This is a genomic window from Chitinophaga sp., assembly GCF_036569185.1.
Taxonomy (GTDB): Bacteria; Bacteroidota; Bacteroidia; order Chitinophagales; family Chitinophagaceae; genus Chitinophaga.
Genome location: NZ_DATCRD010000150.1, coordinates 57,672 through 103,778 on the forward strand (window position 1 = coordinate 57,672; position 46,107 = coordinate 103,778).

The 46,107-nt window shown below is 45.2% G+C and carries 26 protein-coding genes and 1 tRNA gene (1 of these 27 cut by a window edge); 23 read left to right on the forward strand and 4 right to left on the reverse strand.

Annotation, left to right across the window (positions count from 1 at the left end):
- The 20 genes from VIM72_RS10810 to VIM72_RS10905 form a co-directional block, all read left to right on the forward strand.
- Positions 1 to 1,700, forward strand: partial view of an alginate lyase family protein gene (locus tag VIM72_RS10810; protein ID WP_332002848.1) — the 3' portion only. Its footprint begins 316 nt before the window's first position; the window shows 1,700 of its 2,016 coding nt (coding positions 317-2,016); its start codon lies off the left edge, out of view; it ends in the stop codon at positions 1,698 to 1,700.
- A gap of 80 nt (positions 1,701 to 1,780) precedes the next feature.
- Positions 1,781 to 6,979, forward strand: a complete 5,199-nt coding sequence (locus VIM72_RS10815; protein WP_332002849.1) for an RICIN domain-containing protein — start codon at positions 1,781 to 1,783, stop codon at positions 6,977 to 6,979.
- 120 nt (positions 6,980 to 7,099) lie between these two features.
- Positions 7,100 to 8,752, forward strand: a complete 1,653-nt coding sequence (locus VIM72_RS10820; RefSeq protein ID WP_332002850.1) for an alpha-L-fucosidase — start codon at positions 7,100 to 7,102, stop codon at positions 8,750 to 8,752.
- Positions 8,753 to 8,810: 58 nt separating this feature from the next.
- The gene (locus VIM72_RS10825; RefSeq protein ID WP_332002851.1) at positions 8,811 to 10,418 is read left to right on the forward strand and encodes a glycoside hydrolase 43 family protein; all 1,608 of its coding nucleotides are present in this window, start codon (positions 8,811 to 8,813) and stop codon (positions 10,416 to 10,418) included.
- 27 nt (positions 10,419 to 10,445) lie between these two features.
- Entirely contained in the window at positions 10,446 to 12,923 is a 2,478-nt protein-coding gene (locus tag VIM72_RS10830) for a glycoside hydrolase family 95 protein (RefSeq protein WP_332002852.1), read from the forward strand.
- Between the two features lie 65 nt (positions 12,924 to 12,988).
- On the forward strand, positions 12,989 to 14,401 hold the full coding sequence (locus tag VIM72_RS10835) for a sialate O-acetylesterase (protein ID WP_332002853.1): 1,413 nt from the start codon (positions 12,989 to 12,991) through the stop codon (positions 14,399 to 14,401).
- Between the two features lie 166 nt (positions 14,402 to 14,567).
- A complete protein-coding gene (locus tag VIM72_RS10840; RefSeq protein WP_332002854.1) occupies positions 14,568 to 15,158 on the forward strand; it encodes an RNA polymerase sigma factor in 591 nt (196 codons plus the stop codon).
- A gap of 77 nt (positions 15,159 to 15,235) precedes the next feature.
- Entirely contained in the window at positions 15,236 to 16,399 is a 1,164-nt protein-coding gene (locus VIM72_RS10845; protein ID WP_332002855.1) for a FecR domain-containing protein, read from the forward strand.
- A gap of 106 nt (positions 16,400 to 16,505) precedes the next feature.
- Entirely contained in the window at positions 16,506 to 20,180 is a 3,675-nt protein-coding gene (locus tag VIM72_RS10850; RefSeq protein ID WP_332002856.1) for a SusC/RagA family TonB-linked outer membrane protein, read from the forward strand.
- A gap of 12 nt (positions 20,181 to 20,192) precedes the next feature.
- Positions 20,193 to 21,776 carry a RagB/SusD family nutrient uptake outer membrane protein gene (locus VIM72_RS10855; RefSeq protein ID WP_332002857.1) on the forward strand — a complete coding sequence of 528 codons (1,584 nt, stop codon included), beginning with the start codon at positions 20,193 to 20,195 and terminating at the stop codon, positions 21,774 to 21,776.
- A 10-nt stretch (positions 21,777 to 21,786) separates the two neighbouring features.
- A complete protein-coding gene (locus VIM72_RS10860; RefSeq protein ID WP_332002858.1) occupies positions 21,787 to 22,710 on the forward strand; it encodes a hypothetical protein in 924 nt (307 codons plus the stop codon).
- A 58-nt stretch (positions 22,711 to 22,768) separates the two neighbouring features.
- Positions 22,769 to 24,115: a TlpA disulfide reductase family protein gene (locus VIM72_RS10865; RefSeq protein WP_332002859.1), complete on the forward strand. Its 1,347-nt coding sequence runs from the start codon at positions 22,769 to 22,771 to the stop codon at positions 24,113 to 24,115.
- A gap of 13 nt (positions 24,116 to 24,128) precedes the next feature.
- Complete coding sequence (locus VIM72_RS10870) at positions 24,129 to 25,223, forward strand: thioredoxin family protein (protein ID WP_332002860.1); 1,095 nt, start codon at positions 24,129 to 24,131, stop codon at positions 25,221 to 25,223.
- 41 nt (positions 25,224 to 25,264) lie between these two features.
- The gene (locus VIM72_RS10875) at positions 25,265 to 26,164 is read left to right on the forward strand and encodes a serine protease (RefSeq protein ID WP_332002861.1); all 900 of its coding nucleotides are present in this window, start codon (positions 25,265 to 25,267) and stop codon (positions 26,162 to 26,164) included.
- A 235-nt stretch (positions 26,165 to 26,399) separates the two neighbouring features.
- Positions 26,400 to 27,032 carry an RNA polymerase sigma-70 factor gene (locus tag VIM72_RS10880; RefSeq protein WP_332002862.1) on the forward strand — a complete coding sequence of 211 codons (633 nt, stop codon included), beginning with the start codon at positions 26,400 to 26,402 and terminating at the stop codon, positions 27,030 to 27,032.
- Positions 27,033 to 27,134: 102 nt separating this feature from the next.
- Positions 27,135 to 28,268, forward strand: coding sequence for a FecR family protein (locus tag VIM72_RS10885; RefSeq protein ID WP_332002863.1), 1,134 nt, complete (start codon positions 27,135 to 27,137; stop codon positions 28,266 to 28,268).
- A 289-nt stretch (positions 28,269 to 28,557) separates the two neighbouring features.
- Complete coding sequence (locus tag VIM72_RS10890; protein WP_332002864.1) at positions 28,558 to 31,824, forward strand: TonB-dependent receptor; 3,267 nt, start codon at positions 28,558 to 28,560, stop codon at positions 31,822 to 31,824.
- Between the two features lie 22 nt (positions 31,825 to 31,846).
- Positions 31,847 to 33,463, forward strand: a complete 1,617-nt coding sequence (locus VIM72_RS10895) for a RagB/SusD family nutrient uptake outer membrane protein (protein ID WP_332002865.1) — start codon at positions 31,847 to 31,849, stop codon at positions 33,461 to 33,463.
- 32 nt (positions 33,464 to 33,495) lie between these two features.
- The gene (locus tag VIM72_RS10900; protein WP_332002866.1) at positions 33,496 to 35,682 is read left to right on the forward strand and encodes an alpha-N-acetylglucosaminidase; all 2,187 of its coding nucleotides are present in this window, start codon (positions 33,496 to 33,498) and stop codon (positions 35,680 to 35,682) included.
- Positions 35,679 to 36,818 (forward strand): DUF5009 domain-containing protein, encoded by a 1,140-nt coding sequence (locus VIM72_RS10905; RefSeq protein ID WP_332002867.1) that lies wholly within the window; start codon positions 35,679 to 35,681, stop codon positions 36,816 to 36,818. The genes VIM72_RS10900 and VIM72_RS10905 overlap by 4 nt, the downstream gene beginning before the upstream one ends.
- A gap of 198 nt (positions 36,819 to 37,016) precedes the next feature.
- On the opposite strand, the gene VIM72_RS10910 is transcribed toward VIM72_RS10905, so the two are convergent.
- Together VIM72_RS10910 and VIM72_RS10915 are read right to left on the reverse strand one after the other, a co-directional pair.
- A complete protein-coding gene (locus VIM72_RS10910; RefSeq protein WP_332002868.1) occupies positions 37,017 to 38,867 on the reverse strand; it encodes a beta-L-arabinofuranosidase domain-containing protein in 1,851 nt (616 codons plus the stop codon).
- Between the two features lie 645 nt (positions 38,868 to 39,512).
- Positions 39,513 to 39,586, reverse strand: a tRNA-Asp gene (locus VIM72_RS10915).
- 147 nt (positions 39,587 to 39,733) lie between these two features.
- Here VIM72_RS10915 and VIM72_RS10920 point away from each other — a divergent pair.
- Positions 39,734 to 40,687 carry an acetyl-CoA carboxylase carboxyltransferase subunit alpha gene (locus VIM72_RS10920; protein WP_332002869.1) on the forward strand — a complete coding sequence of 318 codons (954 nt, stop codon included), beginning with the start codon at positions 39,734 to 39,736 and terminating at the stop codon, positions 40,685 to 40,687.
- Positions 40,688 to 40,766: 79 nt separating this feature from the next.
- Entirely contained in the window at positions 40,767 to 41,642 is an 876-nt protein-coding gene (dapA, locus tag VIM72_RS10925; RefSeq protein ID WP_332002870.1) for a 4-hydroxy-tetrahydrodipicolinate synthase, read from the forward strand.
- A gap of 73 nt (positions 41,643 to 41,715) precedes the next feature.
- Here dapA and VIM72_RS10930 read toward each other — a convergent pair whose 3' ends face one another.
- Positions 41,716 to 42,624 carry a ribonuclease Z gene (locus VIM72_RS10930; RefSeq protein ID WP_332002871.1) on the reverse strand — a complete coding sequence of 303 codons (909 nt, stop codon included), beginning with the start codon at positions 42,622 to 42,624 and terminating at the stop codon, positions 41,716 to 41,718.
- An 81-nt stretch (positions 42,625 to 42,705) separates the two neighbouring features.
- Positions 42,706 to 43,080: an STAS domain-containing protein gene (locus VIM72_RS10935; RefSeq protein ID WP_332002872.1), complete on the reverse strand. Its 375-nt coding sequence runs from the start codon at positions 43,078 to 43,080 to the stop codon at positions 42,706 to 42,708.
- Between the two features lie 298 nt (positions 43,081 to 43,378).
- Here VIM72_RS10935 and VIM72_RS10940 point away from each other — a divergent pair, with 298 nt between their 5' ends.
- On the forward strand, positions 43,379 to 45,913 hold the full coding sequence (locus VIM72_RS10940) for an ATP-dependent Clp protease ATP-binding subunit (protein WP_142683475.1): 2,535 nt from the start codon (positions 43,379 to 43,381) through the stop codon (positions 45,911 to 45,913).
- Positions 45,914 to 46,107: the final 194 nt, after the last annotated feature.

Consider the following 46,107-nt stretch of genomic DNA (forward strand, 5'->3'; position numbering starts at 1 on the left):
CCTGTTCCCGCAAAATTCTGAACGCATGGGCTTATGCTGTAAACCAGGTTCCAGGCGGCCATGACGTTCCCGGGTTAATGGGAATAGCGGTTTATGAATTTGCCGTGGCAGCAGAGATACTGCGTCTTTACCCTAATTGGTCACAGGCGGATTTCAATCAGTTTAAAAACATGATGACCACCTACCTGTATCCGAATTGCCATGATTTTTTAACCCGTCATAACAATGCCTGCATTAGTCATTACTGGGCTAACTGGGATATCTGTAACATCACCGCCATTTTAAGCATAGGTGTATTGTGCGATGACAGCACAAAGTTCAATGAGGCCATTACCTATTTTAAATCCGGGGCAGGCAATGGCAACATTACAAAAGCAATTCCTTTTTTACATCCGGGAGGTTTGGCGCAGTGGCAGGAAACCGGCCGTGACCAGGAGCATGCATTATTAGGTGTTGGTATGCTGGCAAGCTTTTGCCAGATAGCATGGAACCAGGGACTGGATATGTTTGGTTATGATAACAACCGACTGCTGGCAGGCGCGGAATATACAGCGAAATATAACCTGTGGAAAGACGTGCCATATACTACTTATAACAACTGCGATAACGTCCTCAATTTTTGGGCCTCTGAGCAAAATAGTGGCGGCAGGGGAAGATTGCAGCGTCCTATCTGGGAAATGATCTACAATCACTACGTGGTGAGAAAAGGATTAAGCGCTCCCAATGTTAAAGCCATGGCTGAAATAAACCGCCCGGAAGGCTTTGAGCATGATGATAACCTCGGATTTGGTACGCTCTGTTATACACTGAATGAAGCTGCCTCTCCTTACCCGGCATCTCCTGCGCCTTCTGCGCCTGCAGGAATGAATGCAACAGCCAGTGTGAAAAAAGTATGGTTAAGATGGAACCCGGTTGCTACTGCAACGGGGTACAATGTACTACGTTCAACATCAAGCGGCGGCCCTTATACTACGATTGCCGCGTACAGGGGAACTTTCCCTTTATATGAAGATACAAGTGTGATGAATGGCACCAGGTACTACTATGTTGTATCCGCTGTTAACCAGGCAGGAACCGGCGTTAATTCTTCAGAAGTAAATGCAACTCCCGCAGCTACAGGTGCATTGCCCGCCGGTTGGAGCAAACAGGATATAGGAACAGTTGCCACGCCAGGTATTGCCGGGTATGCAAATGTAAGTAACGGAACTTTTGTAGTGAGTGCTTCCGGTACAGGCATCGGGGGCGCAGCAGATGGTTTGGGATATGTTTATAAAAGTGTAACGGGCGATGCTACCATTACTGTACGGGTTGCATCGTGTACATGGACAGGCCGGGGAGCACAGAAAACGGGCATCATGATCCGTGAGTCGCTTTCTTCCGATGCCGTTGCTTTTAGTATGACATCAGGAGATGGAGGCGTTCGTGAAGCAAGGTTTGGAAGCCGTATTACCACAGGCGGTTCCATGGGTTTTCAAACCGGGAATGCATACACCCATACTCCTGCCTGGTTCCGTTTGCAGAGAGCAGGTAATACGGTCACTGCCTATCAGTCGACCGATGGAAAAACATGGTTTGCCGTAGGCGCTCCGGTTACTGTATCAATGGCGCGTACCTATTACGTTGGATTGGCAGTCTCGTCAAACAGTTCCGGTTTAAACACAGCAACATTCGATCATATAACGGTGGCAGGAAGACGATAGGTGAAAGAAGCATTTGCAGGCATAAAAATCTTTTTGGAAATATTTACTGATACAAATTTTTAACCTGACAAAATAACCCTATGATGAACTCTTTTACACATGGTACCTTACCAAAGACCAGGAGGTTCAACTGCTTTTGGGCAGCGATCTTTATTTTTTTCTTTTCCACAAATGCACGCGCGCAAACCTTTGTGCATCCGGGCATTCCTCTTTCAAGCTCGGACCTGAGTATATTGAAGGCGCATATACAGGCCGGTGATTATCCATGGAAACAGGCTTACGATATCATGGCGGCAGATGGCAAGGCTCAACTGACCTATACCATGCAAGGGCCTTTTGCCACCGTTAGCCGTAGTCCGGATGTTAATCGTGGTCAATGGATGAATGATATGACTGCCGCATTTTATTTATCCCTTATGTGGTATTTTACGGATAATGACGCCTATGCAATAAAAGCGAGGGATATTTTAATAGCATGGGCAAATACCCAAACTCAGTTTACCGGGCAGTTGGGAAACCTGGACCTGGGAGATTTCGCGTATGCTTATGGAGGCGCCGCTTCTATCCTTCGGGGAACATGGAGCGGCTGGACGCCTGCGAATACTACAGCAGTGCAAAACCTTTTTAATAACGTTTACTGGCCTCCTTCAGGTTGTGCCGGTTATGCATTAGGACCGGCAAATAAAGGCACTTTAAGTATAGCGGCAGGAGCGGCCATCGCCGCATTTTCTGATGATCCGGCAAAAGTGGCGCATATCGTTCACCTGATGAGGTATATAGGCGCTACCGGGTTTAAAAATACGTTGCCCAGCGGGCAAAATGGAGAAAGCGCAAGAGACCAGGGACATTCACATGGAATGTGGGGCAACCTGGCTTTTGCCGCAGAAGTTTTATGGAAACAAGGCCTGGATCTTTATTCGGAACTGGATAACCGGCTGCTGGCTACAGGCGAATTTTTTGCACGGAAGAATGCAGGCGACCCCATTGGATACATACCTTATGGTACTACTGATTCGCATTATTTAACAGATGGAACTGGTGTCTGGGATGGCGGCAGATGGGGATTAACGCTGGTACATGGCGCCTACCTGGTGCGTAAGAACCTGAATTCCACATATGTGTCGAATCGACTTACCGATATACCAAGGAGATTTGATCCCGTGTATACCTGGTATTATAAGTCGGAAGACCACTCCACGGCTGTAGTTCCGCCACATACCGAAATTATTCCTGAGCCTGGAAAAGTGGGAACAGGCGGTTTAACAGATCTGGATATAGGAGCAGTTTCTCCTACCGGGAGCAGTTCCTATAGCAATAATGTTTGGACAGTTACCGGAAGTGGAACTGACATATACACGCATGCAGCCGATGGTTTTCATTTCGTTTATAAAGAAGTTACCGGCAACTGTTCTGTCATTGCCAAAGTGGAGACGGTTGGAGGAAGCAGCCTTAATTCAAGAGCGGGGGTAATGATCCGTTCAGATCTGACAGCTACATCAGCGCAAAGGGCATGGATCACCATTAAATCAGGTAAGAGGGCGGAAGGCTTTATGCATGGATGGACAGAGGTCAGAGGCGGATCTAATTGGGAAAGAGCCGAAAGGCCCATCCCACTGGATAGTTATTGGGTTAAGATTGAACGGATCGGAGATATGATAGGGATGTATTACTCAACAGACGGTACAAGCTGGGCTGTAGAAGTAGAGGGAAGATTTGCAGGGTTTAACGGTAAGGCCTATGTTGGCCTGGCGGTTTGCTCCAATAAGAATGGCGCTTTAGATACGGCTACTTTTAGTAATGTAAGCGTGACAGGGGGACAGGGAGGAATGCTTACCATACCTGATGCTCCCCACTCCGTATACGCATACCCGGGAAGTAACCAGGTTCAGTTGCGGTGGCTTTCTTCTTTTGGCGCCGTAAGTTATACTGTCAAACGGGCAACCTCTGAAAATGGAACGTATACAACTATTGCGTCTAATATTTCCGGTAATAGTTTCATGGATACCCAGGTAACGAATGGCCAGACTTATTATTATAAGGTTTGCGCCATAAATACCGCCGGTGTAAGTGCCGATTCCCCTTCGGATGCCGCCACGCTTAAAGTGCCATACGTGCCGCAAACTTTAAATGGACTGTATCGCATTATTGCTACACACAGCGGGAAAGCCATTGAGGTTAAAAATGGATCAATGGCTGATGGCGCCTTGCTCGCACAAAAAAACTACTCTTTTTCAAGTAATCAGCATTGGATCATAACCCCCAAATCAGGTACCGATTATAAGATAATTAACCTGCGGAGCGGAAAGGCGATGGATGTAGTTGGCGATGCTGTAACAAATGGCGCGGGAGTGGAACAGCGTACCTATTCTGATACAGATGAGGCACAGGTTTGGACGATTAAAGACAGGGAAAACGGAACTTTCAGTATTGTCGGAAAGCCAAGCCGGAAATCGCTGGACATTCCAGGTTCAAATACAGGGGAGGGAGTTGCATTGACCATTAACAGATGGCTTGATGGAACAAATCAGATCTACCTGATACAACCGGTTACCGACTCTGAGATGGACTCTGTTTATCTTAAAAAACTTGCCGAAGCAATAAAGCTACGCGATACAACCGAAGTAAGTACAACTAATGAATTGGGTAAATTTCCGGTGGCAGCAAAGGCTCAGTTAAATGACAGTATTGTATATGTACAGTCATCGTACAATTCACAGTCGACCGTTACGGAGGTTTGCAACTACGTTACTATCCTGGAGGATGCTATCAAACGGTATAAAGCATCTATGTATTATGGAACAAATTCGCTTGCTGACGGGAATTACTACCTTAAACCCCTTGCCAATGATTCATTATGGACCAGGAATAATACCAACACGCCATTATTCGATACAGCGAATTCAGATCCCTTACTACAGATCTGGAATATTACAAAGCAGGGTAATGGCAGGTATAAGATCAGCTGTCTCAGCGCTCCTGCAGGCTTTAGCAATTATATCAGTGAAAACGGGCAATTTGGCCGCAGTGTGACTCCTTACTCGGATGTCTGGAATTCCATGAATATTTACTTTGACGGTACATCGTATGCAGTTCAGAGAGCGCAGAACGCAGGGAATGGTTATTGGTATATAATCGGTAATCAAATTTATTCCGTAGTGGGAGCTGATAATGATCCCGTGCCATATAGCTTTCCTTTCCGTTTTATACCTGTAGATACTATCCCTGTAAACCTGACCGTGGCTGCAGGCGATGCCAGGAACATCCTGGAATGGGACCCCATCTTCAATTCCACTTATAACATAAAGCGTTCAACTACACCAGGCGGACCTTATACCACTATTGCTAATCAGGGCGCCACCAGGTATATAGACACCGCTGTGAATAATGGAACCACTTATTACTACGTGGTTGCTTCAACAGATAGTATGGCTTTAAGCCCGGAAGTAGCAGCATTGCCGAACATTGGCCAGATGACCTACTTGAAGTTTAATGAAACAAGCGGAACACGTGCTTTTGATAGTTGGGGAGCTACGCACGGTACATTGGCAGCCGCAGCAACCCGGGCCGCAGGGAAAGAGGGAAATGCGCTTAAACTGAATGGTACGGCCAATGCTTATGCTACGTTACCAACCGGGATCGTAAGCACTTTATCCAATTTTACTGTTTCCGCCTGGGTTAAAATGGATGCAATGGCAAACTGGATGCGGGTATTTGATTTTGGCAATAGTACTACCCAGTATATGTTCCTTTCCGTGCAGGCAGGAACTACTACTGTAAATAATGTAAGTTCATCAATAGTCCGGTATGCCATTAAGAATGGTGGAACAGAGTTAAACGTAAGCTCCCCTTATGCCTTCCCGTTGAATACATGGGTGCACCTGGCGGTTACCCAATCAGGAGATACCGCCCGCCTGTATATAAACGGAGCTTTGGTGTCAACTAATACCGCGATCGGTATTAAGCCTTTGCAGCTTACACCTACGGGCACTACTACCGGCACCACTTTAAACTACCTCGGTAAATCTCAGTTCTCAGACCCGGTTTTCAATGGCGCTATTGATGAATTTAAGATTTACAAAAGAGCGTTGAGCAATGCGGAAATTGCTGCAGGTGTTGCGCCTCCGGCCGTAAAAACAAAAAGCATCCATGCAGCAGTTGATGTAAACGGCCATGTAACTATCACACCGCAACAAGTAGATGATGGCTCAGTGAGCTATTCAGGTGCATTGACATTAAGTTTGGATAAGAGCAATTTCACTTGCTCAGACATAGGCTCACCGGTGACCGTAACACTCACGGCAAAGGATGAGAAGGGGAATTCAGCCAATGATACTGCACAGATAATTGTTGTTGATGATCAGAAGCCGATACTTACTGTGCCTGTAAATCAATTCTTCTGTTATAATCAGTCAGGCACTTACACGGTTCCACAGTTAACGGCGACTGATAACTGCGGCGTTGATTCGATCAGTTATAGTATAACCGGATCTACTTCACGAAATGGAAACGGGGCAGATGCAAGTGGTGTATTTAATACCGGCCAGTCAACCATTACCTGGAAAGTAACCGACAGGCATGGTAATGTGGATACCGCAACAACTATTGTTACTGTAAACGCAGCAGTAAGCGTAAGCATTCCTGATGTGTATGCTATGAATCCTGCAGTAGATGCAAAGAATACTGTTTACATTGGTTACGGACCAGCATCGCTGGGGATAACTGCAAACACTTCCGGCGGTACCGCACCTTACAGCTATCTGTGGAGCAGTGGACAAATCACTCCATCCATCAATGTAAATGCAGCGGGAACATATACTGTTGCAGTTACTGATAGCAATGGATGTACTTCAACCGGTACCATTCTCATTAAAACACTGGATGTGCGTTGCGGTAATAATAGCAGTAAGGTAATGATCTGTCATAATAACAAAACGATCTGTGTTTCTTCAGAAAGCGTACAGGATCATTTGAATCATGGCGATTACCTGGGCAATTGTGCCGCATCAATGGTCTGGAAAGAAAATGAATCAGTACAGGTAAGTAGCGGGAATGTTATTGTTTATCCTAATCCTGTTACAGAAGTATTGAACATACAACTAAATAAGGATGGCGCCGGTTCTGTTGTAAAGTTGTACAATCAGAATGGGGCGCCGGTAAAAACTTTGCTGATGAACGGATCATCCGGCGTTATATCGCTTCGCGGGTTAGCCGCAGGCCTTTACTATTTACATATAGATACCCGGGGAGTGGTCGCTATTAAAAAGATTGTAAAGCTATAATGCAGGTCACTAAGCAGCAGGCAGAAGGGATTATGAAAATAATTTCTTCTGCCTGCTTTTATTAATCAGAAAAAACGCTGATATTATCATTATCTTTTAAAATATACAGATACTTTATAAATGAAACGTAGAACATTAATTAAAGGAATGGGGGCTGCATTGCCTTCTCTATGGTTGTCCCGGGCATTGGGAAATGGTTTTTTACCAACAGAAGAACCTGTTGCAAAAGGCCCGTTTAAACCTACCTGGGAATCCCTGTATAATTATAAGACGCCTGATTGGTTCCGTGACGCCAAATTTGGCATGTGGGCGCACTGGGGCCCGCAATGTGAACCTGAAGCCGGGGATTGGTATGCCAGGGGAATGTACCAGGAAGGTTCCCGGCAGTATAAAGTACACCTGGAAAAATATGGTCATCCTTCCTCGTTTGGATTTAAGGATGTGATCAATAAATGGAAAGGAGAGAACTGGGATCCCGAAGAACTGGTGAGTTTGTATAAAAGCGTGGGCGCAAAATATTTTATGGCGATGGCTAACCATCACGATAATTTTGACTTATATGACAGTAAGTATCAGAAGAATTGGAATGCTACTAAGATCGGGCCTAAGAAGGATCTGATCGGTGGATGGGCGAAGGCTGCCAGGAACAATGGCTTGCCCTTTGGAGTAAGTGTGCATGCCTCACACGCATGGCGCTGGTTTGAATCGGCGCAGCGTTCGGATAAGAAAGGGCAGTATGCGGGTGTGCCTTATGATGGGAAACTGACCAAAGCAGATGGCAAAGGAGAATGGTGGGAGGGCCTGGATCCGCAGGAACTGTACGCGCAAAACCATCCCCTGAGTGAAAACAGTTGGAATGATAACTCCATTCACGGGCAGTGGGGATGGGGTAATGGCGTTTATCCACCAGACAAAGCCTACATTGAAAAATTTTACAACCGCACAATTGATCTTATTAACAAGTACAGTCCTGATGTAGTTTATTTCGATGACTCACAGCTTCCATTCTGGCCGGTAAGCGATGCCGGTTTGCGTATCGCCGCGCATCTTTACAACAAGAGTATAAAGGACCATGGGGAGCTTCGTGCAGTAATCAACGGAAAAGTATTGGATGAGCATCAGCGCAAAGCCATGGTATGGGATATTGAAAGAGGGCAGGCCAATGAGATTCAACCGCTTCCCTGGCAAACCGATACCTGCATAGGTGGATGGCATTATGAGCGTGGAATATATGAACGTAACGGATATAAATCTTCAAAAACAGTTATCCAGACACTTGTTGATATTGTAAGCAAGAATGGCAACTTAATGTTGAATATTCCTGTTCGCGGAGATGGAACCATTGATGAAAAAGAAAGAAAGGTTGTTGAAGAAATCGGCGCATGGATGAAAGTGAACAGCGAAAGTATTTATGGTACCCGGCCATGGACAATATTTGGTGAAGGGCCCGCCCAGCAAGCGGCTGCACAGCTCAATGCACAGGGTTTTAATGAAGGGAAAGGAAAGCAGTTTACCTATGAGGATATTCGCTTTGCCACGAAAGATGGTGCGCTTTATGCAACAGCCATGGGCTGGCCGGAGAATGGAAAACTGACTATCAAATCGCTGGCAAAGAACAGCCAGTATTTTCCAAAGGAAATCCAAAAACTGGAATGGTTGCCTACCAAACAGCCGCTTGCCTTTGAAAGAAATGAAAACGGTTTGATTGTTTCTTTGCCGGAAAAAACCGCTGAAGAACTGACATATGCCAATGTAATAAAAGTTCTTTCCTAAGAACGGCTGCCTGTCGTGAAGCGACATATCCACTAAAAGCAAACTATATTATTTTAAGATGACTCGTCTCAGGTTTTTGCCGCTCCTGCTTTGTTGGCAATTGCTAAGTTTATATTCGAAGGCCCAGATGAATGGAAGCTGGGGCGACCAGGGAAATGGAACCTATGTTAATCCTGTGCTCCCGGCAGATTACAGCGATCTTGACGCTATACGTGTAGGGGATGATTATTATGCCATTTCTTCTACCATGCAATTTTCGCCCGGCATGGTGGTGATTCATTCCAAAGATCTTATAAACTGGGAAATTATTGGTCATGTGGCAGATGATCTTACGCGTATCAGCCCGCAATTGAACTGGGACCGGATGAATTGCTATGGCAAAGGCATTTGGGCGGGTTCAATCAGGTATTACAAGAATAAGTTCTGGGTATATTTCGGGACGCCGGATGATGGCTTTTTTATGAGCACTGCTACGAATCCTGCAGGGCCCTGGGAACCTGTTCATCAGCTATGGAATGTGAATGGCTGGGACGATTGCTGTTCGTTTTGTGATGATGACGGACAACTCTATTTTGTTGCTACTAATTTTGCAATGGATCCTAAGAACAAAAAGAAGTACAATATTCATTTGTTTAAAATGGCGCCTGATGGAAAAAGCCTCATCATGGAGTCAGATTCCATCATACACCAGTCCAATGGAAGCGAAGCCAATAAGCTTTATAAGATCAACGGAATTTATTATCACTATTTCAGTGAAGTAAAGCCAGAGGGTCGCGTGATCATGATGGAACGTTCTAAGAACATATATGGTCCCTGGGAAATAAGGCAATTGAATCATGTTGATCAACAACTGGATAGAGAGCCCAACCAGGGTGGGTTACTGCAACTGCCAACAGGGGAATGGTATTTTTTCACCCACCATGGCAGCGGAGCCTGGGAAGGACGCCCTGCCAGTCTTTTACCTGTTCACTGGATCGATGGGTGGCCGGTCATAGGCGAACCGGGTACAGACACAATAGGGCGTATGGTTTGGACTGGTGTAAAACCTATATCCAATAAAAGCAAAGTTTCCATTCAAAGCAGTGATGAGTTCAGTACCGGGAAGTTAAACGTTCAATGGGAATGGAATTATCAGCCGCGGGCAGACAAATGGTCTTTAGCAGCACGCAATGGTTTTCTCCGGTTGTATGCTTTTACGCCCATTCCTTCAAACAAACAGGGAGATATTATATTGAGGGCGGGAAACACCCTCACACAACGCAGCATGCGTACGCATGCCAACGTAGCCACCGTAAAGATAGATATCAGTCATATGACGGATGGCCAATTCGGCGGATTAACACATTTCTCAACTACCAGCCATAGCTTATTTGGTATCAGACAGGAAAATGGAATACGTAATTTGGTATATTCCATTAATGGAAAAGATACTTCGGGGGTAGTGATCCACGGGAAAGCTATCTGGCTTCGCTCAACATGGGATGTCAGCGGCGTCAGTCACTATGCATTTAGTACCGATGGCAGATCTTATCAACCCTTCGGAGGTGCGCATCAACTGACCTGGGGCAGCTACCGGGGCGACCGTATCGGCATCTTTAATTTTAATACCAAAGAAGATAAGGGATACATTGATGTTGACTGGTTCCGATATGATTATGGAAAGTGATAAAGCGTAAAAGCAAATTATTCAAATATGAAAACGACTTCCAGGCATATTGTTATTGCCTCATTCATTATTTTCCTGCTTACGGTGGCCCACCAGATAAATGCGCAGTCGGGCCTCAGTTTGTGGTATGATAAACCTGCCACAGAATGGGTAGAGGCGCTGCCGGTTGGGAACGGTCGTATAGGAGGAATGGTTTTCGGACGGGTGGAGGAGGAGCTTATCCAATTGAATGAAAGTACCCTCTATAGCGGCGGCCCGGTAAAGCAACAAATAAACCCCGATGCCTTTCAATATCTCTCCCGCATACGTGAAGCATTGTTGAAAGACCAGGATTATTCAAAAGCAGATGAACTGGCCAGAAAGATGCAGGGTTATTATACAGAATCTTATATGCCGCTGGGTGATCTGTTGCTGAAGCAATCGTTCAATGGCGGCAGCGTGTCTGGTTATCATCGTGAACTGGATATCCGAACGGCTACTGCCACTACCCGTTTCACCGTTAATGGCGTGAATTATACCCGCGAGGTTTTCTGCGCGGCGCCTGCCAATGTAATGGTTATCCGCATCCGCTCCGGTGTTCCCGGTGCTATTAATCTTTCTGTAGCATTAAAAAGCCCTTTGCATTATGTATTGTCTGCAAAAGCGAGTAATGAAGTGATCATGAGCGGGAAGGCTCCCGCACACGTAGATCCCAGTTATTATAATCCTAAAGGCCGGCAGCCTGTTATTTATGAAGATACAACCGGCTGCAACGGCATGCGCTTTCAATGCCGGGTAAGAGCTGTTACCAAAACAGGCAGGATCACTGCAGATACTTCAGGGCTGCAGGTGAAGAATGCCTCGGAACTGGTATTGATTTTATCCGCTGCCACCAGCTTCAATGGATTTGATAAATGTCCCGATAAAGAGGGAAAAGATGAACAGGCTATTGCTGACGCACTGATCAACCGGGCGGCCCAACGATCTTATGCATCCTTACAACAGGAGCATGTGAAAGATTATCAGCGCTATTTCAACCGGGTTTCGTTTACATTAAAAGATACAGCAGTTACCAGCGGCAGCGCGCTTCCGGTCGATAAACGGTTGAAGGCATATTCAGAAGGAGGATATGATCCTGCGTTGGAAACTTTATATTACCAGTACGGGCGTTACCTGCTGATCTCTTCATCAAGGCCGGGAGGGCCGCCGGCTAATTTGCAGGGTATCTGGAACAAAGAGTTGAGAGCTCCCTGGAGCTCCAATTATACCATCAATATCAATACGCAGATGAATTACTGGCCGGCAGAGAGTACCAATCTGTCTGAAATGCATACTCCACTGCTGCAGTGGTTAAGGGGGCTTTCAGTAACAGGCGCCCGTGTAGCCCGTGAGTTTTATCATTGCAATGGCTGGGTAGCGCATCATAACTCGGATATATGGGGGTGTGCCAACCCGGTGGGCGACCTGGGAGCAGGGGATCCCGTGTGGGCCAACTGGTATATGGGCGGCAACTGGCTTTGCCAGCATTTATGGGAGCACTATGCTTTTACACGGGATAAGCAATTCCTGGAAGAAGCATATCCCATCATGAAACAGGCCGCTTTATTCAGCCTCGACTGGCTGGTGAAGGACAGCAGTGGCTATTGGGTTACGGCGCCTTCTACTTCTCCCGAAAATAAATTCCGCGATGCAAAAGGACGTGCACAGGCAGTATCTGTTGCTACAACAATGGATATGTCTATCATCTGGGACCTTTTTACAAATGTAATAGAAGCTGCTGAAGCGTTGAATAAAGACCAGGCATTCCGCAACCGGTTAACTGAAGTAAGAAAGGACCTGTATCCATTGAGAAAGGGAAGCAATGGCGAATTACTGGAATGGTATAAAAATTTTGCTGAAACCGATCCGCAGCACCGCCATGCATCCCACCTGTTTGGCTTGCATCCCGGGCGCCAGATATCGAAGCGCAATAGCCCGGAGTTTTTTGCAGCGGCAAGGAAATCACTGGAAATAAGAGGTGATGCAGGTACCGGCTGGAGCCGGGGATGGAAGATCAACTGGTGGGCCAGGTTGCTGGATGGCGATCATGCCTATAAACTTATTCGTCAGCTGCTGAACTATTCCGGTGCCGATGGGAAAGGCGGAGGCGGTACTTATCCTAACCTCTTTGATGCACATCCACCGTTCCAGATAGATGGTAACTTTGCCGGAACGGCCGGTATGACGGAGATGCTGTTGCAAAGCCATCTGGGAGAAGTACATCTTTTGCCTGCGCTACCATCTGCATGGAAAGAAGGAGCAATAAAAGGTCTGAAGGCCCGGGGCGGATTTACGGTAGATATACAATGGTCTGAAGGAAGATTAAGGAAAGCCACCATCACGGCAACCACTGATGGAACCTGCAATATCAGGAACAACCGGGCGTTCTTTGTAAATGCGTCCAGGGCAAAACAGGAAGGTGATGACTTCGTACTTTCGGTAAAAATGAAGAAAGGGCAGCAATGCGATATCCGGCCGCTGGAATGATCTTTCACATTTTTATTTATTGGGTACGGTTGTTATATTTATCCCCCAAAGTGTTAAACGCGATTATGAAAAAACTTCTTCTTTACAGCATTGTGTTGCTGTTGCCCGCAGTACTTCATGCCGCTATCAGGTTGCCGGCACTCGTTGGCAGCAATATGGTGCTTCAGCAAAACGACAGTGTAACCATCTGGGGATGGGCAAACCCTTCAGAAAAAATTATGGTGTTTACAGGCTGGGATAACAAAACAGCGACCGTTACCACCAGCGGAGACGCGAAGTGGACTTTAAAAGTACAGACGCCGGCGGCAGGAGGACCTTATGAAATAAAACTAAAAGGATCCAATGAGATTGTACTGAAAAATATCCTGATCGGCGAAGTATGGCTATGTTCAGGGCAATCCAATATGGAGTACAGTTACTATAACGGCGTCCGGCAAATAGCGGCAGAACTGCCGGTTTGCAGCAATAATAATATCCGGTTCTTTAACATACCAAAAACTACGGCGATATATCCACAGGAAGATTGCCCTGGTACCTGGGAGGTATGCGACAGTAACAGTCTTAAGCCCTTCAGCGCCGTTGGATACTTTTTCGGATTAAAGCTGCAACAATCACTGGGAGTACCGGTTGGACTGATCAATGCCAGCTGGGGAGGAACACCGGCTGAAGTATGGGCGCCGGAGCATGTTGTAACTGGTGAACCGCCACTTTCTGCCGCCGCTGCCAGGTTGGCCCCGGCGGCCTGGTGGCCGCATAAGCCAGGTTATGCTTATAATGCGATGATAGCGCCTCTTACCCATTTCAATATAAAAGGAGTGATCTGGTACCAGGGAGAAGCTAATGTAAAAACTGCAGCTACCTACGCCCCGCTGTTCACCGGCATGATACAGGCATGGCGTGCAGCCTGGCATAAACAGCTGCCGTTTTATTATGTGCAGATAGCACCGTTTGTTTATGACCAGGAACATGAGGCCGCGTTACAATATGAGGCTGCAGTACTTCGTGAGGAACAGGCACGCAGCAGCGCCCTTCCCGGAACCGGTATGGTGGTAGTATCTGACGCTACAGAAAATGTAAAGGATATTCATCCCCAGGATAAAAGAACAGTTGGTAACAGGCTGGCCGCCTGGGCCCTGGGTGAGAACTATGGCAAAACAGGGTTTACCTGGAAAAGCCCGGTATTCAAAGAAATGAGCATCAGCAAAAATAAGGCAGTGCTCCGGTTCTCTAATGTGCCCACTTCTCTCAGGATCAATGGCAAAGCACCGGTAGCCCTGTATATAGCAGGAGCGGACCATGTTTTCTACGAAGCATCCGCAAAGGTGGAAAAAGATGCACTGATTGTTTGGAGTAAAAAAGTAGAGAAGCCGGAATCGGTGAGATATAGTTTTTCCAATGCTGCTATCGGTAATATTTTTTCTTCAGAAGGGCTGCCTGTTGGCGCTTTCCGCACTGATAACTGGAAGGTAACACCATAAGGTATCGGTGTCTTACTGGTTAATGCAAATAATTTAAAGCAGCCGGGCGGTTTCGTCCCGGCTGCTTTTATTTTTTGAGTGGATAGCCGTAGCGAATAATATATCTTTATTAAAAAATGTAGCTTTTATTTTTACTTTTTATAATTTCAACGGAAATACATAGAAAGTGAACGTCATATACACCACCGATGAGAAGGAGCTGTTACGCAGGTTGCGGGATGGAGATGAGTTTGCTTTTAAAGCGCTTTATGAGATCTATGCCCCCCGTCTGGCTGCAAAGTTGCTTCAATTACTGCGCTCTGAGGAATTAGCGGAGGATATCCTGCAGGATCTGTTTATTAAGATCTGGGAGATCCGTCATGGTATCAACCCCGAACTTAGTTTTGGTGCTTTACTATTTAAAATGGCAGCTAATCTTTCAAAGAATGTATATAGAAGGAATGTATACGACCAGTTGATGCGTAGCCAGATCAACCCGGATCATAGTCATAATCCCATAGAAGAATCGCTTAACCAATCTGAAGCCAAAAATTTACTGCAGGCTGCATTGAACAAACTTACGCCAAGGCAACGGGAAGTATATATTATGCATAAGATAGATGGCCTCAGCTACCAGGAAATAAGCAGCCGGTTAAATATTAGTGCCTCCGCTATCAATCATCACATACAAGAGGCTAATAAGCAACTGAGAAATATATTGAAATCAAATTATATTTATTTGGTTGCGGTACTTATCCCGGTTTTTTTTGAAAAATAATTTTCCCCGGGGGTGCTATTTTTTATTTCCCGCGTGTATTTATCTGTAATCAGGCATTAACAGGGCTGTTGGCTAAGATGGAAAATATTCATATAGAAGAACTATTCAGGAAATATATTGAGCAGACAATTACCGAACAGGAATTGTCCCACCTGCATGATTTTTTCCAGCGTAAAGAAAACCAGGAAGAACAGGATGCCTTACTCATCACCTATTTTTCAGGAGAGCATACCATATCGTCGCCATTGGATGTAAAAGCAGGAATAGTCAAGGATCTTGCGTGGCAGGGTATCCGGGAACAACTGGGCATGACGCATGCGCCAAAATACAGGAAAATATCATGGTGGAAGGGAGTGGCCGCTGCAGCAAGTATACTGTTGGTATTGTCATGCGGATTTTATTTTTATAAGGAATTTGCACGTAAGCGCCAATCTGCTTCGCAGTTTGCCAGTCTTGATATCCCGCCCGGAACAAATCGCGCAACCCTCACGGCATCAAATGGAATGGTGTATCAATTGAATGGCGCGAAGGAAGAAATTGTGGTAGGCAAGGAAAATATTCATTACAAAGATGGTGATATCCTGCCTGTAAAAGAGTCTATTGTGAAGGTAACTTTAAGTACGCCAAGAGGAGGGCAATACCGTGTTACATTAAGCGACGGCACAAGGGTTTGGCTGAATGCAGCTTCTTCACTTTCATATCCAACGGTATTCAATGGAAAAGACCGCAGTGTAACTCTCAATGGTGAAGCGTATTTCGAGGTAACGCATAATGCATCCCAGCCATTTATCGTGCATACGCCTGACCAGGCTGTAACGGTACTGGGCACTGATTTTAACATCAACTGTTATAAAGACGAAAATAGCACAGTAACCACATTGGTAACTGGTAGCGTAAGATTAGACGGTAAGGGAGATGCTGCGCCGCTACAGTTGCATCCCGGGGAACAAGCCGTGCTGGATGAAGCAAATTTCGATGTGGCAATGGTGGATGTATCATTGTACACTGCATGGAAAGATGGTGAGTTCCGGTTCAAAGCCACACCGTTAGTTGAGGTGTTGCGCCAGGTAGCGCGATGGTATGATCTGAAGGTGGATTACACCGGAATTTCTGAAGATATTAAAATTCATGCATCTATCAGGAGAGATAAAAAATTGTCAACTGTGCTGCACGCACTGGAAAAAATCGGGGATGTAAAATTTGAAGTTAAAGAAAGGAACATTAGAGTAATGCATCAGTAGACCACCAAATCATTTATTGACCTCCCATTTGGAGCCGTGTGCGGATAACACACGGGCTGTTGGGAACCTTATACTTATAATCAACCAAAAACCAACTGTTTAATTTATGGACTATTCCCTTTTTCGCAAGGACAGAGGAAGATATGTGCTGTACTGCAAGCATCCGGCAAAAAACAAAGATGGCAGCATATTATCTCTTCCCCGCAAATTTCTATCTATCCTTATTCCTGTTCTGATCCTGCAGCTGTTCGCATCTGTAAAGGCGCAAACAGTTACCCTGAATGTGAAAAATGCTCCCTTTGTAAGGGTAGCGGAAGAAATCAGTAAGCAAACGAAGCATGATTTTTCTTACAACGACCGTATTCTGAAAAAGACCAGGCCGGTTACCCTGAAACTGGTAAAAGAACCGCTTTCCAGCGCGCTGCAAAAGCTTTTATCAGAACAACCACTGAGCTATGAGATCAGGGATGGTTTGATCATCATTACGGAAAAAAAACCAACCATTGCTGATCAGGATCCTGGTTTATTATCCGACGTTAACGGCCGTGTCACCAACGAAGCCGGAGCACCGTTGGAAGCCGCTGCCATTAAAGTTAAAAATACCAATTTTGGTACGAGGACAAATAAAAACGGCGAGTTTGTTATTCCGGGCAGGTATGCTAATGATATCCTCCAGATCCATTTACTTGGATACGCAGATATGGAGATAACAGCCCAGAGAGCCCGGATAGTTACCCTGGCGCTGACCGCTGCTGATCTTAACGAGGTAAATGTAGTGGTCAACACAGGTTACCTGAAAATAGACAGGCGACATCTTACCAGCGCTGTTACTACCATCAAGATGGATGATATAAGAACTCCTGGTGTAAATACCATTGACAAATTGCTGGAAGGCAGGGTACCAGGAATGATATTCATGCAGAACTCCGGCCAGGTGGGCGCAGCGCCTAAACTGAGAATACGCGGCACATCCACCATCCTTGGTAACCGGGAGCCTCTCTGGGTGCTTGATGGTATCGTGCTTACGGATCCTGTTAATGTAGATCCGCAGCAGATCAATGATCTCGATTTTGTAAACCTGCTGGGTAATGCCATTGCAGGCCTGAATCCTGAAGATATTGAGCAGATCGATGTGTTGAAAGATGCTTCCGCCACTGCGCTGTATGGCGCAAGAGCGGGCAATGGCGTGATCGTGATCACTACCAAAAAAGGGAAGCCCGGGAAGCCCATGATATCTTACTCCCTATCGTCCGGATATACCCGGCGGCCAAGATATTCTGACAGGAGCATGTACATGATGAATTCCAGGGAGCGCATGGATGTGTCCAAAGAAATGGTGGAACGTGGTATGCAGTATAATAATGTAACCCAGTGGTCGGGCTATGAAAGGGCCCTGCAGGATTACTACGAAGGCAAAATTGACTATGACGGATTCAAACGTTTAAGTGATTATTATGCAAATGTGAATACAGACTGGCTGGGGTTGATCACCCAGGATGCATTTACGCAAAACCATACGCTGAACCTGTCTGGTGGATCAAATGATATCAAGTATTATTCTTCCATTGGTTACCTCAACGAAAATGGTGTGATCAACGGAGAAAGTAACAAGCGTTACTCCTCCATGCTGAACGTCACCGCTGATTATAAAAAGTTCCTGGCGCAGATCGCCTTCAACGGTAGTTACCAGGTAAGGAACTATACCCCATCAGACCTGGGGATCATGAACTACGCCTACAACACGAGCCGTACTATTCCGGCTTACAATCCTGACGGGAGCCTCTTTTATTATCCGCAAACAAATGGTTTGTTCAGGTACAATTACAATATCCTGAACGAGCGTAACAACAGTGATGATCACACTGATCTCATTTCCGCCAACATAAGGGCCTTGTTAAAATGGCGGGTAATGCGGGGGCTGGATGTGGAAGGTACTTTTGCTTTTGGTTTGAGCACCAACAACAGGGAATTGTATTATACCAAGGATTCCTATTATATATTCAAGCTACGCGCAGATCAGACAACCAGATGGGACCTGGCCCCGGTTGGAGGCGAACTGCAGAAAAATGATACACGCAATAAAAATTATACAGGCCGTTTGCAGGTGAACTACTTTACATCGTTGGGAAATACAGGCAAACACTCCCTTACAGCTACCGGCGGTGTTGAAGTTAAATCTTCCGAATACAATGGTTTCAACATTACCAGGAGAGGATATTTCACTGAAATGGGCGGGTATTTTGATGTCATACCCACTACATACACGGGATATTATCAACAGTGGATGTCCACTAAACCTGCTTTAGGCTATTTTGAACGCCAGCTTACAAACGACTTTGCCTGGTTTGGAACAGCAGGTTATTCCTATGATAACCGGTACATGCTGAATGTCCATATCAGGGGGGAACAATCAAACCTGTTTGGCTCCAGGACCAATAACCGCTTCCTCCCTATCTGGGCGGTTTCAGGCCGGTGGAATATGAAGGATGATCTATTCAGCCAGGTAGCATGGATCAATGACATGGCCCTCAAAGGATCGTGGGGCTGGCAGGGGAATATGTTGCCCGGCCAGTCTGCCAACCTGGTGATCCGCCAGAACCTGAATACAAATCCCTACTATAACGAAACATCTTCCAATATTGTAAACTTCCCTAATCCCGACCTTAAATGGGAAAAGACTTCATCCTTTAATGCAGGCCTGGAATTTTCGATTTTAAAGGGCAAACTGAACGGATCAGTGGCATATTTCTATAAGAGGACCAAAGACGCATTTCTTGATAAAACAGTATCTGAGATCAATGGGGTGGAAAAGTATGTTATCAACAGCGGTACCCTTGAAAACAAGGGTGTAGAGGTGTCATTGTCTATAAAAGCTATTGATAACGCCTCGTTAAGCAGTTCCAGGCGCGGATTTGTATGGCGTATAGATCCGCAATTGGGACAGGTTTTGAACAAAGTTTTGAACAGGGCTATCAATAACAGGAATAATGTACTGGTAGATAATATTACCTATAATGATTTCCTGAATGGCTCTGTACAGCTGTCTGGTAAGCCGATCAATACCTTTTACTCCTATAAGTTTAAAGGGCTGAGCCCTGTTGATGGTTCTCCCATTTTTTATGGAGCAGAACCGGAAATGGCAGAAGAGTACATGAAAAAATATTCGCAGATGAAAAGAGAGGATGTTTACCTGTCGGTGATGAGTGAATCCGGTCGCAGGGAGCCTTTTATACAAGGCGGCATCTCCAACTATTTCGGCTGGCGTAATTTCGGCCTGTCCTGCAATGTTACCTACTCCCTCGGCAACAAGATCAGGATGCTGAAAATAGCCTCAGGTTATGCTTCCGCTATCGCCTATCCACAACAGAACCTGCGAAAGGAATTCGTGGAAAGATGGCGCCGGCCCGGTGATGAAAATTATACCAACATTCCCGGGTTACAGGCTACTAACAGCCTCAACACCCCCTGGTGGAATATTTACCCGGCAACGGCCTACTCTTTTGCGGGTAGCGTATACGACATGTACGACAACTCGGATGTGAGACTGGTAAGCGCCAACTATGTGAAACTTCAGTCGGCATCTTTCAAATACAACTTCGATGAAAAAATGATCCGTAAACTGGGGTTTGCGTCTGCCTATGTCAGCATCACGGGCACCAACCTGTTTACGATCACCAACAGCTTGTTAAAAGGACAGGACCCTGCACAGTCGGGCTCGTCTCCTAATATCAACCTGTCAGTACGACCTACCTACACAGGTAGCATTAACGTTTCATTTTAAAATATAAGCACCATGAAAAATATACTTGTACTGCTTACGTGCTTACTGTTGCTGTCTTCCTGCAGTAAATTCCTGGAGGAATATACAACAGATCAGAAGTATGCCTCCACTACTGCAGATCTGGAAAGCCTGATGATCGGTGAAGCCTTTATAAATAATACACAATTGTCTATCTACAGCCAGTCCACCATGTCGGATGTGTCATCAGAATTGAGCGTTTTTGCGCCATGGCTGCATGTAATGGACGATGACAGTGAGGCGTTTGTAGCTGACTTCGTGGAAACAAGTCAGGCCACCCCGCTTTACAAATTATCCGGTTTTCATAACTGGAGCCAGGCGCCGGCTGTTGATATATTGAATGCTACATGGGAAGAAACAGCCTGGCGGAAACTATACAAACGCATCGGGGCATTGAATGCGATCCTTTTCCAGGCAGCTAAACTGGCCGATAGTTCAGTGCTGAATCTGCAGTTGAAGCATTTACGCGGCGAAGCTTATTTTCTCAGGGCATACTATTATTTTATGCTGCAGAATATTTATGGAGCTCCCTACCGGAAAAGCACTGCTGCAACTGATGAAGGGGTACCTGTAAAAGTTTCTGAAAAGATAGATGATAAATATTTTACCCGTGATAATAATGAGAAGGTCTACAACCAGATCATTGCAGATCTTAATGAAGCGGCCACCTACCTGGAAGGTTATAACCCCGACAACAGGATCAGGGTGGGCATCGCGGCGGTCAGGGCTTTACAAAGCCGGGTCTACCTCTATACGGAGCAATATGACAAAGTTATTGCAACGGTGAAAGACTTTGAAGCCATGGGGTACAATCTTACTGACCTCAATCAGTATGTAGAAGGCAGCAGCTTCAGCTACCGCGGTTCCGGTGAGTCTATTTTCACCATGGGCTCATATGTTATTCCCGGTGTTTTTATGAACGACTCGCTTTCCCAGTGGAGTGGAAATGACAACCGGGCTTCTGCCTTCAAAGCATCTGATGATCTGATGGATACTTACGATACAGATGATCTGAGACGCATCGCTTTCTTCAGCAGGGCTGCTAAAAGCAGGTCCTGGTTGCCGGCCAAATACCGTACATGGAGCACGTATAACGATCCCGCCCAGGTGTCCTGCATCTTTTATTTCCGTTATGCAGAAGTAATATTGAACCGTGCGGAGGCGCTGGCCATGATGGGGGCAGACGGCGAAGCACGTGCCGAACTGCAAAACCTTCGTATGAAACGCTTCAGGAATGCCAGCGCCGGCCAGCTTCCTTCATCCAATAAGGAGCTTGTTGATTTTATCCGTGCGGAGCGCCGTCGTGAACTGTGTTTTGAAGGACAACGCTGGTTTGATCTCAGGCGTTATGCAGTGAATTCCAGGTATCCCTTATCATCCGCCTTCACCATCAGGCACCCTGTATATAGCTACGATGCCCAATCCAATACACATACAAAGGTGGGTAATTACGTACTTAAATCCATTGCGGCAGATGGCGCCAGCTGGCAGGTACCTATCCCCGACTATGCCATTGAGTTCAATCGCGGCGCCCTTACTAATCCAATTCGTTCTGTTCGTCAGATTCAACCATTATAATCCAGTGCAAATGAACAACAAAATATATCTGTTCGCCTTTGCCTTATTGGCTATGGCTACATCATGCAGAAAAGAAGAACAAACAGTTTTTCCTGACTATGATAAAAACTGGCTCGTGGTGGAGGATGATCCCAATGATGCCGCGATCCATGCAACTTACCTGTTCTACAAGGAAACAGGGATACCGGTATATATCAATGATACCATCGGTTCACAGCAACGCAGGGATGTGTTCGGGCATGAGTATACTTATTATGAAGTGCTGTCAATGAATTACTCACTGGGTGGGGTGCAGGCCGGGGCTCCGCCGGTGGTGCAGTCATTTTCGTTTTGCGCTAAAACAGATGTGCCTGCAGCGCTTACTTTTCTGAGAGAAGAGATTATCCCAATGCTGCCGGCAGGCGTGCATATACCCAGTATATTGCTTGTAGACACGCTGAACAGTAACGCATTTGGTAAATATGCCTTTAAAGGATTCAATACAATTGTTATAGGCGCTGTGCCACAGATACCCGGTATGAATGAAGCTTCCAGGGCGGACTACAAAGGTGCTATCCTGCGTGCTTTTCTTACCAATGCGGCGCTCAGTGATAAATACAGCAGTATCCTTGAGAAGTTTTACAATACCAGCAGGAAGTTTGTGGCCTCCCGCGATGCATATGGAGTGTATCAATACCAGCTTGCCAGCCTGGTAACAGGCCTGCCGCCAGGAGTAACAGCTACCCCACAGGCCATTGGGTTCCTGGGCACAGATCCGCGAAATCCTTATTACACGCCGATGGCAACCTGGATGGATGTGTGTATGTACCTGGAGGCGGCGCTTGGCAATTCAGAGGAGCAGTTTAAACAACGTTATGGTACCCAGAATAATATCATGATCAAATATGGATATATCAGGCAGATACTGGCGGATATGGGCGTACCTGTTAAATAGCCGATAAGGGAGCAGGTTCTCCGTAGAACGCATTATAAACTATAATTAAAAATCAAAAATGAAAAAGACAGTTTTATCTATCCTGCTGCTGGGTATTTCAGCAGCAGCATGGGCGCAGCATGCCGTGATTAAAGGTAAGTTTGTGAAGGAGAATGGCAGTACGGTGAACACCAGCCAGATTTACCTTTTGAAGGCAGAAGATGGCGGTATAGTTCCCTTGTCGCTGATTCCGTTGGCGAAGCCTGATCATTCCTTTCAGATACAGGTTGCAGACAGTGATCTGAACCTGATCAGGTATATAGGATTTGAGGATGAGTTTTACCCGGTGTATATGCGAAAAGGGGAAGAACTGACTATCAATGCAGGTTCGGGCGAGATCGCCTATTCGGGGAAGGTAAACGCGGAGAACAAGGTTTTTGCCGATTGGTATAAAATGATGGCTCCTCTCAGAAAGTATAGCTATACCAAGGAAGGTTGGAAACTGGCAGCTAATTATTATGCCGCTACACTCGATTCCCTGGTAAAGCCAGTAGAAACATTTATGAGCAGTATCAAAACAGGCAATGCGAAATTTGACCGCTATGTAAAATTCATGCTGCCATATAACTTCAGGTATGATGCATTGGGACCTTTTGCACAAGGTTTAGGATATGCCAAACATGACCAGTACCCGGTTTTTATTTCCAATATATTTAAGACCGAGAATTATTCAGATCAGCAGATATGGACGCTCCCTTATGGCTATAGCTATATCCAGACTTCGGCATTTGTAAAGCACTACGTTTATAATTTAGAGAATGGGCTCCTGGAGAATATTATTGCGCCTGAAATCACTAACCCAAAGATGAGAGCTGACTATGTGCTCAAAACATTGGACCGTAAAGAATACCAGAAAATGGCTTTGTTTGTAAGTAAAAACAAACAGTACATGATCACAGATCAGCAGAAGAGCAGGATGGAGACTTTTGAAAAAAGGGCGATGTTGAAGGAGTCCGGCGGCCAATCTATTGATTTTGCCTATCCCGATAGGAATGGTAAAATGTATCATCTCAAAGATTTCCTGGGCAAGGTAGTACTTATAGATGTATGGGCTACCTGGTGTAAGCCTTGTCTTGCTGAACAGCCGGCATTGGAGGAACTCGAAAAATCTTTTGAAGGCAAGGATGTCGTTTTCCTCAGTGTTTCAATTGACACAGAGAAAGATAAATGGAAGAATATGGTGGAGACAAAGAAACTGTCAGGTTTACATTTGTTTACCAACAATGAGGGAAACCTGATCGGGGATTACGAAATAGTTTCAGTACCACGCTTTATCCTGATTGATAAAAATGGAAAGATGGTGAGTTTTGATGCTGCAAGACCCTCAGATCCGAAACTGAAAGAGTTAATCCAGTCAAAAATTTAATACTTAACAGCGCATGAAATTTTTTTTTATTACCATACTGTTAGTAACAGGTATTGTATGTAAACAGGATGCTATTGCCCAGGGAATTATATTTCAGGATCTGACGCTTAAACAGGCAATGTCAAAAGCTGCTGATCCTGTCGCCCCAAAAATGATCTTTGTAGACTGTTATACCAGCTGGTGTGGTCCGTGTATTGAAATGGCCAAACAGGAATTTCCCAAGAAAGTATCAGGCGACTTTTTCAATCCTAAGTTTATTGCTGTCAAGTACGACATGGAAAAAGGAGAAGGCATTGATATCAGGAAGAAATATGATGTCAATATGTTCCCGACATTCCTGATCCTGAATGCACAGGGTGAAGAGATCAACCGGGTAGTAGGAAAAGCGGTTGCGGAGGAGTTCATTGAAAAAGTGAAGGTGGCTTTAAATCCTGATAATTCAATGGCAAGTTTGAAGGCGGCTTATGAAAAGGATAAAAATATGCGCACTGCATTACCTTATGCAAAGGCGTTATATGAAAATGCAAAAGATCCGTCTGCTGTGCTCAGTGAGGTTTTCAACGTTGCAATGGATTATGAGCGGTTCAGCGTTGATTATTTGAAACTGGCACTGGGAACAGTGGAGTTTGGCAGCCCTTTCTTCAGGAAGTTAATGTTGGATAAAAGAAGCATTGATAAGGCATTAGGTACCGAGGTTGCCAATGAAATGATCTTTGACAAGGTCCGCAAGCATATGTACCTGATCGCAAATGAAACTGGCGCAAAGTATAATGTGTTTTACACGCCCACGCAGGTGGAAGACATAGCATATACCATTGCATTGCTGAAGCTGGACCCGATGAAGCAGGAGACCCATTTGTGCAGGGTGGCGTTGTATGTTGCTAACAAGGACCTGGATGGGATGATTGACTACTATAAACGGTATATATTGAATTTGCCGGATAATGATGTCTTTAAAGGCATACTCGATGGTATCCTGGCAGGTAAAGTATCCAGGGCTACAGATGCCCAGAAAACTGCTATCAGGGAGTATTTTCAGATGGGAGTCAGGAACTCAGAAAGGCAGGCAAAGCATTATAAGGCCCAGTTAGAGAGCATCAGTAAATAAGGAAAAGCATTGAGATGCGGGGTACTTTAAAAAGAAGTCAAATGAGTTTTTTTTCAAAAGGATATACAATCAGATTGACCGTTTTACTGGCAGCAAATATTTTATTTACAGCTACTACGGCGGTTGGGCAGGGATTTACGGATGATGCAAAGATGGCTGCCGGCTTCCTGGAATCTTTTGATTCTTTGTCTGCAAAAGGAGGGAGCATTAGTGCGGAAGATGTGCAAAAAGCACTTGTTGCAGAACGGAGTGGCATAACGCTGGACCTGGCGAAGCCGGTTTCAAAAGAGCTGACAGCCCATACCCTGTATGAAAAGGCAAAAAGTGCTACCGTTATTACCGGTGTGGCCTATCTGTGCCCCAGGTGTGAAAACGTGCACCTGAGCGAATCCACAGGTTATATCATCGACCCTAAAGGCGTGGTGATCACCAATTACCATGTTGCCGCTACCTATGCATTTATGAAAGACGGCAATAAACCAAAAGGGTTCGTAGCCCGTATGGCCGATGGACATACCTATGCCGTGAAGGCCATTCTCGCATCGTCTAAAAAAAATGATCTTGCCGTTCTTCAATTGGACACCCATGGTGACGTTTTACCTGCTCTTTCGCTGGCAGATTCAGCTGAAGTTGGCGACAAGATATATGTACTTGGTCATCCCAAAGGGATACATTATTTCTTTTCCCAGGGAAATGTGAATAATAAGTATTTGGAAGAAGTTGGTGAGGGGAATAATAAATTCTTTCGTGAAATGATGTCTGTATCAGCAGACTATGCTACCGGTTCCAGTGGTGGCCCTGTAATGGATATTTACGGCAATGTGGTAGGCACGGTAGCAAATACACGTATGTTTTTGCATAGTGATATGAATGCTGGTGTACAGATGGTGCTAAAGAATGTGGTACCTGTTGAATCGCTTTGGAACCTGATCCGTAAATGATTTTTGTATGGGCTTTTATTGGCTTCCATCAGAACACCGGGGCAAATGAATGCCTGGTTTTTATAAAGAAAGAAGGCCGCCTCATGTGAAGCGGCCTTTTTCTATTTAAATAACCTTTATCATTTACCCCGGTCCGGTGAACTCCGGGTTTTAAGTGTATGTTTTACAGTTATATAAATGTAAACGTCCTGCTAAATGGATATTCACCAAAACATGTTTCTTTTATAATCTTCAGATGAACTATGAAATTGTTATAAATATCTTTACATTTATAGGGGGGTACTATTCGTTAATGCTAAGGGACTTAGATATACATAAATGCCAGAAGAGTGATGAGGAACTGTTGCAAAAGTTGCAACTGGATCGCGATGCTGTTGCATTTACAATCCTTTACGAACGCTATTGGGAGAAATTGGTGACCATCGCCTATCTACGTCTTCAGTCTACAATGGATGCACAAGAGGTGGTACAGGAAGTCTTCCTTGATATCTGGAAAAGATCTGAGAATATACAGGTACGCCATACTTTTCATACATATATATCTGCTGCTCTTAAATATAAGATCCTTACTTTACTGGCAAAGCGTAAAAATGAAATGAATCGCCAGGCAAAGATAGATTTACCGGAAACAGATAGTAGCACAGAGCAGTGGCTTAGTTATCAGCAATTAAAGGATGAACTGGAAAGCACCGTCCAGTCCCTGCCTGAAAAATGCAGGCTCGTTTTCCGCCTTAGCAGGGAAAAAGGATTAAGCGAGAAGCAGATAGCGGAAACCCTTAATATCTCCTTAAAGACCGTTGAATCCCATATGAGTCGTGCACTCAGGACCCTGCGTGCCTCCCTCAGACATCTTCATATCTTCTTCTGATTTGTTTACCATAGACCGCTGATTCTTCAGATTTAATTTTTTTTTTGCCTGGACTAAGGGAAGTTAGTCTTTTATCAAGACTATATATAAAACAGGCATACAATGAGTGAGCTGACTCCTGAACAAATATCTCTGTTGGCTGAAAAAATGCTGAAGGGCACCATCAGCGATGAGGAGAAGGTATTGTTTGAAAAATGGTATAATACATTCCCGGAGCAGGATGTTGAGTGGAACGATGAAACAATACACACTGCCGGAGAGCTGAAGAACAGGATGCTTCTTCGTATCAAAGGACAAAAAACAATAATAAGGAAATGGTATTGGGCAGCAGCAGCTGTTCTTACCCTGTTTATAGCGGGAACAATCTATTATTATACCCGGCAAACCAGCATGGAGCAGTTAGTAGCACAATCAGGCATCGCTCAGAAGCATATTGTGCCTGGAAGCAATAAGGCCACATTATTACTGGCAAACGGCCATACTATTACCCTCAATGACGAACATGACGGAACGCTGGCTCAACAGGGGAATACGCAGGTGATCAAGCTGAATACCGGACAATTGGCCTTCCAGTCCGGGAGTGGTAACGATGCGGGTAATACGGCAGCGCTGAATACATTGTCTACCCCACGGGGTGGCCAATATCAGATTACGCTCGCCGATGGGACAATTGTATGGATGAATGCAGCCAGCAGGCTGATTTTCCCTACCTCGTTTAGCGGAAAGGACAGGACGGTAAAATTAATTGGGGAAGCCTATTTTGAAATAGCGCCTAATGCACAGCAGCCATTTATCTTAAACGTCAATAATATGCAGATAAGGGTATTAGGCACCCGTTTTAATGTGAAAGCCTATGATGACGAACCTATGGTCAGAACAACTTTATTGCAGGGGATGGTAAAGGTAGCCGGTAAAGATAAAGAAGTACTGCTGAAACCCGGTCAGCAGGCTAAAATGAATAATAGCGGAGAAATGAATGTGGTGGCGGTTAACGTAGATGATGTGATGGCCTGGAAGAATGGAATATTCAGTTTTAACGACGTAACAATTGAAGAAGTAATGCTGCAGATAGCCCGCTGGTATGATGTTGAGATAATTTATCCGGAGGGCGTTCCCCGGGGACTTTTCCGCGGTGAAATAGATAAAGCATCAGATATAACAACTGTGTTGAAGATATTGGAAGTAAGCGGGGTCAGATTTAATGTAGAAGGGCGTAAAATACTCGTTCGCCCGTAAGAAGATATAAGTAGTAGTCAACCAAAATTGCCATATTATGAGTAACGAGCCACCATGAATGCTTCGTCCGCTATACCGGTCGAAACAGGGGCGATTGAGCCCGCCCCTGTGATGTCCGGGTACTGCGGATGACAAAAATCCAGCGAAGATCAATTATCATTTCACACCCAAACACTGCAAATCTATGCAATTGCATGATAATGGAAAAGCCATGCCTGTAAATTGGCTGTATTTAACCAAAATGAGCATTGAAAAAGAATGCTTATGGCAACGAAAAACGTTCCTGCTTATGAAAATGATTGTCTTGTTGCTTACAATAGCCTGTTTACAGGTGAGTGCTGTGGGATATGCACAAAAGCTCAGCCTGTCTATGAAAGACAAGCCTCTTGAACAGGTATTACAAGAAATTAAAGCCAAAACCGGCTACAGGTTCTTCTACAAATTGGATATGCTGAATAATGCGAAAAAAGTAACTATTCGCATAGATAATGCTGATCTGCCCAATGTGCTGGATATGATCTTTAAAGAACAGCCATTTACTTATCAGATCGTCAACAAAACAATTATCATCAAACCCCGCCTGAATGCGCAGATGACGGAAGATGCCAACATCCTGAACCTGACCGTTTCCGGGAAAGTGACTGATGACAAGGGGAATCCTCTGCCCGGAGTTTCTGTTCAGGTAAAAGGCACTTCCAAAGGCACGCAGACCAATGCACAAGGGGAATATCAGCTAACCGGTATAGCCCAGGATGCCGTACTTGTTTTTAGCTACCTGGGTTATCAGTCACAGGAAATGCCTGTCAATAACCGCAGCAGCATATCTATCTCACTTATATCTTCCTCGATCGGTCTTGGTGACGTTGTTGTAGTAGGGTATGGCAAACAGTCGCGTAAAAATCTGATCAGTGCTGTCAATACCGTGAAGGCGGAGGAATTGAATAAAGGGGCCATTACAGATGTTGGACAGCTATTACAGGGTAAAGTGCCCGGACTGAACATCTCTGCCAGTGGCGACCCGAATGCTGTAGCCACCGTTGTATTACGGGGAGCCTCTACACTCAACAGTTCGCAGGGGCCATTTTATGTGATCGATGGGGTGCCCGGTGTAGATATATCGGCGATAGCCCCGGATGATATTGCTTCCATTGATGTGCTCAAAGACGCTGCGGCTACTGCGATCTATGGTAACAGGGCTGCCAATGGCGTCATCATGGTAACAACCAAAAAGGGTAAAAAAGGAGAGTCCAGGGTGTCCTATAATGGATATGTCGGTCTGGAAAAAGTATCTAACAAACTGGAAATGATGAATGCCGCTGAGTTAAGGGCGTTCCTTACCAGGAACGGGCAGTCGCTCTCTCCTACAGATGATAAGAACGCTGATACTGACTGGCAGAGCGCCATTCAACGAAACCGCGCCATATCCCACAACCATAATATCTCTATCAGCGGTGGTGGTGAGCATGGTACATATGCGGCCAGTTTAAGTTATACGAAAAAAGAAGGTATTCTGCTGAATAGTGACCTGGAGCGTGTTGTAGCGCGTTTAAGCGTAGAACAGTATACCCTGAATGATAAAGTGAAATTTGCGCTGAACGTTACCAACTCAAACAGTAACGCCAATGATATTCCTTACCGGAACGTAGTATTGCTTCAATCTGCCTTACACCTGCCGGTATCGCCTATAAAGAATGCAGATGGCAGTTATTTTGAGAATTTCAATACACAGGGCTATTACAATCCGGTGGCAATGATAAACAACAGCCAGATGAACAACAAATATAATAACCTGGTGGGAAGCTTTAACACCCAGGTAAAATTGCCTTTCGGATTTACATACGATCTTAACCTGTCTTATATCGGATTTACATCAACGCATGGCGAGTTTTACAATAAATATTTCACCACGAATTATAACAGCATGTACGACAATCCTGATCCCGGTCTGGGGTTTCATAATCCGCAAACCTTTGGCGCGAACGGACAGGCAACAAGAAATGCATATCAGAATACCAGTAAGATCCTGGAAACATTCCTGACGTGGAACCGTACATTGGGATTACATAACATCAGTGCAGTACTTGGTTATTCCTGGCAAAACAATAAAGTAGGAGAAGGTTTCCAGGTAACCACCAGCAACTTTCCTGTAGATAATATCGGCTATTCCAACCTCGCGTTAAGCAATCCTTATGCTATATCCGGCTTTCAGATCGGATTCGGACCTGATGGTGTATTTCAGGAAAACCGGCTGATCTCCAACTTTGCACGCTTAAATTATGGATTTAATGACAGATACCTGGTACAGGCGTCATTGCGGAGAGATGGCAGTTCCGTGTTCGGAGAAAATCATCAATGGGGATACTTTCCCTCTGTAGGCCTGGCATGGAAGATCAACGAGGAGAAATTCATGAAGGAACATCCCGGATTTACTGACCTGAAGCTAAGGGCCAGTTATGGTATCACGGGAAATGCCTCAGGATTTAATGCTTATACAGCGCGGTTCATCTCCGGCACCCAGGGCGTATTCTATTATAACGGTTCCTCAGTATCAGCCAGTGGCCCGATCCAGGCAGCTAACCCTGATCTGCAATGGGAAAAGACAAGCACTACCAATATAGGAGTAGACTTTGGCATTCTGAAGGGAAGATTAAGCGGCTCCCTGGACCTGTATAACAAGAAAACAACCGGTATGATCTATTCCTACCGGGTAGATCCGATCCTTGTGCCGGCAGGTACAATTGTGGCCAACGGCGGCAGTATGAGTAATAAGGGTATTGAGCTGAACCTGAATGCTGTTATTGTGGAAAACAAAAACTTTGGCTGGAATAGCAGCATTAACTTCGCTCATAATAAAAATGAGATCACCAGCTTATCCAATCCGCTCTTTTCCGGCGGCGACTCTGTACTACTGGCATTTCCTGAAGGATTAGGACAGTCCAGTCATTCCCTGGAAATTCTGAAACAGGGCAAGCCACTCGGGCAGTTCTTCTCACCCATTTATGCCGGAAAAGATGCAAACGGCGTATCCCAGTTTATAGCCGCGGATGGTAAACTTACAACAACTCCTGTTATAGGTACAGATTATCACTATATCGGTAGCTCTCAGCCTAAATTATTAATAGGATGGTCAAACAGTTTTCATTATAAAAATTTTGACCTTAATATTTTCCTGAGAGGCGTATTTGGTAACAAGATATTTAATGCTACACGGGCCGACCTTTTCAGACCTAATACTGCGCAGTATACTAACATTCTGAAAGAGGCGGCAAATGAAAGTGTAGCTGACTATAATGCCTTCCTGTATTCTTCCCGCTTTGTTGAAAGCGGTACTTATGTAAGGTTTGATAATGCAACCCTGGCTTACAACTTTAAGAATGTACATCCTTACATTAAAAATATAAGACTGTATGTAACTGCCAACAACCTTTTTGTGATTACCGGTTACAAAGGGGTAGACCCTGAGGTAAATCAGGGCGGTATTGCACCAGGTGTAGATTATAATAACTTCTATCCCAAAACAAGGACCTTCATGCTGGGCGCAAATGTATCGTTTTAATAGTATCTCTAAAAAACGTTGTATGAAAAAACTAATTCAATATATATATCTTCCTTTCCTGTTGTCCGTTTTTGCTTCCTGTTACAAACTGGAGGTGCCTATAACGTCAGAGCTTACCCCAGGCGTTTTCCCAACCGATAGTGCACAGTTTATTGCGGCAGCAGGACCTGCATATGTAGCACTGAGAGGGAATATTTCTGTGGAATATTTTTTCCTTCAGACATTGACCACAGATGAAGCGATCTTTCCCGCAAGAGGAGGCAACTGGTTTAATGGTGCAGAGTTCCAGCAATATCATTATCATACATGGACAAAAGATCATTCGGGGGTAAATGGAAACTGGACCTGGTGCTCCACTATTATTGGTACAGTGAACCAGTCCCTGGCCATTCTGGGGAAGAATATGCCGGATGGTGCAAATAAAAATACCACATTGGCGGAACTGAAAATGGTACGCGCAATAGCCTACTATATCATGATGGATAACTATGGCAATATACCCATAGATACTGTCAACGGTGATTTTACGCCTAAACGCAATGTACCGAGGGCCCAGGTATTTACATTTATCGAAAATGAAATTAAAGCTTGTATTCCATCATTGAACCCTGCCTCCGGTGCATCAACCTACGGAAGGGCTAACAAATGGACTGCGTATGCTTTACTGGCCAAATTGTATCTGAATGCAGAAGTATACACCGGGACACAGCGTAACGACGACTGCATCGCCGCATGCGACAACGTGATCAAATCCGGCCTGTATGCAATAGAACCTGCCAGTACATATCTCCAGATGTTCTATCCCAATAATGGTCCGCAGATGAAAGAATTCATTTTTGCTATACCTTTTGATCCTTCCTGGACAAATATGTTCCCATTCAGGGCCCAGAATCTGCACGCGCGCTATGATGTGCCCCGTGGACTGGCTGCTACTAAATATAAACTGCCCTTCACACCGGATGGCGCTATCAGTACGCTGCCATCGTTTTATGCCAACTTCAACGATCCAAATGATGTACGTAACGGGCAATGGCTGACCGGCCCTCAATTTCTCGCTGATGGTGTTACTCCGGCAACAGTGACTACTACCAAAAAAGGATATGATCAGTTCTATACCGGTGCTGACGGTGCAGCTCCATATACCTATCAGATAGATATCAAACCGGAAATTACATTGCGGCAGGATGTAAATTCATTTGATGCCGGCAACGATGAAATAGCCTGGAATATGGGATATCGCAATATCAAATTCTATCCTGATGCAACGTCTCTTAACAGGAATCAGAAAAATGATATCCCTTTACTGCGCTATTCAGACGTGGTGCTGATGAAAGCGGAAGCGATCCTGCGTGGTGGCGCAGCGACGATGGGGCAGACAGCCCTCTCTCTCGTAAATGAGCTGAGAGCGCAGCGTACAACTTCTCCGGCGCTCAGCGCCATTACGCTCGAAGGTATTTATGCGGAGCGATGCAGGGAACTGGTATGGGAATCCTGGCATAGAAATGACATGATCCGTTTTGGTAAGTATGAAGGGAAGTGGGGATTCAAAACAGATGCTGATGTAAATCATCGCATCTTCCCTATACCTACATCTGCTCTCCAACTCAATCCTGCATTGGTGCAGAATCCGGGCTACTAATCCATACGGTCATTGATCACATCATTATTCTCATGAAGAAATTACTTTGTCTGTTTCTTTTTTTATCTGCTGATTATGCCTATGGTCAGTTGAACATTACTGCTGCATATAACCTGATAGGAAGAGTGCTATCGTCCCAACGGCAACATTTTATAGTGGCTCCCTTACAGACGCAGAATGGCAAAGATGTTTTTGAGATAGAAAGTAAAGGAGATAAGATTATACTGCGTGGGAATAATGGAACAGCCATTGCGGCTGCGTTGTATTATTACCTTGAAGAATATTGCCATTGTCAGATCACCTGGAATGGCACTAACCTTCATCTGCCGGCAAAGCTGCCCGCAGTCACAAATAAAATACAACGGGAAACTCCCTATAAGTATCGCTATTACCTGAACTATTGCACTTTCAATTATAGTATGACCTGGTGGGACTGGGCACGATGGGAGAAAGAGATCGACTGGATGGCATTGCATGGCATCAATATGCCGCTGGCTATAACAGGTGAAGAGTATACATGGTACCTGGTATACAGGGAAATGGGATTCACAGATGAGGAACTGGCCGGTTTCTTCAGCGGACCGGCTTACACTGCCTGGTTCTGGATGGGTAATTTAGATGCCTGGGGAGGGCCCCTGCCTATGAGCTGGATAGAAAGCCATAAAGATCTGCAGATAAAGATCCTGCAACGGCAAAGAGAATTGGGAATGAAACCTGTGCTCCCCGCATTTACCGGTCATGTGCCTCCTGCATTCAGAAAGAAATTTACAGATGCTAAAATAAAGTCCACCAACTGGAAAAATGGTTTTGCGGATACTTATATTCTTGATGCAGAAGATCCCCGCTTTGCGCAGATAGGAAAGAAGTTTCTTGAAGTGCAAACCCGTTTATATGGCACGGACCACCTGTATTCTGCAGATACCTTTAACGAAAATGAACCGCCCTCAAACGACTCGCTTTTCCTGTCCAGGTTAAGTGCCAGGATTTATGATGGTATGCGGCAGGCAGATACCGCAGCAATATGGGTGATGCAGGGATGGCTGTTTTATAGCGACCGTAAGTTTTGGGGTAATGAACAGACCAGGGCCTTGCTGAAAGCAGTGCCTGACGATAAGATGATCCTGCTGGACCTGGCTGCGGAAATCGAACCGGTGTGGAAAAGAACGGCTGCATTTTATGGGAAGCCATGGATCTGGAATATGCTCAACAATTTTGGAGGAAATGTGAATCTTTTCGGACGTATGGACGGAGTGGCGGTAGCGCCTGCACTTGCCATGAAAGATACTGCATCCGGACGTATGAGTGGCATCGGTCTGACCATGGAGGCGATTGAGCAGAATCCTGTCATGTATGAATTAATGATGCAGCATACCTGGCAATCGGAACCTGTAGTGATCAATGACTGGCTGAAAAAATATGTCTTAAACCGCTATCGTACTACCGATCAACAGCTTGTCAGGGCATGGGATATATTAAGGCAGACCGTCTATAACGGCCAGCTGATCAGGGATGGCGCCGAGTCTATCATCACAGGCAGGCCAACGTTGGACTCAACTGCCGAATGGACGCGCACCAGGTTGAACTATAACCGGAATGAACTGATACCAGCCTGGGATCTCTTTATGACGGCGGCTGCAAATGGGGTAAACACCGATGGGTTCCGCTACGACCTGGTGGATATTACCAGGCAGGTATTGGCTAATTATGCACACCCGCTACAGCGGATGTGGGTGAAGGCTTACAATGATAAGGACAGCACGCGTTTCCTGCTGTACAGTAAACAGTTTATCACCCTGATCCATGATATGGACAGGCTATTAGCTACAAGAAAGGATTTTATGCTCGGACCATGGTTATCATCTGCTACCAGGTGGGGAAACAATAGTGAAGAAAAGGCCTTATATGAACGGAATGCGCGTGACCTCATCACATTATGGGGAGATGCAAACAGTCCTTTACATGAATATTCCAACAGGCAGTGGAGCGGTTTACTCAACGATTTCTATTGCCAGAGATGGATACAGTATTTTGACATGCTGCAATTATCGCTTAAAAACGATACTCCTGCTGATTATAATGGATTTGAGGAGAAGATCAAACAGTGGGAATGGCAATGGGTGAACAAACAAAACAAATTTAATGATATGCCGACTGGAGAAAGTATTGCTGTTGCACAGGAACTATATCATAAGTACCGGCCTAAATATGAACAGCAATGAACAGGCAGGATTCCGGAAGATTACTATCCCTGGATGCATTAAGAGGCTTTGATATGTTCTGGATTATGAGCGGGGAGCATATTATCCATGCCCTGGCAAAAGCGACGAAATGGCCCCTGTTTTTATGGATGTCGGAACAGTTGCATCACACCGTCTGGAATGGGTTTACCTTCTATGATATGATCTTTCCATTATTCCTGTTTATCGCGGGCATATCAATGCCCTATTCTTTACAGAAAAAGGTGCAGGCGGCAGGGGTGACGGCCGCTTTTGAACTACCGGCGGAAGACAAAAGGAAGCTGTATCTCTCCATGTTGAGAAGAACATTGATCCTTATCATACTCGGATGTATTGTCAATGGCTTACTCGCTTTCAAAGGATATCATCATACCCGGTTTGCCAGCGTATTGGGACGTATCGGGCTGGCGTGGTTCTTCGCCGGGATGATCTATCTGAATAATAATGTGCGAAGACAGATATATTACCTGCTTATATTGTTACTGGGCTATTGGATGATGATGGAGCTTATCCCGGTGCCAGGTTACGGTGCAGGCGTATTGACAATGGATGGCTCACTGGAATCTTATATTGACAGACTATTATTGCCAGGGAAGCTGCATGATGGTGTGCATGATCCAGAAGGTATTTTGTCAACCATTCCGGCAGTGGGAACCGCCCTGATGGGCATATTGACGGGCACTTTCCTGCGCCTGGAAAAATATTCAATGCCTAAAAAAGCATTACTCCTGTTTTCAGCCGGCATTGTTTTCATATTATCAGGGTTAATATGGGACCCCTGTTTCCCTATTAATAAAAGACTATGGACAAGTTCTTTTGTGTTATATACCGCTGGATGGAGCCTTTTATTTTTATCCATCTTTTACTGGCTCATTGATATTGCCGGGTTCAGGCGATGGGCTTTCGTCTTTATTATTATCGGGACGAACTCTATTCTGATCTACATGTGTGCGGAAGGAATGGTAAACTTTGGATATACAGCTGAATATATTTTCGGGGGGATGATCAGGCAGTTACCGTTGTTATGGCAGCCGGTATTTACTGCCATATCAGTTACAATGATACAGCTGATGTTACTGTACCTGTTGTATCGGAATAAGATTTTTCTAAAGATATAAGGAGAAGACCAAGCCTTAAAGAGCAGTTTATTTATTGCCACACATCGACGCCGAAAAGCTATATGATAAGGATCTTATAGAAATACCTGAAAGGATTGGAAAAGAGAGGTATCTCATTCAGGCCATGACTAAAACTTCACTAATTAAAGATAATTCCGGAAGCCACAATTTATGTTGAAGAAATCACAGCAATATCAATCAGTATCCCCTGATTATCGCATAAACCCCGTAGGATTGTTGATTGATATCGCTTAACGGACGCAAAACAAAAGTCTTTCCTCCATTCTTTAATTGGAAAACATTACCACCCGCATCGGTTATGTTTTTTAAGATTTCGTTCCTGGGTCCCTTCAGTATGAATTCTGAATCCGTTTCAGCCGCCAGCATAACAGGGCCATAAAAAATGGCAAAAACGTTTTCATCGTCGGGCATTGGCTTCAGATAAAAATCGTAATGGAATACCAGCCTGATCTTATCGTTGTTTTTCCATGCCCGCTTCAATGACAGGTAAGAGCCAGGGGAGGCATTGATTGTCTGCTGCTGATCATTGACGTATACCTCAAATTTTTTTGACCAATCCGGTATCAATAGATTTAAGGTAAGCTTTGTTTTTTTCGCCTCTTTGAAGTTAAATTCTACAACTGAGTCAGTAGGGAAGTTTCCGCTTTGTTCCAACGAAAGTGATCTTACTTTCCAGTTTACACGGGATGGGATGTACATATTCACCCATAATGTCGAATCGTTATGGTAATAGATACCGTTGTTCAATGCTGCAAATGCCTCAACGGATGACCCGTTACAGCACCGGAAATCACTGTCTTGCAAAAACTTTTTTGTCTGTGGGGAGCCTAATGGTAAATGATAAACTACTGTTCCGTTTTTGGCATTTTGTATAGCCATTATTGAATTGTAAAAAGTATTCATGTAAGCATCCGCATATTTAGGATCGCCGCTCCAGGAGAATAGCATAGAGGTTAGTTTTTGCGTATTGTGTGATACGCATGATTCTGCGATTTCCTTTGTCATCGTATTGCTCAGGTGATCAGGTACGCCCCAGTGCTCAGAGGTCAGTGATGTTGGTGTAACTACATTCGGGCGCGGACCGCTACTGGAGCCATTGGCATAGGCATGATGATCGGCCAGCATATTCCAGAAATTCTGTGCGGCACGTTGATACAGGGTATCGCCGGTAATGATGTATCGTTGTGCAAACCCGTTCACCAACACAATATGTGTATTGGAATGAAGCCCCGAGAGGATATCCTGGTTCTTTGACAAAGGTTTGAGGAACCAATCCCGGTCAAAAAGCTTAGCCAGGGCCAAATGTTTCGGGTTATGGGAAACTTCGTAAAGCTTATATAATACGTCGTTCATACCACCCGCCTCGTTAGAAGGATTGGCATCGGGAGTATAAAGTACTTTGTCGATGGTTTCCGGGCTCAGTTTACTCATTCTTTTTTCAACGTAGGCAGCCATGCTATCCACCATCACATAAGCTTTCCGGTTACCTGTACGGACATAAACGTCTAAAAGTCCCTGCATAATTTTGTGGAAAGTATAATATGGCGCCCATACGCCTCCATACTTTTTCTCGAGCGTATCAAAATCTCTTTCCGGGAATGCGCTCAGGTAAGCATTGCCAAGAGCCTGCTGGCATTTATATAATTCATCAACAATGTAATTAAGCCGGTGCATTGCTGCCGTATCCTTATTCCTTTCTGCCAGCATTGCAACGGCAGATAAGTAGTGCCCCGTGAAATGCCCCCTGATGCCAACATTGGGAGCTTCCCATCCTGATAATGGCGCCGCAGTTGATGGAAGACCAGCGTTTACCCGGAAGTTATGCAGCAGCCTGTCAGGATTAAGTGACAGCAGGTAGGTTGTATTCAAATCTTCCCGTTGTTTGATCCAGGAAGGTTTTAATATGACAGCGTCGTCTGGAAAGGGGGAAATTTTAGCATTGGCCGGCAGGTAAGTATCACGCTGCCCGAATGCACTGCGATCTGCGAAGCACAGTGTTAAAAAGATCAGTAATAACTTTGATTTCATTTATCAGGCTTAAACTTATAGCGATAGCTGATTGGTTGAACATTTGCAAATGTTGACAAATGAACTGTTCTGCTCAGGACGGTCATAAGCATAAAAACAACTATTGACATAAACGGCGGTCCGATCGCTAAGAACTGGTTAACACAAATTTATTGATCATTACAGAAGAAACTTTGCATTAAATAGACTTTCTTTTATACAAATCCGGTTTCATTCAGCTTTGGCAGCATCTCACCCGGTATAACCATAAATCGTCCAATCATCCGGCTATGATGGCTTAGAAAGTTGACATGTGCGCCAAGGGATCGCAATGATGAGGCTCGTATTACCAAAGTGTTCCCGGGAAACCTTTTGATAAATTTTATCCTCGTTATATTTAAGGATCGTGAAAATAAAGCTGCGCAACCGGATCAATGTAAGCTGGGTATTCCGAACCTGGAAGAAGCTATTCAATATGCGCCGCAAATGGTGTGGCATTTCAGCGATGCGGGTGTGAAAGAGAAATTGCAGAGACTCATATTTCCCGGGGAAATCGTTTATGATCGTTATTTCGAACCGGAAAAAGTAAATGAAGCACTCGGGCTAATCGCCTATCCCAAAAATGAAAAAGGGACAAACCATTGTAATAATGATTTGTCCCTTTTGCGGACCGGACGGGACTCGAACCCGCGACCTCCGCCGTGACAGGGCGGCATTCTAACCAACTGAACTACCGATCCATTCCTAAGAACTTGTGTCCCAATCCGTTGTGTTCTTCCGTTTTGGGATTGCAAAGATAGCAACAAAGTTCCCAATTAAGCAAATCTTTTTTAAAAAATATTTTCAGCATTATCTTTACACCCGATCTTTAACCAATTAATCAAATTATGCAATTCCTGGATTTCGAGAAACCTATCGCTGACTTATATGATCAGCTGGAGAAGCTGAAGGAAAATGGTGCAAAATCAGGTGTAGATGTTTCTGCTACTGTAAGCGAGTATGAGCAAAAAATTGCTGATACCCGCCAGGAGATCTACGATCACCTTACTCCCTTCCAGCGCGTACAGCTGAGCCGTCATCCGGATAGGCCCTATACACTGGAGTACATCGAAAAAATGTCCACCAATTTTACGGAACTGCATGGCGACCGGAATGTAAAAGACGACAAGGCCATGGTAGGCGGTTTTGCCGACCTGGATGGCGAAACAGTCATGTTTATTGGTCAGCAGAAAGGCGTAAATACTAAAATGCGCCAGCTCAGAAACTTTGGTATGGCCAACCCGGAAGGGTACCGCAAGGCGCTGCGTCTCATGAAACTGGCCGAAAGATTTAATAAGCCCATTGTCACTCTCATTGATACTCCCGGTGCTTATCCCGGCCTGGAAGCAGAAGAAAGGGGCCAGGCGGAAGCCATCGCCCGTAATCTCTTTGAAATGGTAAAGCTCCGTGTTCCGGTTATCTGCATCATTATCGGGGAAGGCGCTTCCGGTGGTGCGCTGGGCATCGGTATCGGCGATCGTGTATTTATGCTGGAAAACAGCTGGTACACCGTTATCTCCCCTGAAAACTGCTCCACTATTCTCTGGCGCAGCTGGAATTTTAAAGAAAAAGCCGCTGAAGAGCTGAAACTGACTTCAGATTATATGAGCCAGTTTGGCCTGGTAGACGGTATCGTACGTGAACCATTGGGCGGCGCACATGTAAATCCTGCTGAAATGGCCAGCCTGCTGAAGGCGCGCATCAAGGAAACTCTCGCAGAATTAAAGAAAATTGATCCCGATACACGTATAGAACAACGTATTGATAAGTTCTCCCGCATGGGTTTCTACGAAGAGAAATAAAAAATATTTAGAGATAACAATAAAAATTTCGAATTTCGGCCTTCGAAGTTCGAAATTTTTATTTTCCCGTAAACGCAATATGGAACAACTAAAAGGCACCGGGGTGGCATTGGTAACACCCTTTAAAGCAGATGAAAGCATAGATTGGAATGCTTTGGAAAAGTTGATCAACTACGTGATCGATGGCGGCGTGAACTATGTTGTGTCTTTAGGCACAACCGGCGAAACGCCTACTCTTTCTGCAGATGAAAAGCTGGATTTGATAAAATTCACTTTTGAAAAGGTGTCGAAGCGGGTGCCTGTAGTGATTGGTGTTGGCGATTATAACACACGGGATGTAGTGAAGCGCCTGGAGAAATGCCCGCTGGATGAAGCGGCGGCAGTGCTCAGCGTAGCGCCTTACTACAGCAAACCTACACAGGAAGGTATTTACCAGCATTATAAAACCATTGCTGCAGCTTCTCCCAAACCGGTGATCCTGTATAATGTTCCGGGCCGTACAGGCAGGAATATGACTGCAGAAACCACCCTGCGGCTGGCGCACGAAGTGGAAAACATCGTGGCCATGAAGGAGGCTTCCGGCGATATGATGCAATGCATGCAGATTATCCGCGATAAGCCAAAGGATTTCCTTGTTATCAGCGGCGATGATGCCCTGGCCCTGGGTCAGCTGGCCTGCGGCATGGATGGGGTGATTTCAGTGGCGGCCAATTATTTTGCTGCCGATTTTTCCAGCATGGTACATGCCGCCCTGGTAAATGATTACCCGGCTGCACGTATCCTTAATAACAAAATGCTGGAAGGGTTTGAACTGATGTTCTCCGAGAACAACCCGGCTGGTATCAAAGCATTCCTGCATCATGCAGGGATTGTGGAGAATATTTTCCGCCTGCCGGTACTGCCTGTTTCTGATGGATTGTACAGCAAGATAGCTACCTATCTGGAGAAGTATTAATAGTAAGTTATTAGAATAAGAAAGCAGCAGCGGTGCCATCAGGGACTGCTGCTGCTTTTATTTTATAACATTATTAAATAATATAGGTTACGCCCTCTTCCGCAATCTCCGTATCCGGGAAAACCGGCCTGGATTCATCCAGAAAAGGCTGCAGGTCGGTGTATTTGGAGGAAAAGTGCCCGATCAGCAGTTTTTTTACCTCAGCTGCCGCCGCCAGGGAGGCCGCCTGAACGGAAGTGCTGTGAAAGCGCTCCGCTGCCCGCTCCTGCAGGTCGTGCAGGTAAGTGGTTTCATGATATACCAGGTCTGCATCTTTCAGGTGTGGCAAAAGGCTTACATCATACAGGGTATCAGCGCAATACACATAACGCTTGCCGGGAGGCGGCGGCAGGGTCACCCAATCGTTTTTCACCAGGGTACCGTCTTTCCGCTGGTAATCGGCGCCATCCTGTAATTTGCTGAAATAAGCAGCTGGGATCTCATAGGCCCTTGCCTGTTCAGGGATCAGCTTACGTTTACGCTTCCGCATCTCGAAAGAAAAACCAAAACAGGAGATCCGGTGCTGGGTAGGGAAACACCGCACCGTAAGCTCCTTATCCTCCAGGATAACTCCGCTGTAACCTGGTTGCAAGGGTATAAACGACAGCTCAAATTTTAATACGGTGGCAGAGCAATCCAGCTGAAGCTGGATAATCTGTTCCAGCTCCGGTGGCGCATATACGCTGATCGGGTCGGTACGGCCCATCAAACTGAGTGTGTTCAGCAGGCCAATAAGACCGAAATAATGATCTCCATGCAGGTGGCTGATGAAAATATACCTTAGCTTACTGCGCCTGACCCGGTACCGGGCGATCTGTATCTGTGTGCCTTCTCCGCAATCTACCAGCAGCAACTGCTCGTTGCAGGTAACTACCTGGGCGGTGGGGTGCCTGTCCAGGGTGGGGATAGCAGAATTGTTACCTAATATTGTGACTGCGAACATGTAAATAGCTTTAATCGTTCAATTGCCGGCTTTCCTGTATCCCCCTAATGTGGGAGTTAAAAAAAGCCCGGCATCCCGTCTTTATTCCAATCCATCCAGCAATTCCCTCTCCAGCTCTTCCATCATTACAAGGTCAATTGCCTCTGCCATTGTGGGAGCAAGATTAAGCATATCGCCGCCGGCAGATTTCAGGGTTGCTGTTAAAGTGTTGTTAAGACCGGTGATGGCGCAGGATAAATTATTGTCATACATACGCTGATAAACTGTTAAAATGGCTTCAACGCCCGTTGCATCCATTTTTTGTACCAATGTCATATCCAGTATGAGATTGCGTTCTTCCAGCTCCGGCAGCGCAGCCACAGCAGCGGTAAGCTCTTCTGCCAAATTAGCATCCAGGACGGCTTCCTCCGGACAAAAAACGACTATTTTTTCTTTGGTATCAATTTTGAATTTCATGCGTTGGACGTTGTTTTATACTTTTAGTAAAATAAATTTGAACAGAGGGAACCCGCCTATAAAATATAACCGCAAGAGATTGAAACAAAAACCTCTTTTTCTTCGTAGATATTTTTAAACGAACGTACCCGCATTAAACGCAAAAATAAATCTTATACTATTAAAGTGTAAGGGGATTGAGTTTAAAAAGAAATAACTTCATTTCATCAAAAAGCGTGATAATCTTAAGTCAGAATTATTCGTTATTATTGTATAAGCAAGCCCCCGTAAGGGTTTTTGATAATTTAATAATCTCACAATGGACCAGAATTTTTCACCGCAAGTTAAGGAGATCATTTCGTTCAGCAGAGAGGAAGCTTTACGCCTGGGAAATGACTTCATAGGTACTGAACACCTGCTGTTAGGTATTATTCGAGAAGGCGAGGGCACGGCCGTAAAGATTCTGCAGGCTTTGAACGTAGATCTGTATGAGTTACGCAAGGAAGTAGAACTGGCTGTTAAAGATAAGACCGGAAAGAATATCGCTAACATCAATAGCCTCCCGCTTACCAGACAGGCAGAGAAAGTTATCAGGGTGACCGTACTGGAAGCCAAGGCACTGAAAAGTGCTACGGTGGAAACGGAACACCTCATGCTTTCCATACTCAAGAATAAGGAAAACGTTTGTACACAAATCTTACAACAATTTGACGTGGACTACGATACTTTTAAAAACGAACTGGGCTTTGTAAAATCTGCGGACCCTAAGTCAGAATTTGACGATCCGGGCGAAGAAGAGTTTGAGGATGAAAGAAAGAGTTACGCATCCAAAGCCAAACAGACAAATACCAAATCCAAAACGCCCGTACTGGATAACTTTGGTAGAGATATTACCAAGCTGGCCGAGAGTGGCAGCTTAGACCCGATTGTTGGCCGCGAGCAGGAAATTGAAAGGGTATCCCAGATACTTTCCCGCCGTAAAAAGAACAATCCGATTCTTATTGGTGAACCCGGTGTGGGTAAAACCGCCATCGTGGAAGGTTTGGCGCTGCGTATTGTGCAGCGTAAAGTTTCCCGCGTGCTGTTCGACAAGCGCGTGGTAAGCCTGGACCTCGCCGCCCTGGTGGCCGGTACCAAATACCGTGGCCAGTTTGAAGAAAGAATGAAGGCCATCATGAACGAACTCGAGAAAAACAGGGACGTGATCCTGTTTATCGATGAAATTCATACTATCGTGGGCGCTGGTGGCGCTTCCGGTTCCCTGGACGCTTCCAACATCTTTAAACCGGCACTGGCAAGAGGAGAGCTTCAATGCATTGGCGCTTCCACCCTCGATGAGTACCGCATGTACATCGAGAAAGACGGCGCGCTCGACCGCCGCTTCCAGAAAGTGATGGTAGAACCACCTACCGTGGACGAAACCATCCAGATCCTCAATAACATCAAGCCCCGTTATGAAGAATACCATAACGTAAGCTATACAGATGCAGCCATTGATGCCTGCGTGAAACTGAGCGACCGCTACATGACCGACCGTCTCCTGCCTGATAAGGCAATCGACGTACTGGATGAAGTAGGAGCAAGGGTGCACCTCAAAAACATCAATGTTCCTCAGAATATCCTCGACCTGGAAAAACAGATTGAAGATATCAAACAGGAAAAAAATAAAGTGGTGAAAAGCCAACGCTTCGAAGAAGCCGCTGCCTTACGCGATACTGAAAAGAAACTGGGCGAAGACCTGGAACGCGCTAAAGCAATGTGGGAAGAAGAAGTGAAGCATAAACGCTACCCGATCGATGAAGAAGCCATCGCAGAAGTGGTGAGCATGATGACCGGTATCCCTGTTAAAAGGATGGTACAGGCCGAAACTGAAAAACTCCGCCGTATGGGTGAAGACCTGAAAGGCGCCGTGGTTGGACAGGATGAAGCCATCAGCAAAGTCACTAAAGCGATTCAGCGTAACCGTGTAGGTCTGAAAGATCCGAAGAAACCAATTGGTACCTTTATATTCCTCGGTCCTACCGGGGTTGGTAAAACAGAGCTGGCCAAATCACTGGCCCGCTATATGTTCGACTCAGACGAAGCGCTGATCCGTATCGATATGAGTGAATACATGGAGAAATTCTCTGTTAGCCGCCTCATCGGTGCTCCTCCGGGATATGTTGGATACGAAGAAGGTGGTCAGCTGACAGAAAAGGTTCGCCGTAAGCCATACTCCGTGATCCTCCTGGATGAGATCGAAAAAGCACATCCGGATATTTATAATCTCCTGCTGCAGGTACTGGATGATGGTATCCTCACTGATGGCCTCGGTCGTAAAGTGGACTTTAAAAATACCCTCATCATCATGACCTCCAACATCGGAGCCCGTCAGCTGAAGGATTTCGGCGCCGGCGTAGGTTTTACCACCAGCGCAAGAGCCGTTAATGAGGAAGAAAATACCAAATCAGTGATCGAAAAAGCACTGAAACGTACCTTCTCTCCTGAATTCCTGAACAGGATCGATGACGTGATCATCTTTAACTCCCTGGCGAAAGAGCATATCTACACCATCATTGATATTACAATGAAAAGTGTACTGAAACGCCTGAATAACCTCGGATTCAGCCTGGAACTGACAGACGAAGCAAAAGGCTTCCTGGCAGATAAAGGTTACGACCAGCAATTTGGCGCCAGACCGCTTCACAGGGCCATCCAGAAATACCTGGAAGATCCTTTGGCAGAGGAAATCCTCAACATGAATATTCATGATGGAGATATCCTGGTGGCTGACCTGGATAAGGAAAATCAGAAGCTGATCTTTACCCTGAAAAACAACTCTTCCAAGAGTAAATCAGAAAAATCAGAAGCGTAAGTGATTACGCAGCAAATAAATAAAGGGCTGACCAATAAATACACTGGTCAGCCCTTTTATATTTTAGCTATCTGTCCGGAAAAACATGGCAGCTCCATTTCTCCGTTTGTAACATGAACATGTTAACCATCACGCCTGTACTGGATTAGTTTAAACAAACATATCCATGTAAGACCTTTATAACGCTTCCTATA

Excerpts from the sequence above, each read along its gene's own strand:
- VIM72_RS10855 (WP_332002857.1), top strand. The coding sequence starts at position 20,193 with ATGAAAAATATACTTGTACTGCTTACGTGCTTACTGTTGCTGTCTTCC.
- VIM72_RS10825 (WP_332002851.1), top strand. The coding sequence starts at position 8,811 with ATGACTCGTCTCAGGTTTTTGCCGCTCCTGCTTTGTTGGCAATTGCTA.
- VIM72_RS10880 (WP_332002862.1), top strand. The coding sequence starts at position 26,400 with ATGAACTATGAAATTGTTATAAATATCTTTACATTTATAGGGGGGTAC.
- VIM72_RS10935 (WP_332002872.1), bottom strand. The coding sequence starts at position 43,080 with ATGAAATTCAAAATTGATACCAAAGAAAAAATAGTCGTTTTTTGTCCG.
- VIM72_RS10890 (WP_332002864.1), top strand. The coding sequence starts at position 28,558 with ATGAAAATGATTGTCTTGTTGCTTACAATAGCCTGTTTACAGGTGAGT.
- VIM72_RS10815 (WP_332002849.1), top strand. The coding sequence starts at position 1,781 with ATGATGAACTCTTTTACACATGGTACCTTACCAAAGACCAGGAGGTTC.
- VIM72_RS10830 (WP_332002852.1), top strand. The coding sequence starts at position 10,446 with ATGAAAACGACTTCCAGGCATATTGTTATTGCCTCATTCATTATTTTC.
- VIM72_RS10900 (WP_332002866.1), top strand. The coding sequence starts at position 33,496 with ATGAAGAAATTACTTTGTCTGTTTCTTTTTTTATCTGCTGATTATGCC.
- VIM72_RS10930 (WP_332002871.1), bottom strand. The coding sequence starts at position 42,624 with ATGTTCGCAGTCACAATATTAGGTAACAATTCTGCTATCCCCACCCTG.
- VIM72_RS10835 (WP_332002853.1), top strand. The coding sequence starts at position 12,989 with ATGAAAAAACTTCTTCTTTACAGCATTGTGTTGCTGTTGCCCGCAGTA.
- VIM72_RS10865 (WP_332002859.1), top strand. The coding sequence starts at position 22,769 with ATGAAAAAGACAGTTTTATCTATCCTGCTGCTGGGTATTTCAGCAGCA.
- VIM72_RS10845 (WP_332002855.1), top strand. The coding sequence starts at position 15,236 with ATGGAAAATATTCATATAGAAGAACTATTCAGGAAATATATTGAGCAG.
- VIM72_RS10850 (WP_332002856.1), top strand. The coding sequence starts at position 16,506 with ATGGACTATTCCCTTTTTCGCAAGGACAGAGGAAGATATGTGCTGTAC.
- VIM72_RS10885 (WP_332002863.1), top strand. The coding sequence starts at position 27,135 with ATGAGTGAGCTGACTCCTGAACAAATATCTCTGTTGGCTGAAAAAATG.
- VIM72_RS10920 (WP_332002869.1), top strand. The coding sequence starts at position 39,734 with ATGCAATTCCTGGATTTCGAGAAACCTATCGCTGACTTATATGATCAG.
- dapA (WP_332002870.1), top strand. The coding sequence starts at position 40,767 with ATGGAACAACTAAAAGGCACCGGGGTGGCATTGGTAACACCCTTTAAA.
- VIM72_RS10860 (WP_332002858.1), top strand. The coding sequence starts at position 21,787 with ATGAACAACAAAATATATCTGTTCGCCTTTGCCTTATTGGCTATGGCT.
- VIM72_RS10895 (WP_332002865.1), top strand. The coding sequence starts at position 31,847 with ATGAAAAAACTAATTCAATATATATATCTTCCTTTCCTGTTGTCCGTT.
- VIM72_RS10820 (WP_332002850.1), top strand. The coding sequence starts at position 7,100 with ATGAAACGTAGAACATTAATTAAAGGAATGGGGGCTGCATTGCCTTCT.
- VIM72_RS10875 (WP_332002861.1), top strand. The coding sequence starts at position 25,265 with ATGAGTTTTTTTTCAAAAGGATATACAATCAGATTGACCGTTTTACTG.
- VIM72_RS10905 (WP_332002867.1), top strand. The coding sequence starts at position 35,679 with ATGAACAGGCAGGATTCCGGAAGATTACTATCCCTGGATGCATTAAGA.
- VIM72_RS10940 (WP_142683475.1), top strand. The coding sequence starts at position 43,379 with ATGGACCAGAATTTTTCACCGCAAGTTAAGGAGATCATTTCGTTCAGC.
- VIM72_RS10870 (WP_332002860.1), top strand. The coding sequence starts at position 24,129 with ATGAAATTTTTTTTTATTACCATACTGTTAGTAACAGGTATTGTATGT.
- VIM72_RS10910 (WP_332002868.1), bottom strand. The coding sequence starts at position 38,867 with ATGAAATCAAAGTTATTACTGATCTTTTTAACACTGTGCTTCGCAGAT.